We start from the raw sequence: 57128 nt of genomic DNA on the forward strand, positions 1-57128 counted from the left end.
CCTGTCCTTAACGAATGGTCTCCAGGAAGCGGACAAATCCGGCCTGGCCGGCCTCATCCCGCTTGTAAACGCCGGCATCCTCCAGCACCTGTGCAAAGACGTGCCCGATCTCCTCCTGCACGATGGCATGGACGTTGCTTTCATTGAGGTCGGGGTATTTGGCCAGCAGTTCACCGGCCCATTCGGCGTGCTTCTGGATCGCCTCGCCATACTGGTCCACAGGGGTGCGGGCCACCAGGGCGGTTTCCAGCTGGGCCATCTCGCCCTTCAGGCGGCTGGGCAGCACGGCCAGGCCCATCACTTCGATCAGGCCGATGTTTTCCTTTTTGATGTGGTGGAGCTTGGCGTGGGGGTGGAAGACGCCCAGAGGATGCTCGGGGGTGGTGATGTTGTTGCGCAGCACCAGATCCAGCTGGAACTTGCCGTCCCGCATCCGGGCAATGGGGGTGATGGTGTTGTGGGGCTCGCCGTCGGTCTCAGCGTAGACAAAGCAGCTCTCGTCGGTATAGGCGCGCCAGGCCAGCAGGATCTTGTCGGCCAGGTCCACCAGCTGGCTGTCATCCTCGCTGATCAGCCGGATGCAGCTCATGGGCCAGCGGACGATGCCCGCCTCCACATCCGGATAGCCCGGGAAGGACCAGGGCTTCTCGATGGGGGCCTTGGCCATGGCGAACTCGTAGCAGCCGCCCTGGAAGTGGTCGTGGCTCAGGATGCTGCCGCCCACGATGGGCAGGTCGGCATTGCTGCCCACAAAGTAGTGAGGGAACTGGGCCACAAAGTCCAGCAGCTTGCGGAAGGTGGCCCGGTCGATCTTCATGGGGGTATGCTGGCTGTTGAACACGATGCAGTGCTCGTTGTAATAGACATAGGGGCTGTACTGCAGGTTCCAGTCGCTGTCGTTGATGGTCAGGGGGATGATGCGGTGGTTCTCGCGGGCGGGATGGTTCATCCGGCCTGCGTAGCCCTCATTCTCCTGGCACAGCTGGCATTTGGGATAGGCGCTCTGGGGGGCGAGCTTGGCCGCCGCGATGGCCTTGGGGTCCTTTTCGGGCTTGGAGAGGTTGATGGTGATGTCGAGATCCCCGTAGGGGGTCCGGGTGACCCACTTCAGGTCCTTCTTGATGCGGTAGCGCCGGATGTAATCGGTATCCTGGCTGAAGGAATAGAACCAGTCGGTGGCGGCCTTGGGGCCTTCTTCCTCGTACTTTTCCCAGAAGTTGGCCCGCACGATGCTGGGCCGGGGGGTCAGCACGCCCATGAGCCGGGTGTCGAACAGGTCACGGGCCACCGAGTTGTCTTCGCAGACACCCCGGGCGACCGCGTCGTCCACCAGGGTCTTGAGGATGGATTCCAGGTCGATGTAATAGCAGTCGCCTTCCGGCTCCTCAAAGCTGTCCAGCTGCATGGTCATCAGGAGCTGGTTGCGGATGTAGATCGCATCATCGGGCTGGATCAGGCCGGTATCAAGGCCGTAGTTCACCAGCTGCTGAATGGCGTTGGAAATCACAGGACGGCACCTCCTTCAGGACGGATCGAAAGGACATGGCAGCGGCCGGCGCCAATGATGGCCTCGATGCCGGCCTTGAAAGACTCCAGCTGCTCCAGGGGGACAAAGGCCTGCACGGTGCCGGCAAAACCGCCGCCGTGGACCCGGACCGCGCCCTGGCCGGCCAGCAGATGCTTGGCGGCGGCGATGGTGACGGCCACCTCCTGATGCTTGGTGTAGCCTGCGGGGATGACGTTCTGCAGGTACTCCCAGCTGCTGCGGCCCGACTCGTTGACCAGAGCCAGGAAGGTGTCGAAGTCGCCTGCCCGCAGGGCGGCCACCTGGCGGGCCACACGCTGGTTGTCCGCATAAATGTGGAAAGCCCGCAGGACAGCCCGGTCGCCGCAGGCCTTGCGGCAGGCGGGAATGTTGGCCAGGAAGGTCTCAAAGGGCACCTGGCGCAGCACTTCGCCGCCGCACACCTTGGCCACAGCCCGGCAGTCCGCAGGGATGGCGGCGTACTCGTCGGTCAGGTCGGCGTGGTCGGCGCCCGAATCCAGGATGCACAGGGCCAGGCCCGCCTTGGAGAAGTCCACCTCCACCGGCTCCACCACGGGATTGGAGGGGTCTGCAAAGTCGATGGTGATGATGTTGCCCACGCTGGAGGCCATCTGGTCCATCAGGCCGCAGGGCTTGCCGAAATAGACGTTCTCGGCCCACTGGCCGATCTGGGCAATGGCGATGGGGGAGAGCTTCTCCTCCATGAACAGCTCGTTGAGGATGGTGCCCACCAGCACTTCAAAGGCGGCGCTGGAGGAGACGCCGCTGCCCTTGGGCACATTGGAGGTGATATATACATCCAGGCCGGACAGCTGTGCGCCCCGCTGGACAAAGGCGGCGCAGGTGCCCCGCAGGATGGCGGCGCTGGTGTTCTCCTCCGATTTGCGGGGGGCCAGGTCGTCCAGGCTGATGGTGCACAGGGGATAGCCCTCGCTCTGCACCCGCAGCTGGCCGGCATCGTTGGGGCCTGCGGCGGCGATCATATCGATGTTGACGCTGCCCGCCAGGACACAGCCGTGCTGATGGTCGGTGTGGTTGCCGCCGATCTCGGTGCGGCCCGGCGCGCTGAACAGGGCGGCGCCGCTGTGGGGGCCGAACTTGGCCTCCAGGCCATCCAGGGCGGCGGCATAGCGTGCCGCATGGGCGGCGGCCTCCTGGGGGGTGCAGCAGTACAGAGAAGCCAGACGGCCGGCATAGACGCCCCCGGCCAGCTCCTGCTTCCAAATACGGACATCCTTCATTCTCGTTTCCTCCTTACACATACACTGGCTGCGGCCCCGGTGTTTTACGGCGGCTCCGGGGCGCAGGGCAGCCTTCTCACTTACAATAATAAAAGCTTTGGACCAAAAAGGACATATATTATTGTTGCATTTAGATGCAAAGTTGCCGAAAAAGCGCCTTTGGGCGGCCCGGAAGGTTTTCACAAAAAATTCTGCACATAAAAATAGGTTTTGGAGCCTTCGACGACTGCGGGGCCGGACAATGCCGCCGGCCGGCGTCAAAAAAGCCGCCCGGAACGTTTCGGTTCCCGGGCGGCATCCATGACAGATGTGTTATAGCTGTTTGAACAGATCCGAGATGCCGTCCACCAGTTCGGTGGTCAGCTCAAAGATCGAGCGCACCGCTGTGAACAGCAGGGCAGGAACGAAGGTAAACGAGATGGCGAGCACCGAGGAACCCCGATAAAAATCGGTCAGATGCAGGCTGTCGAGAAAATCGACAATCGCGTCGCTCAGCGGGCCGCCGCCCTGGATCCGACGCTGCTCATCCTCGCCGATCTCCCCGTAATGGGCAGGCATGTGAAGATTCTGCATGAATGTTAGCTCCTTTCGTCATAAGATTTCAAAAGCCAGAGGCTCAGGCGGCCACAGCCTCAGCCTGCTGCTGGGCAGCCAGCTGCTCCTGGGTGAGGGCATACGCCTCCTGGAAGACTTTGATCAGCGGGTCCACCAGGGCCATGTAGTAGTAGGACAGCATGCTTACGCCATAGAAGCCGCCCATGACGCCCACGATGGCCAGCGCGCCCCACTGGGCGCCGTTCAGAGAGGAGAAGAAATCCTTCATGATCCGGACGCCGGATTTCAGGGTGGTGCCGACAAAGGCGTTGGCGAGCATACCCACTCCCGCCGAGAAGAAGGCGCCGCTGAGGACCATGAAACCATTCACCAGCACATTGACGCCGAACTGGATGACGTCCTGCTGGGTGATGCCGCCATCCAGATAGATCATTTCTTCCTGCGGGACAAGGGCGTAGTGGGCAGGCATGCAGACTGCGCCTGCGGAAACAGTGTATTCCATATGTAGGGCTCCTTTCAAGCTTGGCCCCCGCACAAAGCCGCGGGAACTGACTTTATATGAATTATAGCATATTCGGCAAAAAACAACAAGGCATCGCTGAGGCAGGTTTGGACCCGGATTGTGAGGATGATGTGAAATCGAAAGGGCTAAAAGAGCGTGCCTGTGTTGGAAAGGCGGATATAAGGCCCCGCGGGGCAGGTGAAAAAATGTTCCTGTGCAATATTCCCGCACCGCAAAACAGGGAAGCCGCCCCGCGGCCACTGGGCTGCAGGACGGCTTCCGCTGCGCAAAATAAGGAAAATAGAGAAAGAAAAATAGAGGGATGTTTTAATTCTGCCCGGGGGCGCGGCCGTACAGTTCGGTCAGAGCGGCGATCTGTCCGGCCAGAGCGGGGGTGAGCAGGCCGGGGGACAGCCGCCACTGCCAGTTGCCGCCCTGGGTGCTGGGGGTGTTGATCCGGGCCTCGGGGCCCAGATGCAGCCAGTCGGCCATGGGGATGACCGCCAGGCCGGATACGCTGGACAGGCAGGCGCAGATCATGGCGTCGGTCAGGTCCTGAGGCGCGCAGCGCAGGTAGCGGCAGGCGTAGGCCACATCCTGGGGGCTGGCGCTTTGCTGCCAGCCCTCGGTGGTGATGTTGTCGTGGGTGCCGGTATAGACCACACTGTTGGGTGTGTAGGTGTAGGGCAGGTAATTGCCCGGTTCCCGGCTGTCAAAGGCAAACTGCATGATCTTCATGCCGGGACAGCCGCTGGCAGCCAGCAGGGCCTTGACCTGGTCGGTGAGGTAGCCCAGGTCCTCGGCGATCACCGCGTCCCGGCCCACGGCCTGGTGCATGGCGTCCAGGAAGGCCTGGCCCGGACCCTGGACCCATTGGCCGCCCTGGGCGGTGGCGCTGCCCGCCGGGATGGAAAAGTAGCTCTCGAAGCCGCGGAAATGGTCGATGCGCACCACATCGTAGATGGAGGTGGCGTGGCGCATCCGCTGTTTCCACCAGGCAAAGTCCTCGGCGGCGTGGCGCGGCCAGTCGTAGAGGGGATTGCCCCACAGCTGGCCGTCTGCGGCAAAGGAGTCCGGGGGACAGCCCGCCACTCGGGTCAGATGCATCCGGCCGTCGGTCTGGAACAGCTCGGGCCGGGTCCACAGGTCGCTGGAGTCGGGACTGACATAGATGGGGATATCCCCGATGAGGCGTATGCCCTTGCCATTGGCATAGGATTTGAGGGCCTGCCACTGTTTATAGAACAAATACTGGACCGCCCTATGGTAGCCGCAGGCGCAGGCCAGACGCTCGCGGGCGTCGGCCATGGCCTGGGGCTGGCGGCAGCGCAGAGGATCGGGCCACTGGGACAGGCCCGCCTGGCCCTGCTCCTCCTTGATGGCCATGAACAGGGCGTAGTCCTCCAGCCACCCCTTCTGCTGGCGGCAGAAATCCCGGTAGGCGGGGGTGGGGCTGGCCAGCAGGCGGCCGGCAGCCAGCCGCAGTACGGCGGGCCGCTGGGTATACAGAGCGCCATACTGGATGGGCTCTACCGGCAAAGCAGGGGGCAGCTCATCCGGTGTGAGCAGCCCGTCCTGCACCAGCAGGTCCAGGTCGATGAAGTAGGGGTTGCCTGCAAAGGCGGAAAAGCTCTGGTAGGGGCTGTCCCCATAGCCGGTAGGGCCAATGGGCAGGATCTGCCAGAAGGACTGGCGGGCGTCGGCCAGAAAGTCTACAAAGCGGTAGGCCTCCCGCCCCAGCGTGCCGATGCCCCAGGGGCCCGGCAGGCTGAATACAGGCATCAGGATGCCGCTTGCACGCATGAGAACCCCTCCTTCAGCCCTTGACAGCGCCGGCGATGACGCCTTCGATGATGTATTTCTGACAGACTACATACAGGATAATGATGGGCACGATGGCGATGATGATGCAGGCCATCATGGGGGCCAGCTCCACCCGGCCGTAGCCGCCGCGGAAATACTGGATGGCCATGGGGATGGTGCGGTACTTTTTGATGTCCAGCACCAGGGTGGGCAGGAGGTAGTCGTTCCACACCCACATGGTCTCCAGGATGGCGGTGGAGATCATGGTAGGCTTGAGGATGGGGAACACGATGCGGAAGAACAGCTGGATGGGGTTGCAGCCGTCGATCATGGCCGACTCCTCGATCTCAATGGGGACGCTCTTCATGAAGCCGGTGAACATGAACACCGCCAGGCCGGCGCCGAAGCCCAGATAGATGATGCAGATGTTCCAGGGGGTGTTCAGCTTGAGGGTGTCCGCCGTCTTGGAGAGGGTGAACATGACCATTTGGAAGGGAACCACCATCGAAAAGACGATCAGAAGGTTCATGGCCTTGGAGAGGGCGTTGTGCACCCGGGTCAGATACCAGCCGCACATGGAGCAGCACAGCAGGATCAGGGCCACGCTGGTGACGGTGATCACCAGGCTGTAGGCGAAGCTGGACAGGAAATTCATCTTGACTACGCCGTAGATGTAGTTCTCCAGGCCGGCAAAGTTGGCGGCGGTGGGCAGCGCAAAGACGGTGGAGGTGGTGAAGCTGCCCTCCACCTTCAGGCTGTTGAGGAAGATCAGCACGATGGGGTAGACCCACAGAAGGCAGAGCACCGCCATGACCACGGTGAGGAAATTGTTGTAGATCCGACGGGACTTGGACATCAGGACTGCACCTCCTTCGAGCGTGTGAAGCGGAGCTGCACCAGCGAAATGACCACCACGATCAGGAAGAACACCACAGCCTTGGCCTGGCCGATGCCCTTCCACTGGGCGCCGCTGCGGCCGTAGAAGGTGGAGTAGATGTTCAGGGCCAGCATCTCGCTCAGGTTGGCCGGTTCGCCGCCGGTCAGGGCCACGTTCTGGTCGAACAGCTTGAAGCTGTTGGTCAGGGTCAGGAAGGTGCAGATGGTGATGCTGGGCATCACCAGGGGGATCTTGATCTTGAACAGGATCTCATGCCCCGATGCGCCGTCGATCTTGGCGGCCTCGATCAGGTCGCCCGGCACGCTTTGGAGGCCGGCCACATAAATGATCATCATATAGCCGATCTGCTGCCAGCACATCAGGATCACCAGGCCAATGAAGCCGTACCGCTCGTCCAGGGCCAGCAGGGGCTTGCCGAGGTTGGCCAGCACGCCGTTGAGCAGGATCTGCCAGATGTAGCCCAGCAGGATGCCGCCGATCAGGTTGGGCATGAAGTAGACGGTGCGGAACAGGTTGGTGCCCCGGATGCCCCGGGTCAGGGCCAGGGCGATGGCGAAGGCGAACACGTTGATGAGGACGGTGGACACCACCGTGAAAGCCGCCGTGAACCAGAACGCATGGGTGAAGGTGCTGTCCTGGAACACCTTGATGTAGTTATCAAAGCCCACAAAGGTGGTCTTGGACACGGTGGTGAAGCGCTGGAACGAGAGGTAGATGCCCCAGATAAAGGGCCAGATGAAGCCGATGATAAAGGCCAGCAGGGTGGGCAGGACGAACACCGGCCAGTATTTGCTGATCGCTTTCTGCATGGATCACGCCTCCTTGGATGGTTTTCACACATAAAAAGCAGGGGCGGGCCTATTTGCAGCCCGCCCCTGCCGGTTTCCTATGCTGTCACAGCGGGCAGCTGCCGGAGGCTCAGCCGTTGGCCAGCTGATACTCGGTGGCCCAGTTGTCCACAAAGGCAGAGACTACGTCGTCCCAGGTGCCGGTGCCGGCCGCATAAGCGGTCAGGGCGCTGCCCAGCATATTCTTCCACTCCTCCGAAGGCATGGTGGAGAAGCACCAGTCGACGGGAGTCTTGCCGTCGGCTACGTACTGGTCCGAGATGGCGTTCAGGGGGTTGGTGGGAGCCTTGGCGCTCTTGAAGGGGATGACAAAGCCCATGTTGTCGGCCATGGCGCTGGTGCCCTCCTCGCTGGTGACACACCAGTAGACGAAGTCCAGGGTAGCCTGGATGTCCTCCTCCGAGGACATATTGTTGACGCACCAGTAGTTCTCGGAACCGGTGCACAGGCCCTGGTTCTCCTCGCCCTCGACGCCGATGTAAATGGGGATCATGCCGAGGTTGTCGTCGCCCAGGTCCTTGATATCGGTGTAGGCCCAGGTGCCGTTCTGATAGAACACGGCCTGCTTGTTGACGAACTCGGACACGGCGTCGTTGCCGGTCTTGCTGGCCAGGACGGTGGGATCGCAGGTGGAATCGGTGATGTACAGATCAAAGATCTGCTTGTAGTTGTCCAGATAGGTGCCCTTAATGGCGTCGGTGGAGCTGATGCCGTCGGTCTGGTACTCGTAGTAGATGGGCAGGTTGGCCAGGTGGGTCTTGAAACGCCAGTCAGAGGAGGAATCCATGCCGGCGGAGGTAAAGGCGCCCTGGATGCCCAGCTCGTCCTTGCGGGCCTGGAGGTCATCGGCCACAGCCTTCAGGCTGTCAAAATTGGTGATGTCGGCCTCGGTGTAGCCTGCGGCGGTCAGCAGCTCTTTGTTGTAGATGATGCCGTAGGTCTCGATGACGTAAGCAATGGCGGGGATGGTGTCGCCGTCCTTCAGGACGAAGGAATCACTGGTCACTTCGCCGTACAGTTGAGAGCCGGACAGGTCGTAGCAGTAATCCTTCCAGTTGTTCAGACCCACGGGGCCGTTGACCTGGAACAGGGTAGGAGCCTCGCTCTTCTCCATCTCGCTCATCAGGGTGGTCTCGTACTGGTTGGAAGCGGCGGTCACCACGGTGACAGGGACGCCGGTCTGCTCGGTGTAGACGGCGGCCAGGTCCTGCCAGGCCTGATCCTGCTCGGGCTTGAAGTTCAGGAAATAGACCTTGCCGCTGGCGGCGGGGGCGGCAGCAGAGCTGGAGCCGGCAGCCGTACTGGCGGCGGTGGAAGCAGCGGTGCTGCTGCTGGAAGAACCACAGGCGGCCAGGACACCGGCAGCGGACACTGCGCCGGCGGCCTTCAGGAAGTTGCGGCGAGAAATCATCTTTTTCATAGTTCTTCTCCTTCTTGTGCTTTGTGTCAAGTGTATTTCAGTCCCGCCCACAGGGCGGAAGTGAGACTGGATTCAGGCGGGGCCGCCCCGGGGCGGGCGGACGCTTTCGCCCTCCTGGATGGTGGGGGCCAGCACCACCGTCTGGGCGGGGGCCCCGTGCTCGATCTGGTGGATCAGCAGCTCGACGCAGCGCAGCGCCAGCTCTCCGGTGGGCTGCACCATACTGGCCAGGGCAGGCACACAGTAGCGCGACATGGGGATGCCGTCAAAGCCGATCACCGACACATCCTCGGGCACGCGGTAGCCGGCGCTGGCCAGCGCGCGGATGGCTCCGATGGCAATGACGTCGCTCATGGCGAACAGGGCGGTGAACCGGGCCCGGCGGGCCAGCAGGCTGTTCATGGTGTTGTAGGCGGATTCAAAGTTGTAGCTGGACAGCCCGTACAGCTGGGGGTCAAAGACGATGCCGTTATCCTCCATGGCCTGCTGTGCGCCCAGGCGGCGCATCTTGCTGGGGTGGCTGGAGGGCGGCCCGCCGATGACGCAGATCCTGCGGTGGCCCTGGGCGATCAGATGGGTGACGGCCTGGTAGGCTGCCGCCCGGTCATCCACGCCCACCATGGACAGGTTGGGGAAGCTCAGTTCCTCCGACACCACGGTGGCCAGTACCGACGGTATGGTGATCTGGTCGAAGCTCTGGCGGAAGTTGTCCACGTTGCCGCCCAGGAAAATGATCCCCTTGGGCTTGATCTCCCGCAGGATCTTCTCGGCGGCCTCCATCTCGTTGGCGTCCTCGTCCAGATAGGAGATGATGCCGCTGTATCCGTACAGCCCCACCACCTGCTGCAAATGGACCAGAAAGTCCGCAAAGAACATATTCTGGGTGCCCTTGACCACAAACACCACGCTGCGGGATTGCTGGATCTTGAGCTGGCGGGCGTTGGTGTTGGGCACGAACCCCACTTCCCGCATGATCTGCAGCACGTGTTCTTTTGTCTCGGGGCGGACGTCGGGCCGGTCGTTGATGACCCGGGAAATGGTGCTGACCGAGCAGCCGCTGAGCCGTGCGATATCCTTGATGGTCATGGCCGGCAGCTCCTTTCAGGTGCGGCCCCGGCGGGGGGCCTGCATCGTTCGGTATCGTTTACGGAAACGTTCCCGACAACCTCATTATGGCACAGATGCCCAAAAAAAGCAAGAACGAAATGAAAAGTTTGTAGGCTTTGATGCAAGTTGCGGCCCGCTTTTGTGCAGGTTGGAATGACGGGAGAGCAGGGAAGCCGAAACTTCTGCAAATTCCCGGGAATTTGACTTGATTCCCGGTGTGCCGGAGAGGCGGCGGCCGCAACTTGTCTGCACAAGACGCGTTCTGCTGTAGTTTTGTCGTGGCGTTGGGGGCATAGAAAAAGGCCCCCGCCCTTTTTATAGGGGCGGGGGCGCTGGGGTCAGAGGCCAAAGAGCCGCGCTGCGTCCAGCAGCGACTGGGCGGGGAGGGTGACATATTTCTCATACCTTTCCAAACAGACGCAGCAAAGCGGCCCCCGGCTCTGTACAGGCAGAGACAGGGGCCGCTTTTGTGCACAGGTGCGCGCGGCATCGCTTGGCCGCACCGAAAAAGGCCAGCCGCACCGGGCGGCTGGCCTCTTTGGGTTTTGTTACGGGCGCTGGGACTCGTACTCTTTGCGGTAGCCCTCCAGCTCCTTCTGGTTGCCGTAGACGAAGTGGCCGTTCGCGATTTCCTGCCACATGGGCTTGTCCACGCTGTAATCGTGGATGGAAGGATCGTAAACCAGCAGCTTCTTCTTCTTCTCCAGGCTGGGGTCGGGGATGGGCACTGCGGACAGCAGGGCTTTGGTATAGGGGTGCAGCGGGTGACGGAACAGTTCCTCCGTCTCGGCCAGCTCCACGATACGGCCCTTGCTGATGACGGCGATGCGGTCCGAAATGAAGCGCACCACCGACAGATCGTGTGCGATGAACAGGTAGGTCAGCCCACGGGAGGCTTTCAGCCGGTTCAGCAGGTTGAGCACCTGGGCGCGGATGGAAACATCCAGCGCCGAGATGGGCTCATCCGCCACGATGAACTCAGGCTCCATGATCAGAGCACGGGCAATGCCGATGCGCTGCCGCTGTCCGCCCGAAAACTCGTGGGGGAAGCGGGAAGCGAACTCGGGCAGCAGACCCACCTCGTGCAGGGCCGCCATGACCTTTTCGTGCAGGTCGTTCTGGTCCTTGTAGAGGTGGAAGTTCAGCAGGCCCTCGGCGATGATATACTCGACCTTGGCGCGCTCGTTCAGGCTGGCCATGGGGTCCTGAAAGATCATCTGACACTTGCGGATGACCTCCTGGTCCAACTCCTTGGGGATCTTGCCGTTGATCTTGCGGCCCTTGAACAGGATATCGCCCCCGGATGTGGGATTGATACGGGTGATGGCGCGGCCAATGGTGGTCTTGCCGGAACCCGACTCGCCCACCAGGGAGAAAGTCTCCCCTTTGTAGATGTCAAAGTTGACATGGTCCACGGCCACGAACTTCTTATGCCCGGACCCGAAGGAGATCTGGAGGTCCTTGATTTCAATGAGCTTTTCTTTTTCAGCCATTGGCATGATCCTCCATCATCTTCTTGCGCAGGTTCTGGATCGAGTGGGGACGCTCGATCTTGGGCGCCCGGGGGTCCAGATACCAGGTCTTGGCGGCGTGGGTGGGGGACACCTCAAAGAAAGGCGGCTCCTTCACAAAGTCGATGGCCAGGGCCATCTTGTTGCGGGGTGCAAAGGCATCGCCGTGGATCTCGTTGAAGAGGTTGGGCGGCGTGCCGTCGATGGTGGGCAGCTGCTCACCCTTCACACCCAGCTGGGGCAGCGCCTGCAGCAGGGCCCAGGTGTAGGGATGCCATGCATCGTAGAAGATCTCCTCCACGGTGCCGTACTCCACGATCTGACCGGCATACATGACGGCCACACGGTCAGCCACGTTGGCCACAACACCCAGGTCGTGGGTGATGTAGATGACCGACATGCCCAGCTCTTTCTGCAGGTCACGGATCAGCTGCAGGATCTGGGCCTGGATGGTGACGTCCAGGGCGGTGGTGGGCTCGTCGCAGATCAGGATCTGGGGCTTGCAGGCGGCGGCAATGGCAATGACCACGCGCTGGCGCATACCGCCCGAGAACTCGTGGGGGTACTGCTCATAGCGGCGCTCGGGGTCAGGGATGCCGACCTTGCCCAGCATCTCGATGGCGGCCTTCTTGGCGGCTTCGCCGCGCAGGCCCTGGTGCTTCTCGATGCTCTCCTGGATCTGTTTGCCGATCTTCTTCAGGGGGTTCAGGCTGGTCATGGGGTCCTGCATCACCATCGAGATCTTTTTGCCGCGCACGCCCAGCCAGTCCTTTTCGGTGAACTTGGTCATGTCGCGGCCCTCGTACAGGATGCTGCCGCCGGTGATCTTGCCGTTGACATCCAGCATGCCCACAAAGGTCTTGGTGAACACGCTCTTGCCGGAACCCGACTCGCCCACAATGGCCAGCGTCTCCCCCTCGTACAGATCGAGGGAGCACTTGCGGATGGCTTTGAGGGTGCGGCCCCGCAGGCTGAACTGTATCTCCACGTCGCGGGCAGAGATAATTGCTTTTTTCTCCATGTTATCTCTCCTTTAAACGTGATTGCGGGGGTCGGAAGCGTCCGAGAAGGCGTTGCCCATGATATAGAACGAGATGGAAATGATGGACACGATGGACGCGGGGAAGACCAGCAGGTAGGGGTAATCCAGGAAGAAGGTGCGCACCTTGCTCAGGATCAGGCCCAGAGACGGCGTGTCGATGCCCAGGCCCAGGCCCAGGTAGGACAGAGTGGACTCCAGGTTGATGGTGGCGGGGATACGCAGCGCCATCTGCAGGATGATGACCGATACCAGGTAGGGCAGGATGTTCTTGGTCAGCACGCGCCACAGGGGGGTGCCCAGGCACCGGGAAGCCAGGTTGTACTCCCGGTCACGGTACATGATGACCATGTTGCGCACACGGCGCGCCATCTGGAACCAGCCCAGAAAGATCATGGCGGTGGCCATGATGGTAAAGCTCTGGCCCACCATCAGGGCGATCAGGGTCATATAGATGATATAGGGCACGCTGTCGAACAGGTTGTAGATCTCGGTGAACAACCGGTCCAGCTTGCGCACATAGCCCCAGATCAGGCCGAAGATGACGCCCACGATGCTCTCGCCCACGGCGACCACCAGCGCCAGGCGGATGGACACCTGGGTGGCGTACCACACCTGGCACCAGTAGTCCTGGCCCAGGTTGTCGGTGCCGAACCAGAACTCCGAATTGGGGCTCTGGAACGAGGTGGAGGAGTAGGGGATCAGCTCCTTGTAATCGTACTTGCCCACGGCAAGGGCGACGAAGGAGAAGATGACCAGCGCGATGAACAGGAACAGGAACAGCACGGCGACCTTGTTTTTCATGAAGGTCTTGAACACCGAGCCCCAGTAGGAATAGTTGGAGTAGCCGATGCGCTCGGCCTCCTCAGGCGAATACTCTACGACGTAAAACAGCTCGTCGTCCTTCTTGCCTGCAAAATCCGAAGCTTTTGCCATCAGCGCTCGCCCCCTTTCCCAGCAATGGTGATGCGGGGATCGACCAGCATCATCAGCACATCGCCCAGGAAGATGCCTACGATGCTCAGCGCAGCGTAGAACATGACCAGGGTCTGTACCACCGAGGTGTCATACCGCTGCACGGCGTCGGTCAGCAGGGGACCCATGCCGGGTACCGAGAAGAACCGCTCCATCAGCAGGGAGCCCTGGATGGTCAGCAGCAGGGACTGGGGCAGGAACTGCACCATGGGGACCAGCGCGTTGCGCAGCACGTGGTGCAGCATGATCTGGCCGTAGCTCAGGCCCTTGACCCGGGCCAGCTTGATATAATCCCGCGTCAGCTCATCCACCATATACCGGCGCATCCACAGCGCGTAGCTGGCCACCGACGCCAATGACAGGCATATGATGGGCAGCACGCTGGAGGGGCCGGGGTTGCGGGTGGAATACAGGGTGGGCATGCCGAACACCGTGGAACCGATGACCAGCACCAGCGAGTAGGTGACCAGGGCGGGCACCGCGTTGACGACGACGGTGTAGGCCGTGCCCAGCCAGTCCACAAACTTGCCCTTGAAGGCGGCCTGTGCGATGCCCACCAGAACACCCACCACCCAAGAGATGGCGATGGAGATGGCGCCCAGGCGCAGTGTGACACCCAACCGGCTGCCAATGACCCGGGTGACAGCGATGCCGCTTTGAATTCTCCGCGAGGTACCGAAGTCCAGGTGGAGCAATTGCCCATAAAAGCGGATCAGCTGTTCGCCGATGGGGTCAAGCAAACCTGCGGCTTCCAATGCGGCCTGTTTCTGCTCCGGGGTGAACTTCATCAGCTGGTCTTCCGTGAAGTAATAGTCCGTGGGCAGCATCCGCATCATCAGGAAGACGAGGGTGACAGCGATCAGGATGGTGATAAGCGACTGCAGCAGCCGCTTGAGGCTGTATTTCAGCATCAGGCCTGGGTAGCTGCTTCATAAGCCGCAGCAAAGGCCTCGTACTGTTCCGTGGTATAGGCGTCCTCGGAAGTCTCCCAGTCAACGTACTTGTAGTTGCAGATGCCGTACATGGCGTTGATCTTGGAGTATTCGTTCACGTGGGTCAGGGTCAGAGCCACCTCCAGGTTGCAGGGGCAGGTGAGCACGTTCTCCAGCATATAGGCCTCGGCCTCGGCAAAGGCGTCATAACGGGCGTTGACGTCATCCACGATGGCGTCGGCGTCATGGACCATCTGCTCGAAGGTCTGGTAGGTGGAGATCAGGTCGGCCTGCCAGTCGGCGGGGCCTTCCTCGTAGACGTTGGCGATATAGCTGTAGTTGTGGCTGTAGTAAGCGTTGGCGTCGGTCAGGGTCTCCTGGCCCAGGAAGTTGATGGGATCGCCGAAGTCAGCGCCCCAGCCGTTGATGACAAAGCCATGCAGGTGGGCGTTGACGATCTCCTGCTGCACGGAGGAGACATACTCGCCGATGTCCAGCACGATGAAGTCGTCGCCGAAGCTGTCGGTGAAGCACTGGCGCAGCACGGCGGCGCTATCCTGGGAGGTGGTGTTGCCGGACTGGATGTGGTAGTGGGCGTGGACAGGGAAGGTGACGCCGATGGCGCTCAGCTCGTCCATGGCCTGCTGCTTCAGGTCGGTGATGTCGCCGCCGTTGTCGCGCAGGCGGATCATGGTCTCGCCGTCGTAGGCGCCGTAGCCCATCTTGTCGCAGACCAGCTTGGAGTACTCCACGTTGTCGCTGTTGTAGCAGACGCCGGGCATGGTGTAGGTGTCGTTCTCGCACTTCAGGGGGTTGATGGGGTTGGTGCGGCTGAAGTAGCGGGTCAGATCCAGGCCCTTGGTGAAGCACTGACGGAAGGCGGTGTTGGCGATGGCCTTGTTCCAGTTGTCATCAGGGGTGCCGTCCTCGTTCCGGCGCTGGTAGTTGAAGTGCATCTGGTAGCTGTACTTCTTGGGGCGCTTCTCACACAGCTGGCTGTTGTACTCGCTGGAGGGGTCGTTCTGGATCATGGTGACGTTGGACTCGGTCAGGTCGATCTCGTCCAGCTCACGGTTCTGATACAGCTGGTAGCCCACCGACAAATCGCCCAGCATGGTGACAACGACGCGCTCGAAGCGGGCGTGGTCATCGGAGCCGTACCAGTTGGGGTTGGGGATGAAGCTCTTGGAGTTGCCCTGGATATACTCCTCCACCAGATAGGGGCCGCAGTACCACATCTCGGCGTTGGTGGCAGCGCGGAAGCCCTCGATGCCCAGGCTGCTGATCAGCTCTTCCGAGGCGGGCATGAAGCAGGCATAGCCGGCCACCGTGTCGAAGTAGGTGCAGGGGTTCTTGCAGGTGAACACCAGCGTGTAATCGTCGGGAGCCTCGATGCCCACGCCGAAGTCCACCATATCCTGGTAGGTCAGGTCGGCGGCGGCGGCGCCCAGCTCGACGGTGTGGTCGTAGTACTCCTGGGCATTGGCCACCAGCTGGGTGGGCATGGAGGTGTTGCTGGCCTCATTCTTGAACTGGTTGAGCACCCACTCGGCGCCCACCAGGAAGTCCTTGGAGGTGATATGGCCCATGACGGTGCCGTTGACGTCGCACCAATCCACATCCTGACGCAGGTGGAAGGTCCAGACCGAAGCGTCCTCGTTGTGCTCCCAGCTCTCGGCGATGGCGGCCACAGGCTGGCCGTAGTTGTTGGCGCTCAGCAGGCCGTCCACGCAGTTGGTCAGCACGTTGAAGTCGGTGGCGCGCTGGGTGTACAGCATATTCCAGCTCTCCACTTCACGCATGCTCAGCTCCCAGGTATACACCTCGCTCAGAGATGCGCCGCCGTTGCTGGCGGCGGGGGCGGAAGCGGCGCCGGATGTTGCGGTGCTGCCCGAGGAGCTGCTGGAGCCGCCGCAGGCGGCCAGCAGGCCGGCAGCGCCCACTGCGCCTGCGCCCTTCAGGAACGTGCGCCGGCTGATGGCATGGGGTTCATAGTTTGCGTTCATGTTTTGTATCCTCCCTGTTATTCTTCGTGTCACGGCAAGAGTTGCAGATTTTGCCTGTTCCTATTCCTGCGGGGCGGCTCATGTTTGGCCAGTTAATACAAAAAGGCCCAAATACAGACCACATCGTCTGTATCTGTGCCCCGCCGCAGAATCCTTAACACAGCTAGTATTTTACCATCTTAAAGTAAGGATGTCAAGAAAAGTCGCACCGCATCTGCACACAATTTGCACGATACTCCCACAAAACTGTGAAAAAAAGGTGAAACCTGTCCGCGGCAAGGGGAAACTGCCTTTATCCTGCGCACAAACCGGGCCGGACATACCTGCCGGGCGGCTGCGGCTATCTTTTTTGCGCGGAACGTGTTACAATAGAAACACAAAAACCATCACTGCGGCGCCGCGGCGCGCCGCTCAACGAAGGAACGACAACACCATGAAGAATCTGTTTTCCATTTATAAAAAGGATATGCTGCGTCCCATCCTCTACAAGACGGTCAGCCGGCTGGCAGGGGCGGCCTGTGCCTGCCTGCTGTGGCAGCGGTTCCTGTCGGACGGGCGCTTTACCATCTGGGAGGCCCCCTGCCTGGCGGTGGGGGCCTTGTTTTTGGCCTGGGCCTGGGTGAGCTACCTGCGGCTGGACGGCATCCGCGTGCCCTTTGTGGACCGCAATAAGGAGCTGTCCACCAAGCGCAAGGCCCACGGCGGCACCCATTCGATGGCCGACTTCATCGATGAGAAGGTAGTCTCCTTTGAGGAGCTGTCCCCGCAGGAGCGGGCTTTTTGCAGCCTGCTGTCCAACCTGATCCTGGGCGTGCCCATGGTGGCCATCGGCCTTGCGGCCGGTGTGCTGTAAGGGGGCGGCCATGGCAGACAACGCAAAGCGGCTGGTGGTGGGGGTGCTGGCCCATGTGGACTCGGGCAAGACCACCCTGTCCGAGGCCATGCTGTACCGCTCGGGCGCCATCCGCAAACTGGGCCGGGTGGACCACCGGGATGCCTTTCTGGACACCGACAGCCTGGAGCGGGCCCGGGGCATCACCATCTTTTCCAAGCAGGCCCTGTTCACCGCCGGCGATACCCAGGTGGCCTGGCTGGACACCCCCGGCCATGTGGACTTTTCGGCCGAGGCGGAGCGGACGGTGCAGGTGCTGGATTATGCGGTGCTGGTGATCAGCGGCCCCGACGGGGTGCAGAGCCACACCGAGACGCTGTGGGCTCTGCTGCGCCGGTGCCATGTCCCCACCTTCCTCTTTATCAATAAGATGGATCTGCCCGGCCCCGGCCGGGAGGCCCTGCTGGACCAGCTGCGCAGCCGGCTGGGGGAGGGCTTTGTGGATTTCGGGGCGGAGGAGAGCGCCCGGGACGAGGCCCTGGCCCTCTGCGACGAACAGCTGATGGAGGGATACCTGGCGGGACAGCCTCTGCCCCGGGAGGACATCGTCACCGCCATTGCCCGGCGCCATGTGTTCCCCTGCTGGTTTGGCTCGGCCCTCAAACTGGAGGGGGTGGACGCCCTACTGGAGGGCCTGGACCGCTGGACCCGCCCCGCCCCCGCGGGGGAGCACTTTGGGGCCCGGGTGTTCAAGGTCAGCCAGGACGAGCAGGGGGCCCGCCTGACCTGGCTGCGGGTGACCGGCGGGGCGCTCAAGGTGAAGGACACCCTGTCCGGCGGCCCCGAGGGGCAGCCGTGGTCGGCCAAGGCGGATCAGCTGCGGCTCTATTCGGGGGCACGGTATACCCTGGCCAGCCAGGTGCTGCCGGGGCAGGTGTGCGCCGTGACCGGCCTGGCGGATGCAAAACCCGGCGAGGGCCTGGGGGCCGAGCGGGACGCGGGCAGCCCCATGCTGGAGCCGGTGCTGACCTACCAGGTCCTGCTGCCCGAAGGCGCCGACGTCCATACCGCTCTGGCGCAGCTGCGCCGCATCCAGGAGGAAGTACCCGAGCTGCACGTGGTGTGGGACGAGGCTTTGGGTCAGATCCATCTGCGCCTGATGGGGGAGATCCAGCTGGAAGTGCTGCAAAGTATGCTGGCCCGGCGGTTCGGGCTGGAGGTGTCCTTTGGGGAAGGGGGCATCCTGTATAAGGAGACCATCGCGGAACCGGTGGAGGGGGTGGGCCACTACGAGCCCCTGCGCCACTATGCTGAGGTCCACCTCAAGCTGGAACCCCTGCCCCCCGGCAGCGGCATCCAGTACGACACCGACTGCCGGGAGGAGGTGCTGGCCCGCAACTGGCAGCGGCTGGTCATCGCCAACCTGGAGGAAAAGGAACACCGGGGCGTCCTGACCGGGGCGCCTCTCACCGATGTCAGGATCACCCTCATTGCGGGGCGGGCTCACCTCAAGCACACCGAAGGGGGCGACTTCCGTCAGGCCGCCCTGCGTGCGGTGCGCCAGGGCCTGATGATGACAAAGAGCGTCCTGCTGGAGCCCTGGTATCACTTCCGGCTGGAACTGCCCGCCCAGAACCTGGGCCGCGCCATGAACGACATCCAGCAGATGGAGGGGACCTTCGGCCCGGCGGAGCAGACGGGAGACTCCGCTGTTTTGGAGGGGTCGGCGCCGGTCAGCGGGCTGCGGAGCTATCCCCGGCAGCTGGCGGGTTATACCCATGGCCGGGGCCGCATCATCCTGACCCCCGACAGCTACCGGCCCTGCCGCAACGCCGCCCAGGTCATCGAGGCGTCGGGCTATGACCCCCAGCGCGATCTGGACAATCCCGCCGACTCGGTGTTCTGCGCCCACGGCGCGGGCTTTGTGGTGCCCTGGGACAAGGTGCGGGAGCATATGCACGTGGAGAGCGGCTGGGGCAAGGCCAGGCCGGCCCGCCCGGAACCGGAAGACCAGCCCGCCCGCCGGGCCGCCTTCCGGGCCAGCCTGGAGGACGACGCGGAGCTGATGCGGATCTTTGAGCAGACCTACGGCCCCATCAAGCGTGACCCGCTGGCCGCCTTCCGCACCGTCAAAAAGGAGCGGCCCGATTTTGACAGCCGACAGTGGGCCGTCCTGCCGGAATACCTGCTGGTGGACGGCTACAACATCATCTTTGCCTGGGAGGAACTGGCCGCCATTGCCAAAGACAGCCTGGCCGCCGCCCGGCAGAAGCTGATGGACATTCTGTGCAATTACCAGGGCTTCCGGCAGTGTGTGCTGATCCTGGTGTTCGACGCCTACCGGGTGCCGGGCAGCCAGGGGAGCGTGGAGCAGTACCACAACATCCATGTGGTCTACACCCGGGAGGCCGAGACGGCCGATATGTTCATCGAACGGGTCACCCATGAGATCGGCCGGGACCGCCGGGTGCGGGTGGCCACCTCGGACGGGATGGAACAGATCATCATTCTGGGCCACGGAGCTTACCGCATCTCGGCCAGGCAGTTCCGCCTGGAGGTGGATGAGGTGGAGCGGGAGATCCGTGCCATGATCCAGCAGGAAAAAGGGTGAGGAGCGCCATGGAACAGCTGAACAAGGAATTCGTCTTTTCCCATATACCGCCCCGTGCGGCAGAGAGCCACAAGGGCAGCTATGGCCGCCTGCTGGTGGTGGCGGGCAGCCGCCGTTACCGCGGGGCCGCCGGCCTGGCGGCGGAAGGGGCGCTGCGGTCGGGGGCGGGCATCGTCACCCTGGCCTCGGTGGAGCCGGTGATCGGGGCGGCGGCTTCCCGCCTGCCCGAATGCTGTCTGCTGCCCTGCCCCGAAGGGGAGGAAGGCGGCATCGCGGCCGCCGGCCTGGAGATGCTGCAAGCCGCCGCAGCCCATGCAACGGTGCTGCTGCTGGGGCCCGGACTGGGGTACACCGGGGACACCCGCGCCCTGGTGCAGGGCCTGCCGGCGCAGATGCGGGGCACGGTGGTGCTGGACGCCGACGGCCTGAACGCCGCGGCGGATCTGCTGGCCCGGGGCGGAGCGATGCCCCTGCCGGCGTCCGGATCGCTGATCGTCACCCCGCACCCGGGGGAGATGGCCCGGCTGACCGGGCTTCCGGCCGAGCGGATCGCCGCCGACCGCCCGGGCGTGGCCAGCCGCTTTGCCGCGCAGTGGGGGTGCACGGTGGTGCTGAAAGGGCACCGCACCCTCATCGCCGCCCCCGATGGCCGCCTGTGGCAGAACACCACCGGCAACCCGGGCCTGGCGCGGGGCGGCAGCGGGGATGTACTGGCGGGGATGATCGCCGGCCTGGCGGCCTGTGGTCTGGACGCCCCTGCGGCAGCCGCCTGCGGAGTCTGGCTGCACGGCGCCGCCGCCGACCGCACCGCCGCACGCCTGGGACAGTACGGCATGCTGCCCCATGATATCCTGGCCGACCTGGGGGGCCTCTTTGCGGAAAATGGGCGGTGATGCGCGTGCCGTACTGCGCGCGTGCACCGATCGATCTGTCCCGCCTGTGCGTCTGTGCCGCCAGAGCGGGACTTTTTTGACAGATCGAAAATTGCCTCTTGACTCTGACGCTGCGTCATAGGGTAGAATGGGGCTGCACAGCCTGGCCCTGCTCCAGCGCCAGCAGGGCTTTTTTGCGCTCCAGGCCGCCGGCGTAGCCGGTGAGGCTGCCCGAGGCGCCCACCACCCGGTGGCAGGGGATCATCAGCCAGATGGGATTGCGGCGGCAGGCGCCGCCCACCGCCCGGGCCGCCGAGGGCCTGCCCAGGGCCGCGGCAAGCTGGCCGTAGCTGCGGGTCTGGCCGTAGGGGATGGCGCAGAGGGCGCGCCACACCTCCTGCTGGAAGGGGGTACCCCGGGGGGCCAGGGGCACGGTGAAGCTCTGCCGCTGCCCGGCAAAGTATTCCGCCAGCTGGGCCGCCGCCTGGGCCAGCACCGGGCTGACAGGGCCCTGGGCCGGGACTTCCTGCCCGCAAAAGCGTAGGCCGGTCACTGCGCCCCCTTCCTCCTCCAGGAGGATGGGGCCCAGAGGGCTGTGCCAACAGAGAGTATTCAAATTGACCGCTTCCTTTCTGCACAAAATATGCTATACTTTTACCATAGCACATTCTGCATCGTTTGGAAAGGGGCGGTTTTTATGGTCAAAGCATTGGAAGACATCATCGCGGCGAGCAGCAGCATCGTCTTTTTTGGGGGCGCGGGGGTCAGCACCGAGTCGGGCATCCCCGATTTCCGCAGCGTGGACGGGCTGTACCACCAGAAATACGATTACCCGCCCGAGACCATCCTCAGCCATACCTTCTGGGAGCAGAACCCCCATGAATTCTACCGCTTTTACCGGGACAAGATGATCGTCCGGGGTGCAAAGCCCAACGCGGCCCATCTGCGTCTGGCGCGGCTGGAACAGCAGGGCAAACTGAAGGCGGTGGTCACCCAGAACATCGACGGGCTGCACCAGGCGGCGGGCTCCAAAACGGTGTACGAGCTGCACGGCAGCACCCTGCGCAACTACTGTGTGGACTGCGGCAAATTCTACGATGTGGACTTTGTGGCAAACAGCACCGGCGTGCCCCGCTGCACCGTCTGCGGGGGCATCGTCAAGCCCGATGTGGTGCTGTATGAGGAATGCCTGGACGAGGCCACCATGGCGGGGGCCATCGCGGCCATCCGCAAGGCCGACACCCTGATCATCGGGGGTACCAGCCTGGTGGTCTACCCGGCGGCAGGGCTGATCCATTATTTCCGAGGCAGGCATCTGGTGGTGATCAATATGCAGCCCACCGCCGCCGACAAAGCCGCCGATCTGTGCATCGCAAAGCCCATCGGCCAGGTGCTGAGCGAAAAAATAGACCTCGACGCCCAGTGACACATTTTGCACCCGCTCCCTGTTAGAATAGGCCCACAGGCGTATGCGCTTGTAGGAAGGGGATCGAGTGGAATGCAAACATTGGAACCGGCGGTGCAGGCGCGCCGCCTGTCGGCAGAGGAGTTCTGCCTGCTGGCCCGGCGGGAAGCCTCCAGCCTGTACCGCCCCCGCAGCGAAGTGATGCGGATGCTGACGGTGGGGCAGGCCTTCGGGATCTGCGGACCCCGGGCGGAGCCTCTGGCCGCCATGATCGAGCTGCCCCTGGCAGCGGACGTGGAGGCTGCGGCGGCCCTGCGGCAGATGCTGGGCAGGCAGGGTCTGGGCCGGGGGTCTGTACTGGGGCCGCCGGTGGGGGACAGGGCCCTGCTGCCCGAGCTGCTGCAGGCGGCGCTGCGGGCTGTGGGCCGCCATGGAGGCCAGGTGTGGGCGGTGCTGGAGGCCGATGCCGACGCCGAGGAACTGCTGCCCATTTACTTAGAGGCGGGGCTGGCCCTGCGCGCCATCCGCCCGCTGAACGGCCTGGCTCCCTGCTGGCTGTTTGTACAGGTGCCCAGGGCCTGCCGGGCCGACCCGGTATGGGTGCCTTTGTCTGACAGGCCCCGGCTGGCCGCCCTGCTGGGGCGGGGCTGGTCGGCGGTGGACAGCGAGACCACCGCGCAGGGCACAGCTCTGGCCTTGAGCCTGGTCTGAAGCAGGGCCGGACACGGAAGTGAAAGAGAGGAAAACGAACCATGAAACTGGTGATCCTGGAAAGTTATGTGATGCACCCTGGGGACCTGGACTGGTCGGGGCTGCGGGCGCTGGTGGACGACACCGACGAGTACGTCCGCACCGCCTATGAGGAGATCGCGCCCCGCATCGGGGACGCCCAGCTGGCGGTGGTGAACAAATGCCGCATCGACGAGGGGGTGCTGGCCCGGTGTCCCGGCCTGCGGTGGGTGGGCATCATCGCCACCGGCACCGACAATCTGGACCTGGAGGCCTGCCGCCGCCACGGGGTCAAGGTGGCCAACGTGCCCGCCTACTCGACGTACAGCGTGGCGCAGATGGCGTTCAGCCTGCTGCTGGCCGTGTGCCAGTGCCCCGAGCGGCAGGACAGGGCGGTGCGGGACGGCTACTGGCAGCTGCAGGTGCCCCCGGGCTATGGGATCCTGCCCCAGGTGGAGCTGTACGGCAAGACCTTTGGGGTGGTGGGTTATGGCAATATAGGCCGTCAGGCGGCGCGGATCGCCCGGGCCATGGGGATGAAGGTGCTGGCCTGCACCCGCACACGCCGTCCGGCCGATGCCGCCGGCGGGGTGGAATTTGTGGAGCTGCCCGACCTGCTGGCGGCCAGCGATGTGGTCAGCCTCCACTGTCCCGCCACCCCCGCTACCCGGGGAATGATGGATGCCGCCGCCCTGGCCAGGATGAAGCCGGGCGCCATCCTGCTGAACACCGCCCGGGGGGCCCTGGTGGATGAGGCGGCCGTAGCCGCCGCTCTGACCAGCGGGCAGCTGGGCTGGTATGCGGCCGATGCCTTTGCCGTCGAGCCGCTGCCCATGGACAGCCCGCTGCGCACGGCGCCCCACACCCTGTTCACCCCCCATGTGGCCTGGGCCACCGGCGGCGCGCTGCAGCGCCTGATGGAGATCACCGCCCAAAACCTTGCCACCTTTTTGCAGGGACACGGTCAAAACATCGTCAATCCATAAAAAAGCCCTGTCCAGCCGGCATATGCGGATGGACAGGACCGATACAGGGAGGTTCTCACAAGACGGCTTTGCCCCGGAGGGGGCAGGGCCGTTTTGTGTTTACAGGGTGTAGCTCATGGCTTCGATGTGCTGGGTATCGGGGTCCGCGGGGGCGGCGTCCGCCTGCTCGTCTCTGCCGATGCTCACAGGGCCGACGGCCACCGCGCGGACGGCGCTCTGCAGCCCGTCGGGGCAGCAGATGCTCTTGCAGTTGTAGAAGGCCAGATGGTCCAGCACGTCGGCGGGGGTCAGACTGTCGTCCAGGGTGACATTTTTGCAGTCCACCAGGGTCAGCCCATCGGGGAAGGCGTCCAGCAGGGCCTTGTCCACCGTCAGCTCCATCTTGTCATAGAGGGGCTTGCCGGGCAGATAGTGCACCTCGCCGTCCAGAATGGTGTCGGGGATGGCATCCAGGGCGTCGGCCAGGCTTTCGGGCAGGTAGACATCCCCTTCGACCTGCAGATATTCCAGGTTGCTCAGCGGCTCGGCGCAGTCCTCGGTCAGGCGCAGGTCCCCCAGCACCAGCAGGCTGTCCCCAAAGCGCCGCAGGGAGACGCCGCTGAGGGTCAGATCGTCCTGTTCCACCGCGGTGCCGTCGGGCAGGATCACCAGCCGGGTGTCTGCATCAAACAGAGGGGCCAGATCCTCGGCCAGGCTCTCGGACAGATAGGCCTCCTGGGTGGAGAAGCGTACCCCCTTGGCGGCCAGGGCCGCGCCGTCCAGGTCGCTGTCCACCGCGATCAGCCGCTTGTCGGCCCAGTAAAGGCGGCCTTCCTCGGCCCGCAGGGCAAAGGCCCGGTCAATGACGGCATTGTTTTTCAGCACCACCGCCCCGTCGGGGTAGGTCTCTACCTTGCCGTTCATCATGGCCTTGCTGGCCAGCACGGTGGCAAGGGAATCGGGGCAGTAGACCATGCCGTTGATCAGCAGGCCCATATACTGGCGCAGGGCGTCTCCGGCGTCGGGGGTAATGGTCATCATCCCGTTGACGATCAGGAACTGGCGGCCGTTGGGGGTGTTGCGGCCGGTGAACAGGGTCTTACCGTTGATGGTGTTCAGAGTGGTCTCGTCGTCCAGGTCGATGGTGTTCATGCAGTTGATCTGGATGGGGTAGCGGGCCAGCAGTTCCCGCACGCGGGGGGTGACGACCACCATCATGGCGTCCACCTCGATGCTTTCGTATTGGGCCAGGGTCTCCTCCTGCACCTTGCGCAGGTCACAGAACATGGTATCGATGGTCAGTTTCTTTGCCATAAGTCAGTCCTCCTTCAGGGCTTGTTGCAGTGCTTTTCGGGCGCGGTACAGCCGGGTGCGTATGGTGGCGGCGGGCTGGCCGGTCATCCGAGCCAGCTCGGCTGCCGTATAGCCCTCGTCGTACCGCAGAAAAAACAGGGTGGCGTCTTGCAGGGGCAGTTTGTTCAGCACAGAGGCCAGCTCCACATCCTGCAGCGCCGCTGCAGCGGCGCTGTCCTCCGGCTCGGCACCGGCGGGGGCGTACCGTTCCAGCAGCTGCTGCTCTTTGGCTTTGCGCCGCATCTGGTCGCAGAATAGGTTGTGGGCCGTCTCAAACAGCCAGGATTTTTGCTGGTGGGCGGTCAGGCCGGCCAGCTCGCTGCGGCGGCTCATGGCCCGCAGAAAAGCCTCCTGGGCCAGATCTTCGGCCAGCGACTCATCCCGGGTCAGGCGGCAGCAATAGCGCACCAGCTTGTCCCAAAAGGCATCGTAGAGCGTCTCCCACACGGCGTTTCACCTCCTGCCAGCGGCCCGGCCTGCGCTTTTGCCTCGCAGCCGCTTCTGCCTGTTAGACGAATGGGAAGGGCGGAGTGTTTCAGACCCCGGCAAAAAAATACCCGCTCCTTTTTTGAGGAGCGGGAAAAATCTGTTATGCCAGGATGCCGCTGTCCCGGATGGCCTGCACCGCCCGGTCGATCTGCGCGGCGGGCATGGTCAGGGCGAAGCGGACGTAACCCTCGCCGGCCGGGCCGAAGCTGGAGCCGGGCGTGCACAGCACGCCGCTCTTTTCCACCAGCTCCATGCAGAAATCCATGCTGCTGGTATACTTGGGCGGGATGGGCGCCCAGACGAACATGCTGCCGTGGCTGTCGGGCACGTCCCAGCCGATGGAGCGCAGGCCGCCGCACAGAGCGTCCCGGCGCTGCTGGTAGACGGCGCACTGCTCCTTCACCTGATCCAGGGGTCCGGTGAGGGCAGCGATGGCCGCCTTCTGCACGGGCAGGAACATACCGAAATCGATCTGGCCCCGCAGTCGCCGGAAGGCCGCCACCACATCCGGCCGGCCCACCAGGAAGCTGACGCGGGCGCCGGTGACATCGAAGCTCTTGGACAGGCTGAAGAACTCCACGCCCACGTCCATGGCGCCGGGGGTGTTGAAGAAGCTGTGGCCCACCGCGCCGTCAAAGATGATGTCGCTGTAAGCGTTGTCGTGGATGATGAGGATATCATACTTTTTGGCAAAGGCCACGATCTCGGCATACAGCTCGGGGGTGCCCACGCTGCCCACAGGATTGGCGGGCAGGGAGACGATCATATATTTGGCCCGGCGGGCTACATCCTCGGGGATGCCGGCCACATAAGGCAGGAAACCGTGCTCTTTGACCAGGGGATAGAAGTAGGGCTCGGCGCCGGCCAGCTTGGCCCCGGCAATGAAAACAGGGTAGCAGGGGTTGGGCAGCAGGACGGTGTCCCCCTCGTCGCACAGCACCATCCCGATGTGGCCGCAGCCCTCCTGGCTGCCGTTGCAGCTGGCCACCTGGCAGGGAGAGATCTCCACCCCGAACCGCCGCTTGTAATAGCTGCACACCGCGTCCAGCATCTCGGGCAGGTCCCGGAGGCTGTACTTCCAGTTTTCGGGGTCCTGGGCGGCGCTGACCAGCGCCTCCATGATGTGGGGAGCGGGGGCAAAGTCGGGGGTGCCCACGCTCAGATTGTAGATTGTGCGGCCCGCCGCTTCCAGGGCCACCTTTTTTTCGTTCAGCGCTGCGAAGATCTCGTCTCCGAACAGCTGCATCCGCTTGGAAAATTCCATCCTTACATTCCCTCTCTTTTGGCTGGCGGGCCGGCCCGGGCCGGCCCCGTCTTGATCTTGCTCCATTTTGGCACGTTTATTTTAGCACGTTTTGGGGGTCAATGCAACTGCGGGGGAGGCAGCGGCGCAGCAGGGGAGGCGTGCTGCGGCACCCAAAACCTGAAAAGGCCGGCGGCGCATCCGGTTTCTGGACGCGCCGCCGGCTTTGTTCGGTTCAGTCGATGGTGGTGGCCGTCCGGCCTACCCCCAGCACGGCGGAGGAGATCTTGGCCCAGCTGTTGCAGCCGCATACCCCGTCCACCGTCAGCCAGTTGCGGCTCTGGTAGCCCATCAGGGCGGTCTCGGTCAGGGTGCCGAAGATCCCGTCGATGCGGCTGCCGGTGGGATAGCCCAGGGTGGACAGGGCGTCCTGCAGGATCATCACATAGCAGCCCCGGCTGCCCCGCCGCAGAGTGGGATAGCCCGAGGTGGTGCCGCTGCAGGCGGGCGTGCCGTAGCGCCGGTCAAAGTGGACCCAGGTAGGGGTGAGGGCGAGAGGCTCCACATAGCCCCAGGCGCCGGTGCGCAGGGCCGCGTTGAACAGCTCAGTGCGGTGGGCGCTGGTGGTGTTCTGTCCCACGTCGAAGGATACACCCGCATAGTGCTGGCTGCGGGTGCCATGGCCGCCCTCCCAGATCCGGCGGAAAGCATAGCCCACATGGATGCCCCGGCCATAGCGCCGGCGGGTCAGATTCCAGGCCTCCATGGCGGCGGTGGTGGTCCAGAGGACGTCGCTGCCCGACACCCCCCGGAACTCCCGCACCAGAAGGGTCTGCTCGGTACTGTAAGGCATGGAATCGTTTTCGTGGACGTCGCTGTACGAGTAGACCCGGTCGGCGTAGTTGTCATAGATCAGCAGGCGGGCCATGGCTCATTCCTCCTGCAGCTGGGGCAGCAAGTCGGCCCCCGGCTGGATGGCCCCCGACAGCAGGCCCAGGCCCACCGCCTCGGCGGCCACCCAGGTGTCGGCGTCCACCTGGCCGGTCTCCGGCAGGGCCAGCAGGTGCTGCAGGCTGCGCGTGCCGTTGGCCACCGCCTCGGTGTAATCGGAGACCAACCCGGGGCTGGACACAGAGGGGTAATAGTAGGCGATGCGGGTCAGCAGTACGGTGTAATAGTAGACCGCGTCCCCGCTGCTGCCCACCGTCAGGGGCGTGCCGGGGTAATCCATCCGGTTGATGGTGATCACCGGTCCCGACAGCCGCAGGATGTTGGCCTGGGCGTACAGACTGTCCCAGGTGGCGCGGCCGCAGACGCCGTCGGGCTCCAGCCCGGCATGGCGCTGGTAGGCGGTCACGGCCCGCTCGGTGGCGGCGCCGAACTGCCCGTCGATGGACACCGCCGGCAGCTCATTGATATAGGTGTGCATCAGATAGAGGTAATATTGCAGCTCCCGCACGGCCCGGCCGCTGTTCCCTCTGCGGAGGGTGCCGGGGAACTCGCCGGGGCGCTGGTTCTCACTGAGCAGGTCGTTGGCAATGGCGGTGTACACCTCGCGCAGCTTGTTCCAGGTGCTGCGGCCTACCACTCCGTCGTCGGTCAGGGCAAAATACCGCTGGAAGGCGCTGACCGCCCGGCGGGTGCCGTCCCCAAAGGAACCATCCACGGCGGGGTTGTTCAGGGCGGTATAGACGGTCCGGGCCATCTTGAGCCAGAACTGCACCAGACGGACGTTCTGTCCCTTGTCGCCCTGGCGCAGAGGAGTACCGGGGTAGGCGTTGGGGATGCCGTTGTCCACCTGGATGCTGCGGAACTGGTTGTAGACCGCGTTCCAGGTGGCTTCGCCGCAGATGCCGTCTGCCGTCAGGCCGAAACGCCGCTGGAACGCCCTTACGGCGGCAGCGGTGCCGCTGCCATAGCTGCCGTCCACTGTCACCGAAGGGATGGAGGCGATATACTGGGCGATGGTGGACAGCCAGAATTGCAGCTGTTCCACGGCGCCGCCCCGGCTGCCGGTGCGCAGGGTGACCCCTGCCCAGGTGCCGTCGGACAGGTCCCCGGCGGAAGTCTCGCCCTCGCTGGTCAGCTCGGCCAGGTCCTTGACCGAGACGTAGATGTAGCTGATCCGGTACCAGGTGCTGCGGCCCACCACCCCGTCGGCCGTCAGGCTGAACTGCTTTTGGAACCGCTTGACGGTAGCGGCCATTTCCGACCCAAACACACCGTCGGGGGTCAGCTTGCCGAAGAAGGGGTAGTCCTGGGTGATGCGGTTGAGCTGCCGCTGAAGGGTAAAGACGCTGGCCCCCTGATCCCCCTGACGGACCGGGGCGCCGGGATAACTTTCGGGGATGGAGGCGATGTTGGAGGTGCTGACAAGCTCGATGTCGTCGCCATAGTAATATTTGAGGATGGACAGGGCGCTGCGGCCCTGCTGGGCCAGGGTGACGGTGCCCCACTGCTTGAGTCCCGGGCAGGAGACGGTCTTGCCGTCGCAGTACTCGGCATAGTAGGGGTTGACGGTGCCTGTCTTGCGGATATAAGTGCTGAAGATCTCGTCGGTGAGCTTGACCATCACGTCAAACACGGTGCGGCCGTGGACGTAATACTGATCGTAGCTGGTGGAATTGGTGATGTTGAAGGGATAACCCCGGCTGGGATACCATTCGGTGTAGATGCGGTTGAGCGCCAGAGAGATCTGGCAGTAGATGTTGGCCCGCAGGGCCTGCTCGGGCCAGGTCGGATACACCTCACTGGAAGCCACGTTGGCGATATAGTCCCGGAAGGAGACGGTGACGTTGCGGGCTGATTCGGAGGGCTTGCCCAGGTGGACGGTGATAAAAGTGGGGATGACCACCTGGCTCAGGACCCTGCCCTGGGGTGTGTCCTGGTCGGGGGCGGGGCCGCTGCCGCCGCCGGGGGCAAAAAGAGAGTGGGGCGGGATGACTACTGACTGACTGGGCGGGGTCACCCGGGCATTGGCGGGGGTCATCTCCAGCGGGGCCAGGGTGACCTGCCCTGCAAAGATCTGCACCCCTTCGATATGGATGGTCTCAAAGCCGGGCTTCTCGGCCACCAGGTCACAGACGGCGTAGGGTTGGATGGTGGTGTTGTCCTCCTCCAGTGAAAGGGCCTGGTCGGGGGCGTCGATCTCCAGGTCCTGGGTATTGCCGGTGTCATCGGTGAGGCGGCTGGCGGAAAAGCCCTGGCCGGTGATGGTCACCGTTACCCCCGCTGCCGGGGCGGACTGCCGGGCCTCAAAGCTCTGGATGCGTAAGATTCCTGCTGCCATAGGCTGATGCTCCTTTTCTGGTCTGGATGGTGGAGGGCATAGCGGACGGGACTTCCCCGGCCCAAAAGCGGCGCGGAGTCCTGTCAGAAATGCCCGAGGGCTCCCTCCAGTGTATGCGCCGGCGGGGCGTCCGGGTGCAGCCGGGCGCAGAAAAGCCCCGGCTGGGCAGGCCAGACCGGGGCAGGCGAGAGGCACGATATTACAGCTCTGCGGGCTGGAGCAGGTAGAGGCGGCTGACAAAGTCGCCCTCGGCGGCGGGGTCTTCGCCGGTGGTCACCAGGCCGGCAGCCATCAGCTCATCCCCGTAGGCGGTGAGAGGCGTGCCGGCGGGCTGGGCCCCCGAGCCGAGGCGGGTGACCTGGTACAGCCGGTCGGGGTCGAGGCCGGCCAGGGGCAGACGGCGGTAGCCCGCATTGGCCTGCTGCAGCACCCGGTAATCCCCCACCAGGGCGGTGGAGCGGTCGGGGGAGACGGTCATCCAGGCCGTCTCGTTGCCCTCAAAGGGGCTGCGCAGCCGCCAGAAGGTGCCGAACTGGAGCAGCTGGCGGTATTGCTTGACAAAAGCCACCTGCCGGGCCACCAGTTCCCGGCCGCGCTGGCTCAGAGCGGTCAGATCCAGCTCGTACCCAAAGGCGCCGAAGAAGGCTACGTTGGCCCGCATGGTCAGGGAAGTGCTGCGGCCCAGCTGATGGTTGGGCGCGGCCGCCACATGAGCCCCCATGCTGGACACCGGGTAGGCCATCGAGGTGCCGTACTGGATCTTGAGACGCTCCACTGCGTCGGTGTCGTCGCTGGTCCAGCACTGGGGGGCATAGTAGAGCAGGCCCGGGTCGAAGCGGGCGCCGCCTCCGGCGCAGGATTCAAACAGGATGTTGGGATAGCGCTCGGTCAGCAGACTGTACAGCTGGTAGACTCCCAGGATGTAGCGGTGCAGCACGGCGCCCTGACCGGCGGGACCCACGGCGCAGGAATAGGCGTCGCTGATGCTGCGGTTCATGTCCCATTTGATGTAGTCCACCCCTGCGCCGTCCAGCACGCTGACCAGACGGTGGAAGACCCAGTCCACCACATCGGGATTGGAATAGTCCAGCACATATTGATAGCGGCCCTGCTGGGGGCGGCGGCCGGGCTGGTGCAGCACCCAGTCGGGGTGCTCGTTCCACAGGCGGGTGCCTGCATTGACCATCTCGGGCTCGATCCACAGCCCGAACTGCAGGCCCATGTCGTGCAGCTTCTGGCCAAAGCCCTGCAGGCCGTCGGGCAGTTTGTGATAATTGATCTCCCAGTCCCCCAGGCCGCCGTGGTCGTCGCTGCGGTTGGTGAACCAGCCGTCATCCAGCACGAACAGCTCGATGCCCAGATCCCTGGCCTGGCGGGCCAGGGCCAGCAGCTTGTCCTCGGTGAAGTCAAAGTAGGTGGCCTCCCAGTTGTTGACCAGGATGGGGCGCACTTTGTCCCGCCAGGGGCCCCGGGCCAGCCGGGTGCGGTACAGCCGATGGAAGGTCTGGGACATCCCGTTGAGGCCGGCCTCGGAATAGACCATCACCGCTTCGGGGGTGGTGAAGTGTCCGCCCGCCGCCAGCTGCCAGGTGAAGTTCTGCGGATGGATGCCCAGGGTGACCCGGGTGACGTGGTAGGGGTCCACATCGGCCTGGGCCAGGAAGTTGCCGCTGTACACCAGGCTGAAGCCCAGCACCTGGCCCTCGAATTCGGTGGCGTGGGGGCGCTTGAGCGCCAGGAAAGGGTTGAAATGGTGGCTGGAGCAGCCCCGCAGGGAATAGACCCCCTGCACCCCCTGCGCCAGAGGCCGGGCCACCACATGGCGTTCCCGGGCCCAGGCGCCGGCCAGCTCCACCATCTCGTAGTCCATGTCGGGCAGATCCAGGCAGAAGCTCAGGGCGCGTTCCAGACGCAGCACCCCCGGACCGGTATACCCGATCACCGCATGGCGGGCCAGGGCGGGCAGCTGCTCAAAGAGGGTATAGGACAAGGTGACGGTGACCCCTGCCAGCGGGTCGGCCAGGTCCACCGTAAGAGTCTGGGCCTCGGCGGGGTCCTCCGTATAGGTGGCGGGCAGCCCCGGGATGGCAGGCTTGCCGGGAACGATGGCGTGACCCTGATAGCGCAGGTCCAAAAGGCGGCTGCCATCGGGCATCTGGGCGTCCAGGGCGGGCAGGTGCATATCCCCGGTGCCGTAGGTGGGGTACTCCTGCTTGATGTGCTCCAGGGAGTAGCTCTGGTCTCCGTCAAAGTAGCAGACCGACATGGAGCGGGGGACCGCCTCGAACAGGTGGTCGAAGCTGGAGCGGTCGTGGATGGCCCTGCCGCAGTACAGCTGGCCCAGGTGGCCGCTGGGCAGCACCTTGAAAATATAGCTCATCTGCCGGTTGTGGAGATGGAAGGTCCTGCTTTGGGCGTGAAACTCGATCGGCATAAAAAGGTCCTTTCTTGTGCTGTTTGGCCCCGGGGCCGCCTTGACGCCGCAAAAGGCTGCAGCGCAGTGGATCTTGGGGCGCCCCATCTATATAGGAGATTATACACCATCCTCCCGTCCTTCTTCAACCGAAAAACCTCCGCCGGCCAAAATTTTGCCTTGCCAGGCTGTAAAACCGTAACTTTGAGGGGACTGCAACAAATTTCAATGGAAAAATTCACAAAAACCACTTGACAAACAGCAGCAATCTGCTAGAATACTGGTAAAAATCTTTTTTCTAAAAATTTTTAGATAAAATGATTTTTTAAAAAATTTTGACCATCCAACACATTTGGTGAAAAAGGAGAAATCACAATGGACTTCGAAAAGGTTAAGGAAATCATCGTTGAGACTCTGAGCTGCGACGCCGACAAGGTCACCCCCGAGGCCACCCTGGCGGAGGATCTGGAGGCTGACAGCCTGTCTGCCGTCGAGCTGTCCATGGCTCTGGAGGAGGCTTTTGGCATCTCCATCGCCGACGAGGACCTGCCCAACCTGAAGACCGTGGGCGACCTGTACCAGTACCTGCAGGACCACGCCGACGAGGCCGAAAAGGCTGAGTAAGCTGCATCTCTGTACACAGGACGCCGGCCCGTTCCGGGCCCTGGCGTCTTGGGAGATGCCCCACCATTGCTTCTGTGTCGAAAGGAGCCGCTATGACCAATCAGGAAATCATGGAGCTGATGGCGCGCTTTGACGCCAGCAGCCTCACTTCTTTTAAGCTGCATACCAAAGATACGGAGCTGGAGATGGGTAAGGGCGCCGTGGCTGTTACGGCCACGGCGCCTGCCGCACCTGCGGCAGCCCCTGTACCCAGCCCTGCCCCCGTCCCCGCCGCAGCCCCCGCTGTTGAGGAGGGCCTGTACATCACCGCCCCGGTGGTGGGCACCTTCTACGTTGCCCCCTCTCCCGACCAGCCCCCCTTCGTGCAGGTGGGCGACAAGGTCCAGAAGGGGCAGACCGTCTGCCTCATGGAGGCCATGAAGATGATGAACGAGGTCAAGGCTCCGTGCGACTGCATCATTGAGGCTGTCTTACAGCAGGACGGCGCTCTGGTGTCCTTCGGCGACCAGCTGATCCGTTACCGGGAAGGGTGAAGGGATGTTCAAGCGTATATTGATCGCCAACAGAGGCGAGATCGCCCTGCGCATCCTGCGGGCCTGCCGTGAGCTGGAGATCGAGCCGGTGGTGGTCTATTCCCAGGCCGACGCCGAGGCTCTGCACGTCCAGCTGGCCGAGGAATCCTACTGCATCGGGCCCGCCCGCGCAGCGGACAGCTATCTGAATATGAACGCCATCCTGACGGTGGCCAAGGCCGCCGGCTGCGACGCGATCCACCCGGGCTATGGCTTTTTGAGCGAGAACGATGCCTTTGCGGACGCCTGCGCCGAGGCGGGCATCGCCTTCATTGGGCCTTCCGGGGACGTGATCCGCGCCATGGGCAACAAGGCCGCGGCCCGCAAGCTGATGCAGTCCGCCGGGGTGCCGGTGGTGCCCGGCTCGGACGGCGCCGTGGATACGGCCCAGCAGGCCAAGGAGATCGCCGACCGCATCGGCTATCCGGTGCTGATCAAGGCTTCCGCCGGCGGCGGCGGCCGCGGTATGCGCCGGGTCTTTGAGCCCGATCAGCTCATCCCCCTGTTCGAGGAGGCCCGCAGCGAGTCGGTGGCCTGCTTTGGCAGCGGCGAGATGTATCTGGAAAAACTGATCCTCAACCCCAAGCACATCGAGTTCCAGATCATGGCCGACAAGTACGGCAGCGTGGTGCAGCTGGGGGACCGCGACTGTTCCATCCAGCGGCGCAACCAGAAGCTGCTGGAGGAGTCCCCCTCCAAAGCGCTGACCCCCGAACTGCGGGAGAAGATGGGCGCTGCCGCCGTGGCCGCCGCCAAGGCCGCCCACTATGTGAACGCCGGCACCATCGAGTTTGTGCTGGACGGGGAGGGCAACTTCTATTTCATTGAGATGAATACCCGTATCCAGGTGGAGCACCCGGTCACCGAGTTCGTCACCGGCATCGACCTGGTGCGGGAGCAGATCCGGGTGGCCGCAGGGCTGCCCCTGTCCCACAGCCAGGACCAGATCAGTCTGCGCGGCCATGCCATCGAGTGCCGCATCAATGCCGAGGACCCCACCAAAAACTTCCAGCCCTGCCCGGGCAAAGTGGACTTTGTCCATCTGCCGGGCGGCTGCGGCGTCCGGGTGGACACCGGCCTTTACAGCGGCTGCACCCTGGCGCCCTACTATGACTCCCTGATGGCCAAGCTGATCGTCTGGGCTCCCACCCGGCTGGAGGCCATCCGCCGGATGCGCCGGGTGCTGGAGGAGCTGGTGATCGACGGCCCGGCCAACAACGCCGACCTGCTGCATCAGATCCTCTACCACCCCGAGTTCGTGCGAGGCACCTGCACCACCTCCTTCCTGGACGAGAATCTGGACACCCTGCTCAAATGGAGCAGCGCGGGAGATGAGGAGGATAAGGCATGAGCACTGTATTTGCCCGCCGGCGGCATAAGCTGCTGTCCCTCAAGGCCCTGCGGGATTCAGGCGTGTCGGTGCCCGCCAATACCGAGGAAAACTGCCCGGCCTGCGACAAACCGGTGCTCCGGCGCGAGCTGGTCAAAAACCGCTACGTCTGCCCGCTGTGTGGCTATCACCACCCCATCGGCGCGTATTACCGCCTCAGCCTGATCCTGGATGAGGGCAGCTTCAAAGAGATGGACGAGGATCTGGTCTCGGGCGACCCGCTGGATTTCCCCGGCTATGAGGCCAAGCTGGACAACACCCGCCGCCGCACCGGCCTGGGCGAAGGTGTGGTCACCGCCATTGGCCGCATCGAGGGCCAGAAGGTGGCCGCCGGGGTCCTGGACAGCCGCTTCTTTATGGGCAGCATGAGCGCCGCCCTGGGCGAGAAGGTCACCCGTCTGGTGGAGTACGCCGACAAGAACAAGCTCCCCCTGATCCTGTTTTCCGCCAGCGGCGGCGCCCGTATGCAGGAGGGGATCCTCTCGCTGATGCAGATGGCCAAGACCGCCGCTGCCGTCCAGCGCTTTTCGGAGCATGGGGGGCTGTATATCTCGGTGTTCACCCACCCCACCACCGGCGGCGTCACCGCCAGCTTTGCCAGCCTGGGCGATATCATGCTGGCAGAGCCGGGGGCGCTGATCGGGTTCGCGGGGCCCCGCGTCATCCAGCAGACCATCGGTGAAAAGCTGCCCGAGGGCTTCCAGCGGGCCGAATACCTGCTGGAGCACGGCTTCATTGACGCCATCGTGCCGCGGGCCCGGCTGCGCAGCACCCTGGTCCGCCTGCTCAAGCTGCATGGGAAAGGAGGAGAGAGCCGTGGCAAATGATCTCACCCCGGCCCAGCGGGTGGCTTTGGCCCGCCATGCGGGCCGTCCCGGCACCCCTGATTTTATCTCGGCTTTGTTCACCGATTTCTTCGAGCAGCGGGGCGACCGCTGCTGCGGGGACGACGGGGCTATTCTGGGCGGCGTGGGCCTGTTCCACGGCAAGCCGGTCACCGTCATCGGCCACCGCAAGGGCAGCACCCTGGAGGAGCACGTGGCCTACCACTTCGGTATGCCCTCCCCCGAGGGATACCGCAAGGCCCAGCGCCTGATGCGCCAGGCCGAAAAGTTCCGCCGTCCCATCGTCACCTTTATCGATACCGCCGGGGCCTATCCCGGCCTGGAGGCGGAAGCCCATGGACAGGGCGAGGCCATCGCCAGCACTCTGGCGCTGTCCTCCAGCCTCACTGTGCCTGTCATCTCGATCGTCACCGGGGAGGGGGGCAGCGGCGGCGCCCTGGCCCTGGGCGTGGGCAACCGCGTCTTTATGCTGGAGAACGCCGTCTACTCGGTGCTCTCCCCCGAGGGATTTGCCGCCATCCTGTGGAAGGATTCCTCCCGCAGCAGCGAGGCCTGCGACGTCATGAAGCTGACCGCCGCCGACCTGCTGGAGCTGAAGGTGATCGACGGCGTCATCCCCGAGCCGGAAGGGGGCGCGCACACCGACCCCCAGGCGGTCTACCGCGCCCTGGACGAGCTGCTGGTCAAAGAACTGGCCGCCCTGTCCAAACAGAGCCCTGCGGCACTGGCCGCGGGCCGCTACAAAAAATTCCGCATGATGGGCGCTGGCGCCCTGAGAAAGGAGCGTCTATGAGCGGGATCAAACTGATCAGCACCGGGTCCGCCCTGCCTGTGCGGGAAGTGACCAATTTTGATATGGAAAAGCTGGTGGAGACCAGCGATGAGTGGATCTCCACCCGTACCGGCATCTCGGCCCGCCGCTTTTGCAGCGGGGAAGAGTGCCATACCAGCCTTTGCCTGGCCGCGGCCCGGCAGGCGCTGGAGCGCAGCGGCCTGCGTCCCGAGCAGATCGGGGTATGCCTGGTGGCTACCTTGACCCAGGACACCATGACCCCTTCCACAGCCTGTGTGCTGCAAAAGGAGCTGGGCCTGCCCGAGGACACCGTCTGCTTTGACCTGAACGCCGCCTGCGCAGGCTTTGTGTATGGCCTGCACACCGCCGAATGCCTACTGGCTGCGGCCGAGCGCAAGTATGGCCTGGTGATCGGGTGCGAAGTGCTCAGCCGCATCACCGACTTTACCGACCGCAGCACCTGCGTGCTGTTTGGGGACGGGGCCGGCGCGGCCATCCTGGAGTGGGGGGAGGATTACCCCTCCCTGTGCGCTGTCATGGGCAGCCGGGGCAACCGCCAGGTCCTGATGATCCCCGGCGTCAACACCGGCAGCCCCAACTTCATCCACATGGACGGCAAGGAAGTGTTCCGCTTCGCAGTGGACGTGCTGCCCAAGTGCGCCAAAGAGGTGGCGGCCAAGGCCGGCATCAGCCTGGACCAGGTGGACCGCTTTGTGTTCCACCAGGCCAACCAGCGCATCCTGGACTACGCCATCAAAAAGCTCAAGATCGACCCTGCCCGGTGCGTCGGCAACATCGCCCGCACCGGCAATACCTCTGCCGCCAGCGTCCCCCTGCTGCTGGACGAGCTGGTCACATCGGGGGCCCTGCGCTCGGGCCAGCGCGCTCTGTGCGCCGGCTTCGGGGGCGGCCTGACCTGGGCCGGCGCCCTGCTGCAGCTGGCCTGACAGACGCCGGCAGCCCGAATTCACCATCGCTTTTTGACAGTTTGACAAAGGAGCTATTATGAAGATCAACGAGCTTCTGGGGACCGAGTTCCCCATCATTCAGGGCGGCATGGCCAACATTGCCACCGGCGCTTTTGCCGCCGCCGTTTCCAACGCGGGCGCGCTGGGCCTGATCGGCTCGGGCGGCATGGACGCCGACACCCTGCGCAAGGAGATCCAGACCGCCAAGGCCGCCACCGACAAGCCCTTTGGCGTCAACCTGATGCTGATGAATCCCCACATCGACGAGCTGGCCAAGGTGGTCGTCGAGGAAGGGGTCAAGGTGGTCACCACCGGCGCCGGCAACCCCGGCAAGTATGTCCCCGCCTGGAAAGAGGCGGGCATCAAGGTGTTCCCCGTGGTGGCTGCCCCCATCCTGGCCAAGCGCCTGGAGCGGTACGATGTGGACGGCTTCATTGCCGAGGGCACCGAGAGCGGCGGCCATGTGGGTGAGATGACCACCATGGCCCTGGTTCCCCAGGTGGTGGACGCGGTCAAGGCGCCGGTCATTGCAGCCGGCGGCATCGCCGACGGCCGTCAGATGGCCGCAGCCTTTGCCCTGGGCGCCTGCGGCGTCCAGGTGGGCACCTGCCTGCTGGTCAGCGAGGAATGCCCCATCCATGAGAATTATAAGAAGGCCCTGCTCAAGGCGGGCGCCAACGACACCGTGGTCACCGGGCGCACCACCGGCGCTCCCGTGCGGGTGCTGAAAAACAAGATGGCCCGCCAGTACCTGGAGATGGAGAAAGAGAACATGCCCCTGGCCGAGCGGGAGAAGCTGACGCTGGGCTCCCTGCGCCGGGCTGTGTTCGACGGCGATCTGGACACCGGCAGCTTTATGTCGGGCCAGGTGGCCGGTATGCTGCACGAGATCCGGCCCCTGCGCCAGATCTTTGAGGAGCTGATGGCCGGCTGTGAAGCCACCGTGAAAGGACTCAAGGCATGAAATTAGCGTTTTTGTATGCGGGCCAGGGCAGCCAGCACCCCGGCATGGGGGCCGATTTGTACCAGGCCTACCCTGAATTCCGGGCCGTGCTGGACGGCGCCAGGCTGGATTTCGACATCAAGACCGTCTCGTTCACCGACCCGGACGGGGTGCTCAACCAGACCGAATATACCCAGCCCTGCATGGTGGCCTTTGCGGCCGGCATGACCGCCATCCTGGCGGGCAAGGGCATCCGGCCCGACTATGCCGCCGGCCTGAGCCTGGGCGAATATTCCGCCCTGGCAGCCGCCGGCGTATTCACCGCCACCCAGGCTGTGGAGCTGGCCGCTTTCCGCGGCAGGGCCATGGCCCAGGCAGCCGCCGGCGTGCCCTGCGGCATGACCGCCGTGCTGGGCCTGGACCGGGACAAGCTGCAGGCCGCCTGCCAGGCCGCTTCGTCTGAGGGCGTGGTGGAGATCGCCAACTACAACTGCCCGGGCCAGCTGGTCATCGGCGGCCATAAGGCCGCTGTGGACGCAGCCGCTGCCCGCGCCAAGGAGCTGGGGGCCAAGCGCTGCCTGCCCCTGAAGGTCAGCGGACCCTTCCACACTTCTCTGCTGGCCCCTGCCGGGGATGCGCTGCGCCAGCGCTTTGCATCCGAGCACTTTGGCCCGATGCAGTTCCCGGTGCTGTTCAACTGCCTGGGCCGCGAGATGGGGGAGGGGGATACCATCCCCGCCCTGCTGGAGCGGCAGGTGCAGTCCTCGGTCTACATGGAGGACACCATCCGCCGCATGGAGGCTCTGGGCGTGGACACCATCGTGGAGATCGGCCCCGGCAAGGTGCTGAGCGGCTTTGTCAAAAAGACCGCCCCCGCCATCAAGACCATCCCTGTGGAGACCTGCGCCGACATCGACGCCTTGTGCGCGGCGCTGAAAGGAGAATGATATGGGCAGCATGAGTGGAAAGACCGCCGTCGTCACCGGCGGCAGCCGCGGCATTGGCCGGGCCATCTGTCTGGAGCTTGCCCGCCGGGGCGCCAACGTTGTCTTTTCGTATGCGGGCAACGCTACGGCCGCCCAGCAGACGCTGCAGGAGCTGGAAGCTCTGGGCGTGCAGGCGCGGGCCGTCCAGGGGGACGTGGCAGACCCCGACGCCGCCAAGACCCTGATCGATACCGCCGTCAAGGAACTGGGCGGCATCCATATCCTGGTCAACAACGCCGGCATCACCCGGGACGGTCTGGCCATGGCCATGAAGGAAGAGGACTTTGACAAGGTCATCCAGACCAACCTCAAGGGCGCTTTTCTGTGCATGAAGGCTGCCATCCGCCCCATGATGAAAGCGCGCTACGGCCGCATCGTCAACATGAGCTCGGTGGTGGCCCTGCGCGGCAACCCCGGCCAGATCAATTACTGCGCCAGCAAGGCCGGCCTGATCGGTATGACCAAGTCCCTGGCCAAGGAGATGGGCGCCCGCGGCATCACCGTCAATGCGGTGGCCCCCGGCTACATCTCCACCGATATGACCGCCGCTTTGCCCGACGCTGCCAAGCAGGCCATGCTGTCCACCATCCCGGTGAACCGTCCCGGCACCCCCGAGGACGTGGCTGCCGCCGTGGCCTTCCTGGCCTCGGAGGAGGCAGGCTACATCACCGGCCAGGTGCTGAGCGTGGACGGCGGCATGGGAATGTGAGGAGGAATGCGAAAGATGGAAAAACGCAGAGTTGTTATCACCGGCATGGGCACCATCAACCCTGTGGGCCACAATGTCGCTGAGAGCTGGCAGGCTGTGCGGGACGGGGTGTGCGGCATCGCCCCCATCACCCAGTACGACTCGTCGGCTCAGAAGGTCCATCTGGCCGCCGAGGTCAAGAACTGGGACCCCACCGCCGTGCTGGACAAGAAGGAAGTGCGCCATATGGGCCGCTACTCCCAGTTTGCAGTGGCCGCAGCCAAGGAGGCCATGGCTGACAGCGCCCTGAACATGGAGGCGGAGGACAGCACCCGCTGCGCCGTCATCGTGTCCAGCGGCATTGGCGGCATCTCCACCACCGAGAGCGAGCAGACCCGCTGCCTGCAGAAGGGCTTTGACAAGGCTTCGCCCTTCTATATCCCGTCCAACATCGCCAATATGGCCGCAGGCCGCATCGCCATCGAGTTTGGCTTCAAGGGAATGTGCACCTGCCCCGTCACCGCCTGCGCAGGCGGCTCCAACGCGGTGGGCGACGCCTTCCGCCACATCCGGGACGGCTACGCCGAGGTGGCCCTGTGCGGCGGCACCGAGGCCTGTGTGACCCCGCTGTCCATCGGCGGCTTCACCTCCATGCGCGCGCTGCATGTGGGGGACGACCCCACCCGCGCTTCCATCCCCTTTGATGCAGAGCGGGACGGCTTTGTGCTGGGCGAGGGCGCCGGCATCCTGGTGCTGGAGGAGTACGAGCACGCTGTGGCCCGCGGCGCCAAGATCTACGCCGAAGTGGTGGGCTATGGCGCCACCTGCGACGCTTACCACATCACCGCTCCCGCCCCCGGCGGCGAGGGCGGCGCCCGGGCCATGCAGCAGGCCCTGGAGGACGCCGGCGGCGTGGCCCCCGAGCTGGTGGACTACATCAACGCCCATGGCACCTCCACCCCGCTGAACGACTCGGGGGAGACCGCCGCCATCAAGGCGGTGTTCGGCCAGCACGCTTACCAGCTGGCGGTCAGCTCCACCAAGTCGATGACCGGCCATATGCTGGGCGCAGCCGGCGGCGTGGAGGCCATCTTCACCGCCATGGCTCTGAAGGACGGCTACATCCCCGCCACCATCAACTACAAGGTGCCCGACCCCGCCTGCGACCTGGACTATGTGCCCAACCAGGGCCGTGCAGCTGACCTGCACTATGCGCTGTCCAACTCGCTGGGCTTCGGCGGCCACAACGCCTGTGTCCTGTTCAAGAAGTGGGAGGGCTGAGCCGTATGATGAAGTACAATTCCGACGAGATCGCCAAGATCCTGCCCCACCGCTATCCCTTTGCCCTGGTGGACCGCATCGTGGACGGCGAGGACGGCAAGTGGGCCAAGGGCATCAAGTGCGTCACCGTCAACGAGCCCTTTTTCCAGGGACATTTTCCCCAGTACCATGTGATGCCCGGCGTGCTGATCGTGGAGGCAATGGCCCAGGTGGGCGGCGTGGCCCTGCTGTCCATGCCGGAAAACAAGGGCAAGCTGGCCCTGTTCGGCGGCATCAAGAACGCACGGTTCCGCCGCCAGGTGACCCCCGGCGACGTACTGGAGATCACCTGCACCCTGACCAAGCAGAAGGGCCCTGTGGGGATCGGTGAGGCCAAAGCAGAGGTGGACGGCCAGGTGGTGGCCACCGCCGAGCTGACCTTTGCGCTGGTGAAAGGCCCCGAGTGTACCTGACAACGACAGGGACCGCGGCGCGGCCCAGGCCCTGTGGGAGGAGCAGAATGCTGGAACAGATCGTAAAAACAGCATATAAGGAGTTCACCCTCCGCTTTTACCACGAGCTTTTTGCCCGCTTCCAGGATCAGGAGACCGGCCTGACAGCGGCGGAGATCTTTGCCGCCGAGGCCATCCGGGCTCTGGGCAGCCCCACCGTCAACGAATTTGCGGCGTTCATGCACGTGTCCATCCCCAATGCAGCCTACAAGATCAACAGCCTGGTGCGCAAGGGCTATGTGGAAAAGACCCGTTCGGCCCAGGACAAGCGGGAATACATCCTGCACGTCACCCGCAAGTATGAGACATACTGCGGGGCAGGGGACCGGGTGCAGAGCGCAGTGGCCCGCATCCGGGAGCGCTTTACCCCCGAGGAGTGCGCCAAGTTTGGAGAGATGCTGTCGGTGATCAGCGAGGAGCTGCTGCCCCTGTCGGACGACGACCCCTCCGCTGCCTACGTCAGCAGGATGCAGAAGGAGGACGACGGGCCCCGGTCGTAAGCGCGCCCATCCGCACAAAACAAAACAGCGAGGGACCGCCCCGACCGGAAAGGGAAGGGGCGGCCGGCCTCGCTGTTTTTTTGTTCATTCCTCCCCGGCGGGGATCTGGCGGCGGCGGGTGGCCGTGTCCTGGAAGCAGAAATATTCGGGCTGGTGGCGGGACTGGGTGTACTCCAGCAGCAGGCCGTCGGCATCGAAGGTCATGCTGGATACCACCACGACGCTGTCGTAGCCGTTCAGGTCCATCAGCTCCTCGTCCCGAGTGGTGGCCCGCTCCACCGTCACCTTCCGCTTGGTGGTGGTGATGCGCACATGCAGTACCTTCTCGATGTACTCATAGATGGAGCGTGCGGCGATGTCGGCGGTCAGGCCCGGCACCATGTCCTGGGAAAAGTAGTTGCAGTCCAGGATGAGGGCCTTGCCGTCCAGGTAGCGCACCCGCTGGATGGCCCACAGGGGCTCGCCCACCATAAAGCCGCTCTGGGAGGCCAGCCGCTCGTCGGCGGATACCTGCTCGAACTGCACCACCTTGGTGACGGTGCGCAGGTGGTTGCGGGCAGCCGTCTCCTGGAAGCTCTCGATCACCCCGATCAGAAACGCGGTCTTGCCCACGGGCCGCCAGATCACCCGCACCCCCTTGCCCTGGATGGGCTGGAGATAGCCGTCGGCGGTCAGCTCGGCCAGGGCGCGGCGCAGTGTATTGCGGGCGCAGCCATAGGCGGCGATCAGCTCGCTCTCGGCGGGCAGGAGAGACTGGTAGGGAAAATCCTGCGCCTCAATCTTTTGCTTGATGCTGCGGTAAATGCCTTCAAATTTTGCCTTGGGCATCCAAAGCACCTCCTACATGTTCAAATGTTTGACCTTAGTATACAGTAAAACCTTATAAATTACAAGGGCCGCGTTTGTGCCAAGCTCTGAAAAAGTGCTGTAACAATGCCAAAATATTGTCCGCGCATTGACTTGCTCTCCCAAAGATGCTACAATCGGGCCGTGAACGAAATGGATGTGAACATGTTCAAAAAACTGAACAGGTTCGCGGTGTGTTGAAGGAGGATGTTTTCATGGGCAAATACCAAGAGGACGCCAGAGAGCTGCTGGCGGCAGTGGGCGGCAGGGAGAACATTGCAGCGGTGTCGCACTGTGTCACCCGGATGCGCTTTGTGCTCAACGACCCGGCCAAGGCAGATGTGCCCCGTATCGAGAAGATCAAATCGGCCAAGGGCACCTTTACCCAGGCGGGGCAGTTCCAGGTCATCATCGGCAACACGGTCAACGACTTCTACAATGACTTCGTGGCCGTGTCGGGCATCGAGGGCGTCTCGAAGGACGCCGTCAAGAGCGCGGCCAAACAGAACCAGAACCGCGCCCAGAAGGTGATGAGCGCCCTGGCCGAGATCTTTGCGCCGCTGATCCCCATTATGATCACCGGCGGTTTGATCCTGGGCTTCCGCAACTGCATCGACAGCATGTACCTGCTGGAGAACGGCACCAAGACCCTGGTCGAGGTCAGCCAGTTCTGGAGCGGCGTGGACAGCTTCCTGTGGCTGATCGGCGAGGCCATCTTCCATATGCTGCCGGTGTGCATCTGCTGGTCGGTGACCAAAAAGATGGGCACCACCGAGAGCCTGGGCATTGTGCTGGGCCTGACTCTGGTGTCCGGCCAGCTGCTGAACGCCTACTCGGTGGCCACCACCGCCGCCGCCGACATCCCCAAGTGGGACTTCGGTTTTGTGCAGGTGAACATGATCGGCTACCAGGCCCAGGTCATCCCCGCTATGCTGGCGGCCTTCACCCTGGTCTACCTTGAAAAGTTCTTCCGCAAGATCTGCCCGGCGGTCATCTCGATGATCGTGGTGCCCTTCTGCAGCCTGGTGCTGTCGGTGATGGCCGCCCACTTTGTGCTGGGCCCCATCGGCTGGGCCATCGGCTCGGCGGTCTCCTCGGCGGTCTATGCCGGCATCTCCGGCCCCTTCCGCGTCATCTTCGGCGCCATCTTTGGCTTTGTGTATGCGCCGCTGGTCATCACCGGCCTGCATCATATGTCCAACGCCATCGACCTGCAGCTGGTGGCCGACTTCGGCGGTACCATGCTGTGGCCCATGATCGCCCTGTCCAACATCGCCCAGGGCTCGGCCGTCCTTGGCATGATCTACCTCCAGCGCAAGAACGCAGCCGCCCAGGAAGTCAACGTGCCCTCCTGCATCTCCTGCTATCTGGGCGTTACCGAGCCGGCCATGTTCGGCGTCAACCTCAAGTATAACTTCCCCTTCCTCTGCGGCATGATCGGCTCGGCCATCGCCGGCGTGGTCTGCACCGCCACCTCCACCACCGCAAACTCGGTGGGCGTGGGCGGCCTGCCCGGCATCCTGTCCATCCAGCCCGCCTCGATGCTCAGCTTTGCCATCTGCATGGTCATCGCCATTGTGATCCCCTTTGTCCTCACCGTCATCATGGGCAAGAAAAAGGGCGTCGCCTGATGTGTGAGCCGGATCCGCCGCTGCGCCAAGAGGGCGGCGGGGCAAATGATAAGAAGCAACGATGATACAAGAAGGGAAGTGCGATCATGGCAAACTTTCACGACAAAGTGGTGTATCAGATCTATCCCAAGTCCTTCTGTGACACCAACGGGGACGGTCTGGGGGATCTGCCCGGCGTCACCGCCAGGCTGGACTACCTGAAAGACCTGGGGGTGGACTACCTCTGGCTGACTCCTTTCTTTCCCTCGCCCCAGCGGGACAACGGCTATGACGTGGCCGATTACCGGGCCATCGACCCCCGCTTTGGCACCATGGAGGACCTGGAGACCCTGATCCGCGAGGCGGACAAGCGGGGCATCGGCCTGATGCTGGATATGGTGTTCAACCATACCTCCACCGCCCATCCGTGGTTCCAGAAAGCCCTGGCAGGGGACCGGAAATACCAGGATTACTACATCTTCAAGGACGGCAGCCCCGACAAGATCCCCACCAACTGGGTGTCCAAGTTCGGCGGTCCCGCCTGGGAGTATCTGCCCGCGCTGGGCAAGTGGTATCTGCACCTGTTCGATGTCACCCAGGCCGACCTGAACTGGGAAAACCCCGAGGTGCGGGCCGAGCTGGCCGGCATCCTCCGCTTCTGGAAGGACAAGGGGATCAAGGGGTTCCGGTTCGATGTGGTTAACCTGATCTCCAAACCCGAGGTGTATGAGGATGACCACCAGGGGGACGGCCGCCGGTTCTATACCGACGGGCGCAACGTCCACCGCTATCTGCAGGAGCTGGTGGCCGCCGGAGGCATTGACGGGATGATCACGGTGGGGGAGATGTCCTCCACCAGCCTGGAAAACTGCATCGGCTACACCGACCCGGACCGCCATGAACTGACCATGACTTTCAGCTTCCACCACCTGAAGGTGGACTACAGGAACGGGGACAAGTGGACCCTGATGCCCGCCGACCACATGGCCCTGAAAAACCTCTTTGCCCAGTGGCAGGAGGGGATGCAGGCCGGCCATGGCTGGAACGCTTTGTTCTGGTGCAACCACGATCAGCCCCGGGCGGTCAGCCGCTTTGGGGATGAGGGCAGGTACTGGAAAGAGAGCGCCAAGATGCTGGGCACCGCTACCCATCTGATGCGGGGCACCCCCTATATCTTCCAGGGGGAGGAGATCGGGATGACCAACTGCCACTTCCGGTCCATCGACCAGTACCGGGATGTGGAGAGCCTGAACTATTACCAGATCCTGCAGCAGCAGGGCAAGAGCTCCGCCGAGGCAATGGAGATCATCCAGCAGCGCAGCCGGGACAACGGCCGCACCCCCATGCAGTGGGACGGCACCACCCATGCAGGCTTTACCACTGGAACCCCCTGGATCGGCGTGGTGGACAATTACCCCGCCATCAACGCCGCCGCCCAGGTGGACGACCCGGACTCGGTTTACAGCTATTACAAAAAGCTGGTGGCCCTGCGCAAGCAGCACCGGGTGATCAGTGAGGGACAGATCGAATTCCTGTACAAAGACGACCCGGACCTGCTGGCTTACCGCCGCTGGGATGGGGACAGCCAGCTGCTGGTGCTGTGCAACCTGACCGGCCATGAGGCCCCCGTACAGCTGCCTGCACAGTGGCAGGACGCCGGGGTGCTGCTGGGCAACTACCCCGACGCGGCCCCTGCCGCCGCCCTGCGCCCCTATGAGGCGCTGGTGCTCAGCCTGGACTGAAAAAACGACCCGAAAAAACGGACCGGTGCGTGATGTGCCGGTCCGTTTCTGCGTTGCCGGGGAAGGCGGCGGCCTTTATTCCCGCCGTCCCCCTTTTCGGATGTGCTGGTCGGTGGGGGTGCGCCGCAGCGCATACAGAAAGAGGGTCAGCCAGGCCAGGCTCACCAGAGCCAGCAGCACCCCCTGCACCACGGCGCCGCCCAGCAGGCAGAGAACCGCGCAGCCGCCCACCAGCACCAGAACGCCCACTTCCAGCAGCACCCAGGCGACCTTGTGCTTTTTGTGCATCCAGTCAAACCATTCCACCAGGAAAAATTCCAATACATCGCCGATGAGATCCAGCATAAGGCAACCCCCTTCGTTTCCTCTTTTTCTCCAGTATACAGCGCGGGCGCGGGATTGTCCAGACTGCAATGTGCAGCGCGGCGCCCTGTAACGCTCCCAACAAAAAAGCCCTGGCTGGACGCACGCGCCGTCCGGCCGGGGCCTTTTGCTGTATGGGATCATACGTCGGGGGCGTCCTCGTCGGGGTCCTCCGGGTCATCCTCCCCAGAGGGGGCCTGGTAGCGGCGGAACACCGGTTCCAGCAGGGCGGCGAACAGCCAGGCTGCTACCCCCGGCACAAGCACGATGGGGATCAAAAGGGTCCGTACCAGCAGCGCCGACACCAACAGGACCGCCACAAGGCCCAGGGTGCGGGGCAGGCAGCCCACGGTCAGCCGCAGGGCGGTGAGCATCAGCCCCACCGGACGGAAGTCGAACCGGGACAGCAGGGGGAACATCCAGCAGGCCGCCCCCACCGGCAGGATCATCAGGACCAGGCAGAACAGCAGCACCGCCACGGCGCCCGGAGCGCCGGCCGTCACTGCGGTCCGAATCAGCAGCAGGGCGTTGGCCAGCAGCATCAGCAATGCGCCCCAGGCCAGGGTGACGATGCAGGCGCAGGGCAGCTCCCGCTTGAAGGTCTGCCAAAACCGCCGCCAGGGCAGGGTCTCGGGGCCGCGCACACAGTGGGCCACCGCATCGTAGAGGGCGGCGGTGGCCGCCCCCACCGTCACCAGGGGGAGCGAGCACAGCAGCCACAGCAGGCTGAGGATCAGAAAGTCGGACAGATGGTCCAGGGTTTGCCAGAACCGGTTCTCGGGGTTGAAGATGCCGCCAGACATACGATAAGTCTCCTTCCATTGCGCCCAGAAGGGGAGCGCTTGTTACCATACTACCATATCCGGAGGCAAATGTCACCCGCCGGAGGGGGAAAAGAGAGGAAAATTGAAAATTTTTTTCAAATCCATGCGGAATTTGAAAAGCCGGGACCGGACGCAAGCTGTTTTTTGACATTTTTGGGATATTTTTTGCATTTCTTTGCCCCTTGAGGTTTGCAAACGGGCCGCAAACATGGTACTATTTTATTGGATACCGTGCAGGGCCGTCCATTCCGGCGGGGTGGGGGACGCCCCTGTACAGGACCGGCCGCCCGGGCGTGCGCCGGGCGGAGGAGAAGCCGCGGCTGCCGGCGGGTGCAGCCGTGCCAACACAGAAAAGGAGGTCCTTCATGTCCACCGATTTACGCAACGTTATGGAACGGATCAGCGCCGAATATTACCAGCTGACAACCTCGGAACGGAAGGTGGCGGACTACATCACCGACCATCAGCCGGGCACACAGATCATGTCCATCTCAGACCTGGCCGAAGCCAGCGGCGTGGCCGAGGCCACCATTACCCGGTTTTGCCGCAAGCTGGGGTATAAGGGATACAATGCCTTCAAGCTGGCCCTGGCCAACAACGTGGCCCGGCGCCGGGGCATCCCGTTCCTCAGCGGCGAAGTGACCCCGGACGATGACATCCAGGAGATGTGCCATAAGCTGTACGGCGCCGAGGTGGACGCCATCTCCCAGACCCTGACCCTGATCCGGCCGGAGGAGATCATCCGGGCGGCCGACCTTTTGACCCGGGCGGACAAGGTGCTGTGCATGGGCCAGGGCGGTTCGATGATCATGGCAGAGGAGGCGGCCCACATTTTTGCCACGGCCGGCATGAGCTTTTTTGCGCTGAGCGATTCCCACATCCAGATCGTGTCGGTCACCGCCCTCACGCCCCGGGACGCCATCCTGTTCTTTTCCTATTCCGGCGCCACCCGCGAGTCGGTGGAACTGCTGGAGCTGGCTCACCAGCGGGGCGTGCCCGCTATCCTGGTGACCCATTTCCCCAAGTCGCCTGCCTGCGCCTATGCGGATGTGATCCTGCAGTGCGGGGCCAACGAAGGCCCGCTGCAGCTGGGCTCGGTGCCGGCCCGTATGGCACAGCTGTTTTTGATCGATGCGCTGTTCACTGAGGTGTGCCGCCGCCAGGAAGACAAGGTGGAAAAGGTGCGCCGGGATGTGGCCGACGCGCTGGCTGCCAAACACATTTGACCCGGAAGGGGGACTGCTTGCCCTTCCGGGGCTTTTTTGCCTCTCTTTGAAAATGATACATCATAAACAAAAACGGATGAAAATTTTTTTCAAAAAAATACACAAAAAGTATTGACTTCTTTCTGACTTGTTTGTAAAATGATGTACAAGAGGATCGGGCGGCGCACACGAGCGCCCGATCGTGGACAGTGCCGGTATGGACAGTTCGGCAAGATAAAAGGAGGACACTATGAAAAGAGCAATTTCACGTCGGGATTTCCTGAAGGTCACAGGTGCAGCCGGCGCGGCGGGCCTGTTGGCTGCCTGCGGCGGTTCCAGTTCCAGCAGCACCGCGGCCCCCGCCAGTTCCACTGCTGCCAGCACGGCTGCATCCGGCGGCAATGTGTCGATCTCCCTGTGGACCTATCCCATCGGTTCCTGGGGCGGCACCGAGTCCAAGCTGGACGACATCATCGCCGCTTTCAATGCGGTCCATCCTGAGATCACCGTCACTTATGAGACGCTGGACTACCAGAACGGCGACAACCTGGTCACCTCGGCCATCACCGCCAACGAGACCCCCGACATCATCATGGAAGGCCCCGAGCGTCTGGTGACCAACTGGGGCGCCAACAACCTGATGGTGGACCTGAGCGACCTGTGGAGCGAGACCGAGGAGGACATCGCCGCCGTCAGCGAGTCTGTGGTCGGCGCCTGCAAGCTGAACGACGCTTACTATGAGTACCCCCTGTGCATGACCACCCACTGCATGGCCATCAACTATGAGGTCTTTGAGCAGGCCGGCGCTCTGCAGTATCTGGACGAGGAGACCCGCACCTGGACCACCGACGACTTTGTCAAGGCCATGGAGACCATCCGTGACTCGGGCCTGGCAGCTGTGCCCGGCATCCTGTACTGCGGCGGCCAGGGCGGCGACCAGGGCACCCGCGCACTGGTGAACAACCTCTACTCCGGTACATACACCAACCCCGAGCACACTGAGTACACCGTCAACAGCCCCGAGAACGTCAAGGCTCTGGAGCTGCTCAAGAGCATGGTGGACAACCGCAGCCTGAACGCCAACGCCGGCTTCCAGGCAGCAGACGAGCTGCAGCAGTTCGCCAACGGCACCGCCGCCGTCACCTTCTGCTGGAACGCGTCCAACAAGGCCCAGTATGCTTCCCAGGTCACCTTCACCCCGTATGCCATGGCATTCCCCTCCGATGACGGCGTGCCTGAGCTGTGCGGCGGTATCTGGGGCTTCGGCATCTTCAACAGCGGCGACGACGCCCGCATTGAGGCTGCCAAGACCTTTATCAAGTTCGTCTGCGACGATGCAGACCAGGCTGCCGAGAGCGTCCGCCTGACCGGCTTCTTCCCCGTGAAGGATTCCCTGGGCGACGTGTACGAAGGCACCGACCAGGCCGAGCAGATGGGCGAGTTCGCAGCCCTGATGCCCTACCTGGGTGATTACTACAATGTGGCCCCCAACTGGACGGCACAGCGTCAGAACTGGTTCAATATGCTGCAGCAGATCATGGTCAATGGCACCCCCGCCCAGGAAGCTGCCGACGCATTTGTGGAGGCCAGCAATCCGTAAAAGGCCTGCGTCTGCCGGCGGCTGCTGCCGCTGATGGCCTGCCGTCCTGAAAGGAGTGAAAGGTGCGCCTGCCGCCTGGTCCCCGCCGGGGCAGGCGCATCTTTTATGCTTCGGTATTTGTTCAAAGGAGGGATTCAACGTGGCAAAGACTTCCGTCAAGGACCGCCGGAACGACGGTACAGCTCATGCCTCCAGCCGCGTGCTGGCCAGGCGGGAGACCATTTCCGCCTACCTGTTCATGCTGCCCAGCCTGCTGTTCTTTGTGGGCTTTGTGCTGGTACCCATGGGTATGTGCCTGGTATACAGCTTTTTGGATATGGGCATCGACACCTCGGCCGCCACTTTCACCGGCCTGAGCAACTATGTGGAGATGTTCCAGGATAAGACCTTCATCCGTTCCCTGTGGAACACCGTGCTGATCGTGGTGGTCTCGGTGCCCCTGGTCACAGCCTTTTCGCTGTGGGTCGGCTCGGCCATCTACCCCATGCGCTCCAAACTGCGCTCGTTCTTCCGGTGTGTGTTCTACCTGCCGGTGGTCACCGGCTCGGTGGCGGTCACCGTGGTGTGGAAGTGGATGTTCAACCCCTACAACGGCCTGCTGAACCAGATCTTCGGCACCACCGGCTTTGACTGGCTGGGCGACACCCGCACCGCCATCTGGTGCATCATCATGATCCTGTTCACCACCTCCATCGGCCAGCCCATCGTGCTGTATGTGGCGGCTCTGGGCAACGTGGACCGGTCTCTCGAGGAGGCTGCCGCCATTGACGGCGCCACCAAGCTGCAGATCTTCTGGAAGATCAAATGGGCCCAGATCATGCCCACCACCCTGTACGTGCTGGTCATCACCACCATCAACAGCTTCCAGTGCTTTGCGCTGATCCAGTTGCTGACCCGCGGCGGCCCTCTGGGCAGCACCAGCACCCTGATGTACTACATCTTCGATATGGCGTACAATTACCAGCGCTTCGGCTATGCCAACGCCATGGGCGTGGTCCTGGCCATCTTCATCGCCATTTTCTCCGCGATCCAGTTCAAGGTCGCACAGACGGACAACGGTTGATAGGGAGGGTTCGATATGTCCAAAGCAAAGGCAAAATCCGGCCTGGACGGCCAATCCCGCGGCTATAAGATCTTTGTGATCATCGTGCTGGCTCTTCTGGCGGTGTTCTTCATCTTCCCCCTGTACTGGATCCTGACCGGTTCGCTGAAGGATGCCATCACCATCAACGCCCAGAAGCCCCAGTGGTTCCCGCTGAACCCCACCCTGGACAACTACGTCCGCCTGTTCAAGCAGCCCGCCATCCAGTGGCTGCTCAACACCATCATCATTGCCGTGGCCGCCATGCTGCTCACCTGCATCACCGCGGCCCTGGCAGGCTATGCCCTGGCCAAAAAACGCTTTTATGGCCGCACGGTCCTGTTCAGCCTGCTGGTGTGCGCCATGGCCCTGCCCAAGCAGGTCATCGTCATCCCCCTGCTGCAGGAGATGAGCGCCCTTGGCCTGAACAACAACCTGCTGGCCGTCATCCTGCCCACCGTGGGCTGGCCCTTCGGTATCTTCCTGATGAAGCAGTTCTCCGAGACCATCCCCACCGAGATGCTGGAAGCTGCCCGCATCGATGGCGCCAGCGAAGCACGCACCTTCGTCTCCATTGTGTTCCCGATGGTCAAGCCCGGCGTGGGCGCCCTGGCCATCTTCACCTTCGTCAACACATGGAACGACTACTTCCTGCAGTTGATCATGCTGCAGCGGCGTGAAGTGCTGACCATCTCCACCGGTATTGCCCGCCTGCAGGGCGAAGTCTCCTCGGACTTCGGCCTCATCATGGCCGGCGCCGCGCTGGCCGCCATCCCCATCGTCACCGTGTTCCTGATGTTCCAGAAGTACTTTACCCAGGGCATCACCATGGGCGCTGTCAAGGGCTGAGCCCGGCGGTTCCCGCTACAGATTGGAGAGTATGACAATGAAAGACCATACCAAATATCAGGGCGTTATTCCCGCATTCTATGCCTGCTACGACAAGGATGGCCATGTTTCGATCGAAGGGACAAAGGCTCTGACCCGTCACCTGATCGCCAAGGGGGTCAAGGGCGTCTACGTGGGAGGCTCGTCCGGGGAGTGCATCTACCAGCATCCGGATGAGCGCAAGGCCGTGCTGGAGGCCGTGATGAGCGAGGCCAAGGGCAAGATCACGGTCATTGCCCATGTGGCCTGCAACAACACCGCCGACTCGGTGGAGCTGGCCGCCCATGCCGAAGCCTGCGGCGTGGATGCCATCGCATCCATCCCGCCCATCTACTTCCACCTGCCCGAGCACGCGATTGCCGGGTACTGGAACGCCATGAGCGCCGCTGCCCCCAACACCGAGTTCGTCATCTACAACATCCCCCAGCTGGCCGGCACCGCTCTGACCATGAGCCTGCTGCACACCATGCTGGAGAACCCCAATGTGGTGGCGGTGAAGAACTCCTCCATGCCCACCCAGGACATCCAGATGTTCAAGGATGCGGGGATCGCAGCCCGCGGTGAGAACGGCTTTGTGGTGTTCAACGGTCCCGACGAGCAGTTCGTCTCGGGGCTGGCCATGGGCGCAGACGGCGGCATCGGCGGCACCTACGCCGTCATGCCTGAGCTGTTCCTGAAGATGTACGAGCTGGTGCACAAGGGAGAGATGGCCAAGGCCCGGGCTTTGCAGTACGAGGCCGACCGGATCATCTACAAGATGTGCGAGGCCCGCGGCAACCTGTATGCCGTCCAGAAAGAGATCCTGCGCCGGATGTACGGCCTGGAGCTGGGCGGCGTCCGGGCACCCCTGCCCAACCTCGTCCCCGGGGATGAGGCCGTGGTGGCCCAGGCCCAGCAGATGATCGAGGCGGCGGTGGCCAAGGCATCCGCCCTGTAAACCAAAAGCAGAAACGTGCCAGACGCCCGGTGGCTGCCGGCCCCCAGGGGCAGGCGGCGCCGGGCGTTGCTGGCTGCAAAAAGGGAGGAAACGAAGCATGATCACAGACAGCCTCAGCAGCCTGGATCGTTACAGCGGCATCCACCCGGCCCTGGATCTGGCCATCCGCTGGCTGGCGGAGCACGACCTGGCCGGGCTGCCGGACGGGATCACCGAGATCGACGGGCGGCGCGTGTATGTGAACGTGATGGAAGCGGACCTGCGGGAGGCCCAGGGTGCTGTGTTTGAGTACCATCACCTGTATGCCGACCTGCAGATCGATCTGACCGGCAGCGAATACTGGGCCTGGACCCTTACGGCTCAGCCCACAGCCCCCTTTGACGGGCAGGCCGACTGCGGCTTTGCAGCCGGGCCCGAACAGTCCAGCGGCCTACTGGGGGAGGGGAGGTTCGCCCTTTTCCTGCCCGGGGAGTACCACAAGCCCAGCTGCATCAGCCCCGGCTGCACCCATCTGCGCAAGGCAGTGGTCAAGATCCGGATGGGCGAATGAACGGCGGGGCGTTCGGACGCCCCAAAAGGAGGAATACCAGGATGGAAAAAGAAGCACTTTTCAAACAGATCCAGCATGGGCTGATCGTATCCTGCCAGGCGCTGGAACATGAGCCCCTGTACACCAAGGAAGGCGGCGTCATGCCCCTGATGGCCAAGGCAGCCGCCATGAGCGGCGCGGTGGGCATCCGTGCCAATACGGTGCGGGATATCACCCAGATCAAGCAGGTGGTGGACCTGCCGGTCATCGGCATCATCAAAAAGGACTATCCCGGCACGCCCATGTACATCACCGTCACCATGAAAGAGGTGGACGAGCTGGTGGCCTGCGGGGTGGATATCCTGGCCGTACAGGGGACCAGCGCGCTGCGGCCCGACGGCAAGACGGCGGCGGAGTTCATCCGCGAGATCAAGGCAAAGTATCCCCAGCAGCTGGTGATGGCGGACATCGCCACCGACGAGGAGGCCATGGCCTGTGCTGAGGCCGGAGCCGACTTTGTGGGCACCACCATGCGGGGCTACACCCCCGAGACCCAGGGCATCAACGAGACCGATTTTGCCTTCATTGCCCGTCTGGCCCAAAACTGCCCGGCCAAGGTCATTGCGGAAGGGCACATCCACTACCCCGAGCAGGCCCGCAAGGCCCTGGAAGCAGGCGCCTTTGCCCTGGTGGTGGGGGGCGCCATCACCCGTCCCGCCGAGATCACTGCCCGCTTCACCGCGGCCATCAAGGACTTGAAATGATATGAACACCTATCTTGGAATCGACATCGGAGGCACCGCCGTCAAGTTGGGGCTGGTGTCAGAAAACGGGGAGGTACTGCTGCGGCAGGAGGCCAGCGTCAGCTTTGACAACTACCAGACCCCCATCCTGGAGACGGTGCGGAAGGCCGCCGCCCGGATGCTGGCCGCCAGCCGGGAAGCGGGCTATCAGCCGGTGGGCGCAGGCGTATCGGCCACCGGCCAGATCGACAGCGGACAGGGCATTGTGGCGGGCACCTGCGGGAGCCTGCCCGGCTGGCCCGGCGCTCCCATCCGCGCCGTCCTGGAGTCGGACCTGGGGCTGCCTGTGACGGTGGCCAACGACGCCAACTGCATGATCCTGGGGGAAGCCTGGGTGGGTGCAGCCAAAGGCTATACCGACGTGCTGGGCGTCACCATCGGCACGGGGCTGGGCGGCGGTGTCCTGACAGGGGGCCGTCTGCTGGAAGGCGCCCGGGGCCTGGGCGGTGAACTGGGGCATATGCGCACCCACGCCTGCAACGGCCAGCGGTGCACCTGCGGCGCGGCGGGCTGCTGGGAGCGCTATGCGTCCACATCGGCGCTGGTGCGCCAGGCCGTCCGCCTGGACCCCAGGCTGGACAATGGCCGCGCCATCTTTGGGGCGGCCCGGCAGGGGGACGCGGCGATGCTGCGCCTGCTGGACAGCTGGATCGTGGAGATCGCTGAAGGGCTGGCAGGGCTGGTGCATCTGTTCAACCCCCAGCTGATCCTCATTGGCGGCGGCGTCAGCAGCCAGGAGGAACTCTTGATCCGGCCGCTGGCCCGTCAGGTCAAGGCGCGGGTGATGCCCGCCTTTGCCCAGGGCCTGGAGGTGCGTCCTGCGGCCCTGGCCAACGACGCCGGCCTGGTGGGCGCGGTGTGCTACTTCATCCGCCACCACGCCTGACCGGTGCAAAAGACCCAAAAGGGGAAGGAGTTCCTGCCGCGGCAGGGCTCCTTCCCCTTTGTTTTATCGCTCGGTATTTTGGTGCAGCCGGTTGGTCTCGTAATCCCGCAGGGCGTCCAGGGCTTTGGGAGCCAGAGGGAACAGGGCCGCCATATTGAATATGGTCATCAGGCCCACGCCCACGTCTCCCAGGTCCCATACGAACTGGTAGGCGGCCAGCCCGCCCACGAACAGCATCACCAGGGCCAGCACCTTGTACAGCGTCTGGCTCAGCCAGTTGTCCCCAAAGAGGTAGGCCACATTGGACCGGGCGTAAAACAGGATACCCAAAAAGGTGGAGAAGCTGAACAGCCAGAGGATCACCGCGATGAAGATGACCCCGAACTCGCCCAGATGATACCGCATGGCCGCTTGCAGCAGGTCCATCCCCTCCAGGCCGGCGGTCAGCTCCTGCGGGGTCAGCAGCATGATCATGGCTGAGCAGCTGCAAATGACCAGGGTGTCGATGAACACGCCCAGAGACTGCAGCAGGCCCTCCTTGGCGGGGTGGTCGATGTCGGCCGCGGCCGCGGCGCAGGGAGCCGAGCCGGAGCCCGCCTCATTGGAAAACAGGCCCCGTTTGGCGCCGTTCATGATCACCGCGCCGATGCCGCCGCCTACCACCTGCCGCACACCAAAGGCCTCGGCAAAGATCTGGGCAAAGACGGCAGGCACCTGCCCGATGTTGCGCAGGATGATGAACAGGGTGATGAAGAAATAGCAGGCCGCCATCACCGGCACCATCAGGTCCAGCACCTTGACGGTGGCGTGCTTGCGCAGGACGATGACCGCTGCCAGGGCCACCAGGGCGATGGTGGAGTAGAGGGGCGGGATGTGGAAGGCGTTCTCAAAGGAGGAGGAGATGGAGTTGCCGGTGACCTGGCTGATGCCGCACCAGCATACCAGGCCCGACAGGGCGAACAGGGACGCCATCACCGAACGGCGGCGCTTGCTGCCCGGCTTGATGAAAAGGGCGTGGAGATAGTAGGCCGGGCCGCCCCGGTATCCCCCGTAAAGGGGGTCTTTTTGTTTGTAGAGCTGGGCCAGGGTGGCTTCGATGAAGGCGGTGGAAGAACCCAGCAGGGCGATCACCCACATCCAGAACACCGC

General features: G+C 63.6%; 53 protein-coding genes (1 of these 53 only partly in view). 28 read left to right on the forward strand and 25 right to left on the reverse strand.

Features of this window, described 5'->3' with window-relative positions; all coding sequences use genetic code 11:
• Positions 1-7: 7 nt before the first annotated feature.
• From galT to B5G12_RS01180, 14 genes are all read right to left on the reverse strand, one after another.
• A complete protein-coding gene (gene galT / locus B5G12_RS01115) occupies positions 8-1507 on the reverse strand; it encodes a UDP-glucose--hexose-1-phosphate uridylyltransferase (protein WP_087323025.1) in 1500 nt (499 codons plus the stop codon).
• Positions 1504-2787 carry a galactokinase gene (locus B5G12_RS01120; RefSeq protein ID WP_087323028.1) on the reverse strand — a complete coding sequence of 428 codons (1284 nt, stop codon included), beginning with the start codon at positions 2785-2787 and terminating at the stop codon, positions 1504-1506. The genes galT and B5G12_RS01120 overlap by 4 nt, the downstream gene beginning before the upstream one ends.
• A 312-nt stretch (positions 2788-3099) precedes the next feature.
• A complete protein-coding gene (locus B5G12_RS01125) occupies positions 3100-3360 on the reverse strand; it encodes a hypothetical protein (protein ID WP_087228082.1) in 261 nt (86 codons plus the stop codon).
• A gap of 43 nt (positions 3361-3403) precedes the next feature.
• Entirely contained in the window at positions 3404-3844 is a 441-nt protein-coding gene (locus B5G12_RS01130) for a hypothetical protein (protein WP_087228083.1), read from the reverse strand.
• Between the two features lie 327 nt (positions 3845-4171).
• Complete coding sequence (gene malQ / locus B5G12_RS01135; protein ID WP_087323031.1) at positions 4172-5647, reverse strand: 4-alpha-glucanotransferase; 1476 nt, start codon at positions 5645-5647, stop codon at positions 4172-4174.
• A 13-nt stretch (positions 5648-5660) separates the two neighbouring features.
• Positions 5661-6503 (reverse strand): carbohydrate ABC transporter permease, encoded by an 843-nt coding sequence (locus B5G12_RS01140; RefSeq protein WP_087228085.1) that lies wholly within the window; start codon positions 6501-6503, stop codon positions 5661-5663.
• Positions 6503-7354 (reverse strand): carbohydrate ABC transporter permease, encoded by an 852-nt coding sequence (locus B5G12_RS01145; RefSeq protein ID WP_087228086.1) that lies wholly within the window; start codon positions 7352-7354, stop codon positions 6503-6505. Before B5G12_RS01145 ends, B5G12_RS01140 begins: the two co-directional genes overlap by 1 nt.
• 109 nt (positions 7355-7463) lie before the next feature.
• The gene (locus B5G12_RS01150; protein WP_087323035.1) at positions 7464-8813 is read right to left on the reverse strand and encodes an ABC transporter substrate-binding protein; all 1350 of its coding nucleotides are present in this window, start codon (positions 8811-8813) and stop codon (positions 7464-7466) included.
• Between the two features lie 72 nt (positions 8814-8885).
• Entirely contained in the window at positions 8886-9899 is a 1014-nt protein-coding gene (locus B5G12_RS01155; RefSeq protein ID WP_242955886.1) for a LacI family DNA-binding transcriptional regulator, read from the reverse strand.
• A gap of 569 nt (positions 9900-10468) precedes the next feature.
• Positions 10469-11413, reverse strand: a complete 945-nt coding sequence (locus B5G12_RS01160; RefSeq protein ID WP_087323038.1) for an ATP-binding cassette domain-containing protein — start codon at positions 11411-11413, stop codon at positions 10469-10471.
• Positions 11406-12452 carry an ABC transporter ATP-binding protein gene (locus B5G12_RS01165; protein ID WP_087323041.1) on the reverse strand — a complete coding sequence of 349 codons (1047 nt, stop codon included), beginning with the start codon at positions 12450-12452 and terminating at the stop codon, positions 11406-11408. The genes B5G12_RS01160 and B5G12_RS01165 overlap by 8 nt, the downstream gene beginning before the upstream one ends.
• 12 nt (positions 12453-12464) lie before the next feature.
• A complete protein-coding gene (locus B5G12_RS01170) occupies positions 12465-13406 on the reverse strand; it encodes an ABC transporter permease (RefSeq protein ID WP_087228091.1) in 942 nt (313 codons plus the stop codon).
• Entirely contained in the window at positions 13406-14356 is a 951-nt protein-coding gene (locus B5G12_RS01175; protein WP_087323044.1) for an ABC transporter permease, read from the reverse strand. Before B5G12_RS01175 ends, B5G12_RS01170 begins: the two co-directional genes overlap by 1 nt.
• Positions 14356-16383 (reverse strand): peptide ABC transporter substrate-binding protein, encoded by a 2028-nt coding sequence (locus tag B5G12_RS01180; protein WP_087323047.1) that lies wholly within the window; start codon positions 16381-16383, stop codon positions 14356-14358. Before B5G12_RS01180 ends, B5G12_RS01175 begins: the two co-directional genes overlap by 1 nt.
• A gap of 433 nt (positions 16384-16816) precedes the next feature.
• Here B5G12_RS01180 and B5G12_RS01185 point away from each other — a divergent pair, with 433 nt between their 5' ends.
• From B5G12_RS01185 to B5G12_RS01195, 3 genes are read left to right on the forward strand one after another with little or no spacing between them, the layout of a single operon-like run.
• On the forward strand, positions 16817-17236 hold the full coding sequence (locus B5G12_RS01185; protein ID WP_087323050.1) for a hypothetical protein: 420 nt from the start codon (positions 16817-16819) through the stop codon (positions 17234-17236).
• 10 nt (positions 17237-17246) lie between these two features.
• Complete coding sequence (locus tag B5G12_RS01190; protein ID WP_087323053.1) at positions 17247-19826, forward strand: translation factor GTPase family protein; 2580 nt, start codon at positions 17247-17249, stop codon at positions 19824-19826.
• An 8-nt stretch (positions 19827-19834) separates the two neighbouring features.
• Entirely contained in the window at positions 19835-20719 is an 885-nt protein-coding gene (locus tag B5G12_RS01195; RefSeq protein WP_087323055.1) for an NAD(P)H-hydrate dehydratase, read from the forward strand.
• 115 nt (positions 20720-20834) lie between these two features.
• Here B5G12_RS01195 and B5G12_RS01200 read toward each other — a convergent pair whose 3' ends face one another.
• The gene (locus tag B5G12_RS01200; RefSeq protein WP_087323058.1) at positions 20835-21314 is read right to left on the reverse strand and encodes a methylated-DNA--[protein]-cysteine S-methyltransferase; all 480 of its coding nucleotides are present in this window, start codon (positions 21312-21314) and stop codon (positions 20835-20837) included.
• 81 nt (positions 21315-21395) lie between these two features.
• Here B5G12_RS01200 and B5G12_RS01205 point away from each other — a divergent pair, with 81 nt between their 5' ends.
• The 3 genes from B5G12_RS01205 to B5G12_RS01215 all read left to right on the forward strand — a co-directional run bounded on the left by B5G12_RS01205 (position 21396) and on the right by B5G12_RS01215 (position 23818).
• On the forward strand, positions 21396-22124 hold the full coding sequence (locus B5G12_RS01205) for an NAD-dependent protein deacylase (RefSeq protein ID WP_087323061.1): 729 nt from the start codon (positions 21396-21398) through the stop codon (positions 22122-22124).
• Positions 22125-22196: 72 nt separating this feature from the next.
• Positions 22197-22814, forward strand: a complete 618-nt coding sequence (locus tag B5G12_RS01210; protein WP_087228099.1) for a hypothetical protein — start codon at positions 22197-22199, stop codon at positions 22812-22814.
• Positions 22815-22855: 41 nt separating this feature from the next.
• Positions 22856-23818, forward strand: coding sequence for a D-2-hydroxyacid dehydrogenase (locus B5G12_RS01215; RefSeq protein ID WP_087323063.1), 963 nt, complete (start codon positions 22856-22858; stop codon positions 23816-23818).
• Positions 23819-23917: 99 nt separating this feature from the next.
• On the opposite strand, the gene B5G12_RS01220 is transcribed toward B5G12_RS01215, so the two are convergent.
• The 6 genes from B5G12_RS01220 to B5G12_RS01245 all read right to left on the reverse strand — a co-directional run bounded on the left by B5G12_RS01220 (position 23918) and on the right by B5G12_RS01245 (position 32605).
• On the reverse strand, positions 23918-25111 hold the full coding sequence (locus B5G12_RS01220) for a hypothetical protein (RefSeq protein ID WP_087323067.1): 1194 nt from the start codon (positions 25109-25111) through the stop codon (positions 23918-23920).
• Positions 25112-25114: 3 nt separating this feature from the next.
• Complete coding sequence (locus B5G12_RS01225) at positions 25115-25597, reverse strand: RNA polymerase sigma factor (RefSeq protein WP_087228102.1); 483 nt, start codon at positions 25595-25597, stop codon at positions 25115-25117.
• Between the two features lie 142 nt (positions 25598-25739).
• A complete protein-coding gene (locus tag B5G12_RS01230; RefSeq protein ID WP_087228103.1) occupies positions 25740-26903 on the reverse strand; it encodes a pyridoxal phosphate-dependent aminotransferase in 1164 nt (387 codons plus the stop codon).
• A gap of 214 nt (positions 26904-27117) precedes the next feature.
• Positions 27118-27810: a peptidoglycan-binding domain-containing protein gene (locus B5G12_RS01235; RefSeq protein WP_087228104.1), complete on the reverse strand. Its 693-nt coding sequence runs from the start codon at positions 27808-27810 to the stop codon at positions 27118-27120.
• A 3-nt stretch (positions 27811-27813) separates the two neighbouring features.
• Positions 27814-30171, reverse strand: coding sequence for a peptidoglycan-binding domain-containing protein (locus tag B5G12_RS01240; RefSeq protein ID WP_087323070.1), 2358 nt, complete (start codon positions 30169-30171; stop codon positions 27814-27816).
• Between the two features lie 199 nt (positions 30172-30370).
• On the reverse strand, positions 30371-32605 hold the full coding sequence (locus tag B5G12_RS01245; protein WP_087323073.1) for an alpha-galactosidase: 2235 nt from the start codon (positions 32603-32605) through the stop codon (positions 30371-30373).
• Positions 32606-32959: 354 nt separating this feature from the next.
• Here B5G12_RS01245 and acpP point away from each other — a divergent pair, with 354 nt between their 5' ends.
• The 12 genes from acpP (at position 32960) to B5G12_RS01305 (ending at position 42665) form a co-directional block, all read left to right on the forward strand.
• Positions 32960-33208, forward strand: a complete 249-nt coding sequence (acpP, locus tag B5G12_RS01250) for an acyl carrier protein (protein WP_087230612.1) — start codon at positions 32960-32962, stop codon at positions 33206-33208.
• A 92-nt stretch (positions 33209-33300) separates the two neighbouring features.
• Positions 33301-33741, forward strand: a complete 441-nt coding sequence (gene accB / locus B5G12_RS01255) for an acetyl-CoA carboxylase biotin carboxyl carrier protein (RefSeq protein ID WP_087230609.1) — start codon at positions 33301-33303, stop codon at positions 33739-33741.
• A gap of 4 nt (positions 33742-33745) precedes the next feature.
• A complete protein-coding gene (gene accC / locus B5G12_RS01260; RefSeq protein ID WP_087230606.1) occupies positions 33746-35131 on the forward strand; it encodes an acetyl-CoA carboxylase biotin carboxylase subunit in 1386 nt (461 codons plus the stop codon).
• A complete protein-coding gene (accD, locus tag B5G12_RS01265; RefSeq protein ID WP_087230603.1) occupies positions 35128-35997 on the forward strand; it encodes an acetyl-CoA carboxylase, carboxyltransferase subunit beta in 870 nt (289 codons plus the stop codon). The genes accC and accD overlap by 4 nt, the downstream gene beginning before the upstream one ends.
• Positions 35987-36808 (forward strand): acetyl-CoA carboxylase carboxyltransferase subunit alpha, encoded by an 822-nt coding sequence (locus B5G12_RS01270; protein ID WP_242955887.1) that lies wholly within the window; start codon positions 35987-35989, stop codon positions 36806-36808. The genes accD and B5G12_RS01270 overlap by 11 nt, the downstream gene beginning before the upstream one ends.
• Complete coding sequence (locus tag B5G12_RS01275) at positions 36805-37755, forward strand: beta-ketoacyl-ACP synthase III (RefSeq protein ID WP_087323076.1); 951 nt, start codon at positions 36805-36807, stop codon at positions 37753-37755. The genes B5G12_RS01270 and B5G12_RS01275 overlap by 4 nt, the downstream gene beginning before the upstream one ends.
• 58 nt (positions 37756-37813) lie before the next feature.
• Entirely contained in the window at positions 37814-38740 is a 927-nt protein-coding gene (locus B5G12_RS01280) for a nitronate monooxygenase (protein WP_087230593.1), read from the forward strand.
• Positions 38737-39666: an ACP S-malonyltransferase gene (fabD, locus tag B5G12_RS01285; protein ID WP_087323079.1), complete on the forward strand. Its 930-nt coding sequence runs from the start codon at positions 38737-38739 to the stop codon at positions 39664-39666. The genes B5G12_RS01280 and fabD overlap by 4 nt, the downstream gene beginning before the upstream one ends.
• Before the next feature lies 1 nt (position 39667).
• The gene (gene fabG, locus B5G12_RS01290; protein ID WP_204245640.1) at positions 39668-40414 is read left to right on the forward strand and encodes a 3-oxoacyl-[acyl-carrier-protein] reductase; all 747 of its coding nucleotides are present in this window, start codon (positions 39668-39670) and stop codon (positions 40412-40414) included.
• Positions 40415-40429: 15 nt separating this feature from the next.
• Positions 40430-41674, forward strand: a complete 1245-nt coding sequence (gene fabF / locus B5G12_RS01295) for a beta-ketoacyl-ACP synthase II (protein WP_087323082.1) — start codon at positions 40430-40432, stop codon at positions 41672-41674.
• Positions 41675-41679: 5 nt separating this feature from the next.
• The gene (gene fabZ / locus B5G12_RS01300; protein ID WP_087230584.1) at positions 41680-42126 is read left to right on the forward strand and encodes a 3-hydroxyacyl-ACP dehydratase FabZ; all 447 of its coding nucleotides are present in this window, start codon (positions 41680-41682) and stop codon (positions 42124-42126) included.
• A 47-nt stretch (positions 42127-42173) separates the two neighbouring features.
• Positions 42174-42665, forward strand: coding sequence for a MarR family winged helix-turn-helix transcriptional regulator (locus tag B5G12_RS01305; RefSeq protein ID WP_087230581.1), 492 nt, complete (start codon positions 42174-42176; stop codon positions 42663-42665).
• Positions 42666-42749: 84 nt separating this feature from the next.
• Here B5G12_RS01305 and treR read toward each other — a convergent pair whose 3' ends face one another.
• Complete coding sequence (gene treR, locus B5G12_RS01310; RefSeq protein ID WP_087230578.1) at positions 42750-43493, reverse strand: trehalose operon repressor; 744 nt, start codon at positions 43491-43493, stop codon at positions 42750-42752.
• 233 nt (positions 43494-43726) lie between these two features.
• Here treR and treP point away from each other — a divergent pair, with 233 nt between their 5' ends.
• Together treP and treC are read left to right on the forward strand one after the other, a co-directional pair.
• Complete coding sequence (gene treP / locus B5G12_RS01315) at positions 43727-45142, forward strand: PTS system trehalose-specific EIIBC component (RefSeq protein ID WP_087323085.1); 1416 nt, start codon at positions 43727-43729, stop codon at positions 45140-45142.
• An 86-nt stretch (positions 45143-45228) separates the two neighbouring features.
• Positions 45229-46863, forward strand: coding sequence for an alpha,alpha-phosphotrehalase (gene treC / locus B5G12_RS01320; RefSeq protein WP_087323087.1), 1635 nt, complete (start codon positions 45229-45231; stop codon positions 46861-46863).
• 75 nt (positions 46864-46938) lie between these two features.
• On the opposite strand, the gene B5G12_RS01325 is transcribed toward treC, so the two are convergent.
• Positions 46939-47208: a hypothetical protein gene (locus tag B5G12_RS01325; protein ID WP_087323090.1), complete on the reverse strand. Its 270-nt coding sequence runs from the start codon at positions 47206-47208 to the stop codon at positions 46939-46941.
• A gap of 158 nt (positions 47209-47366) precedes the next feature.
• Positions 47367-48029 (reverse strand): DUF624 domain-containing protein, encoded by a 663-nt coding sequence (locus B5G12_RS01330; RefSeq protein ID WP_087323093.1) that lies wholly within the window; start codon positions 48027-48029, stop codon positions 47367-47369.
• Between the two features lie 386 nt (positions 48030-48415).
• On the opposite strand from B5G12_RS01330, the gene B5G12_RS01335 reads away from it, so the two are divergent.
• The 8 genes from B5G12_RS01335 to B5G12_RS01370 all read left to right on the forward strand — a co-directional run bounded on the left by B5G12_RS01335 (position 48416) and on the right by B5G12_RS01370 (position 55979).
• Positions 48416-49276 (forward strand): MurR/RpiR family transcriptional regulator, encoded by an 861-nt coding sequence (locus B5G12_RS01335; protein ID WP_087230564.1) that lies wholly within the window; start codon positions 48416-48418, stop codon positions 49274-49276.
• 229 nt (positions 49277-49505) lie between these two features.
• A complete protein-coding gene (locus B5G12_RS01340) occupies positions 49506-50855 on the forward strand; it encodes an ABC transporter substrate-binding protein (RefSeq protein ID WP_087323096.1) in 1350 nt (449 codons plus the stop codon).
• Positions 50856-51093: 238 nt separating this feature from the next.
• Complete coding sequence (locus B5G12_RS01345) at positions 51094-51918, forward strand: carbohydrate ABC transporter permease (protein WP_087230620.1); 825 nt, start codon at positions 51094-51096, stop codon at positions 51916-51918.
• A 15-nt stretch (positions 51919-51933) separates the two neighbouring features.
• Positions 51934-52785 carry a carbohydrate ABC transporter permease gene (locus B5G12_RS01350; protein ID WP_087230558.1) on the forward strand — a complete coding sequence of 284 codons (852 nt, stop codon included), beginning with the start codon at positions 51934-51936 and terminating at the stop codon, positions 52783-52785.
• A gap of 37 nt (positions 52786-52822) precedes the next feature.
• Complete coding sequence (locus B5G12_RS01355) at positions 52823-53761, forward strand: dihydrodipicolinate synthase family protein (protein ID WP_087230555.1); 939 nt, start codon at positions 52823-52825, stop codon at positions 53759-53761.
• Between the two features lie 97 nt (positions 53762-53858).
• A complete protein-coding gene (locus B5G12_RS01360) occupies positions 53859-54311 on the forward strand; it encodes a NanQ anomerase/TabA/YiaL family protein (RefSeq protein ID WP_087323099.1) in 453 nt (150 codons plus the stop codon).
• Between the two features lie 41 nt (positions 54312-54352).
• Positions 54353-55054: an N-acetylmannosamine-6-phosphate 2-epimerase gene (locus tag B5G12_RS01365; RefSeq protein ID WP_087230549.1), complete on the forward strand. Its 702-nt coding sequence runs from the start codon at positions 54353-54355 to the stop codon at positions 55052-55054.
• Between the two features lies 1 nt (position 55055).
• Positions 55056-55979 (forward strand): ROK family protein, encoded by a 924-nt coding sequence (locus B5G12_RS01370; protein WP_087230547.1) that lies wholly within the window; start codon positions 55056-55058, stop codon positions 55977-55979.
• Positions 55980-56042: 63 nt separating this feature from the next.
• Here B5G12_RS01370 and B5G12_RS01375 read toward each other — a convergent pair whose 3' ends face one another.
• On the reverse strand, positions 56043-57128 hold the 3' portion of the coding sequence (locus tag B5G12_RS01375; protein ID WP_087230544.1) for an alanine/glycine:cation symporter family protein. 312 nt of this gene lie beyond the right edge of the window; only the last 1086 of its 1398 coding nucleotides appear in the window; the start codon falls outside the window, past its right edge; its stop codon occupies positions 56043-56045.

It is taken from the genome of Faecalibacterium sp. An58 (genome assembly GCF_002161515.1).
In the GTDB taxonomy this organism is placed as follows: domain Bacteria; phylum Bacillota; class Clostridia; order Oscillospirales; family Ruminococcaceae; genus Faecalibacterium; species Faecalibacterium avium.

Coding starts and splice junctions, on each gene's coding strand:
- B5G12_RS01120 (WP_087323028.1), bottom strand. CDS start 2,787: ATGAAGGATGTCCGTATTTGGAAGCAGGAGCTGGCCGGGGGCGTCTAT.
- B5G12_RS01125 (WP_087228082.1), bottom strand. CDS start 3,360: ATGCAGAATCTTCACATGCCTGCCCATTACGGGGAGATCGGCGAGGAT.
- B5G12_RS01130 (WP_087228083.1), bottom strand. CDS start 3,844: ATGGAATACACTGTTTCCGCAGGCGCAGTCTGCATGCCTGCCCACTAC.
- malQ (WP_087323031.1), bottom strand. CDS start 5,647: ATGCGTGCAAGCGGCATCCTGATGCCTGTATTCAGCCTGCCGGGCCCC.
- B5G12_RS01140 (WP_087228085.1), bottom strand. CDS start 6,503: ATGTCCAAGTCCCGTCGGATCTACAACAATTTCCTCACCGTGGTCATG.
- B5G12_RS01145 (WP_087228086.1), bottom strand. CDS start 7,354: ATGCAGAAAGCGATCAGCAAATACTGGCCGGTGTTCGTCCTGCCCACC.
- B5G12_RS01150 (WP_087323035.1), bottom strand. CDS start 8,813: ATGAAAAAGATGATTTCTCGCCGCAACTTCCTGAAGGCCGCCGGCGCA.
- B5G12_RS01155 (WP_242955886.1), bottom strand. CDS start 9,899: ATGACCATCAAGGATATCGCACGGCTCAGCGGCTGCTCGGTCAGCACC.
- B5G12_RS01160 (WP_087323038.1), bottom strand. CDS start 11,413: ATGGCTGAAAAAGAAAAGCTCATTGAAATCAAGGACCTCCAGATCTCC.
- B5G12_RS01165 (WP_087323041.1), bottom strand. CDS start 12,452: ATGGAGAAAAAAGCAATTATCTCTGCCCGCGACGTGGAGATACAGTTC.
- B5G12_RS01170 (WP_087228091.1), bottom strand. CDS start 13,406: ATGGCAAAAGCTTCGGATTTTGCAGGCAAGAAGGACGACGAGCTGTTT.
- B5G12_RS01175 (WP_087323044.1), bottom strand. CDS start 14,356: ATGCTGAAATACAGCCTCAAGCGGCTGCTGCAGTCGCTTATCACCATC.
- B5G12_RS01180 (WP_087323047.1), bottom strand. CDS start 16,383: ATGAACGCAAACTATGAACCCCATGCCATCAGCCGGCGCACGTTCCTG.
- B5G12_RS01185 (WP_087323050.1), top strand. CDS start 16,817: ATGAAGAATCTGTTTTCCATTTATAAAAAGGATATGCTGCGTCCCATC.
- B5G12_RS01190 (WP_087323053.1), top strand. CDS start 17,247: ATGGCAGACAACGCAAAGCGGCTGGTGGTGGGGGTGCTGGCCCATGTG.
- B5G12_RS01195 (WP_087323055.1), top strand. CDS start 19,835: ATGGAACAGCTGAACAAGGAATTCGTCTTTTCCCATATACCGCCCCGT.
- B5G12_RS01205 (WP_087323061.1), top strand. CDS start 21,396: ATGGTCAAAGCATTGGAAGACATCATCGCGGCGAGCAGCAGCATCGTC.
- B5G12_RS01210 (WP_087228099.1), top strand. CDS start 22,197: ATGCAAACATTGGAACCGGCGGTGCAGGCGCGCCGCCTGTCGGCAGAG.
- B5G12_RS01215 (WP_087323063.1), top strand. CDS start 22,856: ATGAAACTGGTGATCCTGGAAAGTTATGTGATGCACCCTGGGGACCTG.
- B5G12_RS01220 (WP_087323067.1), bottom strand. CDS start 25,111: ATGGCAAAGAAACTGACCATCGATACCATGTTCTGTGACCTGCGCAAG.
- B5G12_RS01230 (WP_087228103.1), bottom strand. CDS start 26,903: ATGGAATTTTCCAAGCGGATGCAGCTGTTCGGAGACGAGATCTTCGCA.
- B5G12_RS01235 (WP_087228104.1), bottom strand. CDS start 27,810: ATGGCCCGCCTGCTGATCTATGACAACTACGCCGACCGGGTCTACTCG.
- B5G12_RS01240 (WP_087323070.1), bottom strand. CDS start 30,171: ATGGCAGCAGGAATCTTACGCATCCAGAGCTTTGAGGCCCGGCAGTCC.
- B5G12_RS01245 (WP_087323073.1), bottom strand. CDS start 32,605: ATGCCGATCGAGTTTCACGCCCAAAGCAGGACCTTCCATCTCCACAAC.
- acpP (WP_087230612.1), top strand. CDS start 32,960: ATGGACTTCGAAAAGGTTAAGGAAATCATCGTTGAGACTCTGAGCTGC.
- accB (WP_087230609.1), top strand. CDS start 33,301: ATGACCAATCAGGAAATCATGGAGCTGATGGCGCGCTTTGACGCCAGC.
- accC (WP_087230606.1), top strand. CDS start 33,746: ATGTTCAAGCGTATATTGATCGCCAACAGAGGCGAGATCGCCCTGCGC.
- accD (WP_087230603.1), top strand. CDS start 35,128: ATGAGCACTGTATTTGCCCGCCGGCGGCATAAGCTGCTGTCCCTCAAG.
- B5G12_RS01275 (WP_087323076.1), top strand. CDS start 36,805: ATGAGCGGGATCAAACTGATCAGCACCGGGTCCGCCCTGCCTGTGCGG.
- B5G12_RS01280 (WP_087230593.1), top strand. CDS start 37,814: ATGAAGATCAACGAGCTTCTGGGGACCGAGTTCCCCATCATTCAGGGC.
- fabD (WP_087323079.1), top strand. CDS start 38,737: ATGAAATTAGCGTTTTTGTATGCGGGCCAGGGCAGCCAGCACCCCGGC.
- fabG (WP_204245640.1), top strand. CDS start 39,668: ATGGGCAGCATGAGTGGAAAGACCGCCGTCGTCACCGGCGGCAGCCGC.
- fabF (WP_087323082.1), top strand. CDS start 40,430: ATGGAAAAACGCAGAGTTGTTATCACCGGCATGGGCACCATCAACCCT.
- fabZ (WP_087230584.1), top strand. CDS start 41,680: ATGATGAAGTACAATTCCGACGAGATCGCCAAGATCCTGCCCCACCGC.
- B5G12_RS01305 (WP_087230581.1), top strand. CDS start 42,174: ATGCTGGAACAGATCGTAAAAACAGCATATAAGGAGTTCACCCTCCGC.
- treR (WP_087230578.1), bottom strand. CDS start 43,493: ATGCCCAAGGCAAAATTTGAAGGCATTTACCGCAGCATCAAGCAAAAG.
- treP (WP_087323085.1), top strand. CDS start 43,727: ATGGGCAAATACCAAGAGGACGCCAGAGAGCTGCTGGCGGCAGTGGGC.
- treC (WP_087323087.1), top strand. CDS start 45,229: ATGGCAAACTTTCACGACAAAGTGGTGTATCAGATCTATCCCAAGTCC.
- B5G12_RS01325 (WP_087323090.1), bottom strand. CDS start 47,208: ATGCTGGATCTCATCGGCGATGTATTGGAATTTTTCCTGGTGGAATGG.
- B5G12_RS01330 (WP_087323093.1), bottom strand. CDS start 48,029: ATGTCTGGCGGCATCTTCAACCCCGAGAACCGGTTCTGGCAAACCCTG.
- B5G12_RS01335 (WP_087230564.1), top strand. CDS start 48,416: ATGTCCACCGATTTACGCAACGTTATGGAACGGATCAGCGCCGAATAT.
- B5G12_RS01340 (WP_087323096.1), top strand. CDS start 49,506: ATGAAAAGAGCAATTTCACGTCGGGATTTCCTGAAGGTCACAGGTGCA.
- B5G12_RS01345 (WP_087230620.1), top strand. CDS start 51,094: ATGCTGCCCAGCCTGCTGTTCTTTGTGGGCTTTGTGCTGGTACCCATG.
- B5G12_RS01350 (WP_087230558.1), top strand. CDS start 51,934: ATGTCCAAAGCAAAGGCAAAATCCGGCCTGGACGGCCAATCCCGCGGC.
- B5G12_RS01355 (WP_087230555.1), top strand. CDS start 52,823: ATGAAAGACCATACCAAATATCAGGGCGTTATTCCCGCATTCTATGCC.
- B5G12_RS01360 (WP_087323099.1), top strand. CDS start 53,859: ATGATCACAGACAGCCTCAGCAGCCTGGATCGTTACAGCGGCATCCAC.
- B5G12_RS01365 (WP_087230549.1), top strand. CDS start 54,353: ATGGAAAAAGAAGCACTTTTCAAACAGATCCAGCATGGGCTGATCGTA.
- B5G12_RS01370 (WP_087230547.1), top strand. CDS start 55,056: ATGAACACCTATCTTGGAATCGACATCGGAGGCACCGCCGTCAAGTTG.